This window comes from Vibrio sinensis, from assembly GCF_003605645.1.
GTDB classification, from domain to species: domain Bacteria; phylum Pseudomonadota; class Gammaproteobacteria; order Enterobacterales; family Vibrionaceae; genus Vibrio; species Vibrio sinensis.
The window spans coordinates 346,029-403,699 of record NZ_QVMU01000001.1 but is presented as its reverse complement, the minus strand read 5'-3'; the positions used below and the strand labels follow the sequence as shown (position 1 = coordinate 403,699).

The 57,671-nt window shown below is 42.5% G+C and carries 54 protein-coding genes (1 of these 54 only partly in view); 18 read left to right on the top strand and 36 right to left on the bottom strand.

The genetic code is table 11. The features are described 5' to 3' along the window. The 7 genes from DZ860_RS01605 to DZ860_RS01575 form a co-directional block, all read right to left on the bottom strand. Window positions 1-672, bottom strand: partial view of an ABC transporter ATP-binding protein gene (locus tag DZ860_RS01605; RefSeq protein ID WP_120029161.1) — the 5' portion only. It extends 915 nt beyond the left edge of the window; the window shows 672 of its 1,587 coding nt (coding positions 1-672); its start codon is at window positions 670-672; the stop codon falls past the left edge of the window. 2 nt (window positions 673-674) lie between these two features. Continuing rightward, on the bottom strand, window positions 675-1,715 hold the full coding sequence (locus DZ860_RS01600) for an ABC transporter permease (protein ID WP_120029160.1): 1,041 nt from the start codon (window positions 1,713-1,715) through the stop codon (window positions 675-677). Then, window positions 1,715-2,803: a microcin C ABC transporter permease YejB gene (locus DZ860_RS01595; protein ID WP_120029159.1), complete on the bottom strand. Its 1,089-nt coding sequence runs from the start codon at window positions 2,801-2,803 to the stop codon at window positions 1,715-1,717. Before DZ860_RS01595 ends, DZ860_RS01600 begins: the two co-directional genes overlap by 1 nt. Window positions 2,804-2,813: 10 nt before the next feature. Next, complete coding sequence (locus DZ860_RS01590) at window positions 2,814-4,631, bottom strand: extracellular solute-binding protein (protein ID WP_120029158.1); 1,818 nt, start codon at window positions 4,629-4,631, stop codon at window positions 2,814-2,816. Window positions 4,632-4,868: 237 nt separating this feature from the next. Then, the gene (locus DZ860_RS01585; RefSeq protein WP_120029157.1) at window positions 4,869-5,387 is read right to left on the bottom strand and encodes an NUDIX hydrolase; all 519 of its coding nucleotides are present in this window, start codon (window positions 5,385-5,387) and stop codon (window positions 4,869-4,871) included. Between the two features lie 45 nt (window positions 5,388-5,432). Further along, complete coding sequence (locus DZ860_RS01580; RefSeq protein ID WP_120029156.1) at window positions 5,433-5,951, bottom strand: GNAT family N-acetyltransferase; 519 nt, start codon at window positions 5,949-5,951, stop codon at window positions 5,433-5,435. Between the two features lie 103 nt (window positions 5,952-6,054). Next, complete coding sequence (locus tag DZ860_RS01575) at window positions 6,055-8,418, bottom strand: Lon protease family protein (RefSeq protein ID WP_120029155.1); 2,364 nt, start codon at window positions 8,416-8,418, stop codon at window positions 6,055-6,057. Window positions 8,419-8,681: 263 nt separating this feature from the next. Here DZ860_RS01575 and DZ860_RS01570 point away from each other — a divergent pair, with 263 nt between their 5' ends. Next, on the top strand, window positions 8,682-9,176 hold the full coding sequence (locus DZ860_RS01570; RefSeq protein WP_120029154.1) for a hypothetical protein: 495 nt from the start codon (window positions 8,682-8,684) through the stop codon (window positions 9,174-9,176). Between the two features lie 105 nt (window positions 9,177-9,281). Here DZ860_RS01570 and DZ860_RS01565 read toward each other — a convergent pair whose 3' ends face one another. Next, window positions 9,282-10,184, bottom strand: a complete 903-nt coding sequence (locus tag DZ860_RS01565) for a LysR family transcriptional regulator (protein WP_120029153.1) — start codon at window positions 10,182-10,184, stop codon at window positions 9,282-9,284. 137 nt (window positions 10,185-10,321) lie between these two features. On the opposite strand from DZ860_RS01565, the gene DZ860_RS01560 reads away from it, so the two are divergent. From DZ860_RS01560 to DZ860_RS01540, 5 genes are all read left to right on the top strand, one after another. Then, complete coding sequence (locus DZ860_RS01560) at window positions 10,322-11,080, top strand: (Fe-S)-binding protein (RefSeq protein ID WP_120029152.1); 759 nt, start codon at window positions 10,322-10,324, stop codon at window positions 11,078-11,080. Further along, complete coding sequence (locus tag DZ860_RS01555; protein WP_120029151.1) at window positions 11,077-12,507, top strand: LutB/LldF family L-lactate oxidation iron-sulfur protein; 1,431 nt, start codon at window positions 11,077-11,079, stop codon at window positions 12,505-12,507. The genes DZ860_RS01560 and DZ860_RS01555 overlap by 4 nt, the downstream gene beginning before the upstream one ends. Continuing rightward, a complete protein-coding gene (locus tag DZ860_RS01550) occupies window positions 12,504-13,163 on the top strand; it encodes a LutC/YkgG family protein (protein ID WP_120029150.1) in 660 nt (219 codons plus the stop codon). The genes DZ860_RS01555 and DZ860_RS01550 overlap by 4 nt, the downstream gene beginning before the upstream one ends. A 284-nt stretch (window positions 13,164-13,447) precedes the next feature. Continuing rightward, window positions 13,448-14,065, top strand: a complete 618-nt coding sequence (locus DZ860_RS01545) for a PGAP1-like alpha/beta domain-containing protein (protein ID WP_120029149.1) — start codon at window positions 13,448-13,450, stop codon at window positions 14,063-14,065. A gap of 110 nt (window positions 14,066-14,175) precedes the next feature. Then, window positions 14,176-14,514 (top strand): ArsR/SmtB family transcription factor, encoded by a 339-nt coding sequence (locus tag DZ860_RS01540; RefSeq protein ID WP_120029148.1) that lies wholly within the window; start codon window positions 14,176-14,178, stop codon window positions 14,512-14,514. 199 nt (window positions 14,515-14,713) lie between these two features. On the opposite strand, the gene DZ860_RS01535 is transcribed toward DZ860_RS01540, so the two are convergent. From DZ860_RS01535 to DZ860_RS01520, 4 genes are all read right to left on the bottom strand, one after another. Beyond that, on the bottom strand, window positions 14,714-16,819 hold the full coding sequence (locus tag DZ860_RS01535) for an EAL domain-containing protein (protein ID WP_120029147.1): 2,106 nt from the start codon (window positions 16,817-16,819) through the stop codon (window positions 14,714-14,716). 269 nt (window positions 16,820-17,088) lie between these two features. Continuing rightward, window positions 17,089-17,937 (bottom strand): mechanosensitive ion channel family protein, encoded by an 849-nt coding sequence (locus DZ860_RS01530; RefSeq protein ID WP_120029146.1) that lies wholly within the window; start codon window positions 17,935-17,937, stop codon window positions 17,089-17,091. Window positions 17,938-18,325: 388 nt separating this feature from the next. Then, window positions 18,326-19,570 carry a peptidase T gene (pepT, locus tag DZ860_RS01525; protein ID WP_120029145.1) on the bottom strand — a complete coding sequence of 415 codons (1,245 nt, stop codon included), beginning with the start codon at window positions 19,568-19,570 and terminating at the stop codon, window positions 18,326-18,328. A 349-nt stretch (window positions 19,571-19,919) separates the two neighbouring features. Further along, a complete protein-coding gene (locus DZ860_RS01520; protein WP_120029144.1) occupies window positions 19,920-21,128 on the bottom strand; it encodes a NupC/NupG family nucleoside CNT transporter in 1,209 nt (402 codons plus the stop codon). 841 nt (window positions 21,129-21,969) lie between these two features. Between DZ860_RS01520 and DZ860_RS01515 the strand changes: the two genes are divergently transcribed. The 3 genes from DZ860_RS01515 to DZ860_RS01505 all read left to right on the top strand — a co-directional run bounded on the left by DZ860_RS01515 (window position 21,970) and on the right by DZ860_RS01505 (window position 25,118). Beyond that, window positions 21,970-23,601: a methyl-accepting chemotaxis protein gene (locus tag DZ860_RS01515; protein WP_120029143.1), complete on the top strand. Its 1,632-nt coding sequence runs from the start codon at window positions 21,970-21,972 to the stop codon at window positions 23,599-23,601. 268 nt (window positions 23,602-23,869) lie between these two features. Continuing rightward, window positions 23,870-24,091: a hypothetical protein gene (locus tag DZ860_RS01510; RefSeq protein WP_120029142.1), complete on the top strand. Its 222-nt coding sequence runs from the start codon at window positions 23,870-23,872 to the stop codon at window positions 24,089-24,091. A 331-nt stretch (window positions 24,092-24,422) separates the two neighbouring features. Further along, window positions 24,423-25,118 (top strand): VC0807 family protein, encoded by a 696-nt coding sequence (locus DZ860_RS01505; protein ID WP_120029141.1) that lies wholly within the window; start codon window positions 24,423-24,425, stop codon window positions 25,116-25,118. Window positions 25,119-25,320: 202 nt separating this feature from the next. Here the strand turns inward: DZ860_RS01505 and DZ860_RS01500 are convergent, their stop codons facing one another. The 10 genes from DZ860_RS01500 to DZ860_RS01455 form a co-directional block, all read right to left on the bottom strand. After that, entirely contained in the window at window positions 25,321-25,698 is a 378-nt protein-coding gene (locus DZ860_RS01500; protein ID WP_120029140.1) for an MmcQ/YjbR family DNA-binding protein, read from the bottom strand. Window positions 25,699-25,770: 72 nt separating this feature from the next. After that, a complete protein-coding gene (locus DZ860_RS01495) occupies window positions 25,771-26,097 on the bottom strand; it encodes a hypothetical protein (protein ID WP_120029139.1) in 327 nt (108 codons plus the stop codon). Window positions 26,098-26,467: 370 nt separating this feature from the next. Next, the gene (locus DZ860_RS01490) at window positions 26,468-26,893 is read right to left on the bottom strand and encodes a nuclear transport factor 2 family protein (protein WP_120029138.1); all 426 of its coding nucleotides are present in this window, start codon (window positions 26,891-26,893) and stop codon (window positions 26,468-26,470) included. A gap of 1,385 nt (window positions 26,894-28,278) precedes the next feature. Beyond that, the gene (locus DZ860_RS01485; RefSeq protein WP_120029137.1) at window positions 28,279-29,382 is read right to left on the bottom strand and encodes a Fic family protein; all 1,104 of its coding nucleotides are present in this window, start codon (window positions 29,380-29,382) and stop codon (window positions 28,279-28,281) included. Window positions 29,383-29,646: 264 nt separating this feature from the next. Beyond that, window positions 29,647-30,528, bottom strand: a complete 882-nt coding sequence (locus tag DZ860_RS01480) for an NAD-dependent epimerase/dehydratase family protein (protein ID WP_120029136.1) — start codon at window positions 30,526-30,528, stop codon at window positions 29,647-29,649. A gap of 172 nt (window positions 30,529-30,700) precedes the next feature. After that, window positions 30,701-31,231, bottom strand: coding sequence for a GNAT family N-acetyltransferase (locus DZ860_RS01475; RefSeq protein WP_120029135.1), 531 nt, complete (start codon window positions 31,229-31,231; stop codon window positions 30,701-30,703). Next, window positions 31,228-31,497 (bottom strand): type II toxin-antitoxin system TacA family antitoxin, encoded by a 270-nt coding sequence (locus DZ860_RS01470; protein WP_120029134.1) that lies wholly within the window; start codon window positions 31,495-31,497, stop codon window positions 31,228-31,230. Before DZ860_RS01470 ends, DZ860_RS01475 begins: the two co-directional genes overlap by 4 nt. Before the next feature lie 825 nt (window positions 31,498-32,322). Then, a complete protein-coding gene (locus DZ860_RS01465) occupies window positions 32,323-32,988 on the bottom strand; it encodes a hypothetical protein (protein WP_120029528.1) in 666 nt (221 codons plus the stop codon). Window positions 32,989-33,388: 400 nt separating this feature from the next. Beyond that, window positions 33,389-34,420: an L-threonine 3-dehydrogenase gene (tdh, locus tag DZ860_RS01460; protein ID WP_120029133.1), complete on the bottom strand. Its 1,032-nt coding sequence runs from the start codon at window positions 34,418-34,420 to the stop codon at window positions 33,389-33,391. Window positions 34,421-34,651: 231 nt separating this feature from the next. Then, complete coding sequence (locus DZ860_RS01455; RefSeq protein ID WP_120029132.1) at window positions 34,652-35,845, bottom strand: glycine C-acetyltransferase; 1,194 nt, start codon at window positions 35,843-35,845, stop codon at window positions 34,652-34,654. Between the two features lie 435 nt (window positions 35,846-36,280). Here DZ860_RS01455 and DZ860_RS01450 point away from each other — a divergent pair, with 435 nt between their 5' ends. After that, complete coding sequence (locus tag DZ860_RS01450) at window positions 36,281-37,204, top strand: LysR family transcriptional regulator (protein WP_120029131.1); 924 nt, start codon at window positions 36,281-36,283, stop codon at window positions 37,202-37,204. A 65-nt stretch (window positions 37,205-37,269) separates the two neighbouring features. Here the strand turns inward: DZ860_RS01450 and DZ860_RS01445 are convergent, their stop codons facing one another. The 8 genes from DZ860_RS01445 to DZ860_RS01410 all read right to left on the bottom strand — a co-directional run bounded on the left by DZ860_RS01445 (window position 37,270) and on the right by DZ860_RS01410 (window position 45,576). Further along, on the bottom strand, window positions 37,270-37,593 hold the full coding sequence (locus DZ860_RS01445) for a DUF2834 domain-containing protein (protein WP_120029527.1): 324 nt from the start codon (window positions 37,591-37,593) through the stop codon (window positions 37,270-37,272). 218 nt (window positions 37,594-37,811) lie between these two features. Further along, window positions 37,812-38,912, bottom strand: coding sequence for a YjhT family mutarotase (locus tag DZ860_RS01440; RefSeq protein WP_120029130.1), 1,101 nt, complete (start codon window positions 38,910-38,912; stop codon window positions 37,812-37,814). An 82-nt stretch (window positions 38,913-38,994) separates the two neighbouring features. Next, the gene (locus DZ860_RS01435; RefSeq protein WP_120029129.1) at window positions 38,995-40,155 is read right to left on the bottom strand and encodes an N-acetylneuraminate epimerase; all 1,161 of its coding nucleotides are present in this window, start codon (window positions 40,153-40,155) and stop codon (window positions 38,995-38,997) included. Window positions 40,156-40,471: 316 nt separating this feature from the next. Continuing rightward, entirely contained in the window at window positions 40,472-41,305 is an 834-nt protein-coding gene (locus tag DZ860_RS01430) for a MurR/RpiR family transcriptional regulator (RefSeq protein ID WP_120029128.1), read from the bottom strand. 467 nt (window positions 41,306-41,772) lie between these two features. Beyond that, window positions 41,773-42,663: a dihydrodipicolinate synthase family protein gene (locus DZ860_RS01425; RefSeq protein WP_120029127.1), complete on the bottom strand. Its 891-nt coding sequence runs from the start codon at window positions 42,661-42,663 to the stop codon at window positions 41,773-41,775. 70 nt (window positions 42,664-42,733) lie between these two features. Further along, on the bottom strand, window positions 42,734-44,017 hold the full coding sequence (locus DZ860_RS01420) for a TRAP transporter large permease (protein ID WP_120029126.1): 1,284 nt from the start codon (window positions 44,015-44,017) through the stop codon (window positions 42,734-42,736). A gap of 6 nt (window positions 44,018-44,023) precedes the next feature. Next, window positions 44,024-44,533, bottom strand: a complete 510-nt coding sequence (locus DZ860_RS01415) for a TRAP transporter small permease (protein ID WP_120029125.1) — start codon at window positions 44,531-44,533, stop codon at window positions 44,024-44,026. 77 nt (window positions 44,534-44,610) lie between these two features. After that, the gene (locus tag DZ860_RS01410) at window positions 44,611-45,576 is read right to left on the bottom strand and encodes a sialic acid TRAP transporter substrate-binding protein SiaP (RefSeq protein WP_120029124.1); all 966 of its coding nucleotides are present in this window, start codon (window positions 45,574-45,576) and stop codon (window positions 44,611-44,613) included. A 246-nt stretch (window positions 45,577-45,822) separates the two neighbouring features. On the opposite strand from DZ860_RS01410, the gene DZ860_RS01405 reads away from it, so the two are divergent. Genes DZ860_RS01405 through nagA form a run of 3 tightly spaced genes read left to right on the top strand, consistent with a single transcriptional unit; the run spans window position 45,823 to window position 48,595 of the window. Then, on the top strand, window positions 45,823-46,521 hold the full coding sequence (locus tag DZ860_RS01405) for a putative N-acetylmannosamine-6-phosphate 2-epimerase (RefSeq protein WP_120029123.1): 699 nt from the start codon (window positions 45,823-45,825) through the stop codon (window positions 46,519-46,521). Then, window positions 46,521-47,414, top strand: a complete 894-nt coding sequence (locus DZ860_RS01400; RefSeq protein ID WP_120029122.1) for an N-acetylmannosamine kinase — start codon at window positions 46,521-46,523, stop codon at window positions 47,412-47,414. Before DZ860_RS01405 ends, DZ860_RS01400 begins: the two co-directional genes overlap by 1 nt. 26 nt (window positions 47,415-47,440) lie before the next feature. After that, on the top strand, window positions 47,441-48,595 hold the full coding sequence (gene nagA / locus DZ860_RS01395; RefSeq protein ID WP_120029121.1) for an N-acetylglucosamine-6-phosphate deacetylase: 1,155 nt from the start codon (window positions 47,441-47,443) through the stop codon (window positions 48,593-48,595). A 122-nt stretch (window positions 48,596-48,717) separates the two neighbouring features. Here the strand turns inward: nagA and DZ860_RS01390 are convergent, their stop codons facing one another. Continuing rightward, complete coding sequence (locus DZ860_RS01390; protein WP_120029526.1) at window positions 48,718-49,101, bottom strand: cytochrome b562; 384 nt, start codon at window positions 49,099-49,101, stop codon at window positions 48,718-48,720. A gap of 638 nt (window positions 49,102-49,739) precedes the next feature. Here DZ860_RS01390 and zwf point away from each other — a divergent pair. The 4 genes from zwf (at window position 49,740) to DZ860_RS24355 (ending at window position 54,116) form a co-directional block, all read left to right on the top strand. Then, a complete protein-coding gene (gene zwf, locus DZ860_RS01385) occupies window positions 49,740-51,242 on the top strand; it encodes a glucose-6-phosphate dehydrogenase (protein WP_165862840.1) in 1,503 nt (500 codons plus the stop codon). After that, window positions 51,239-51,955 carry a 6-phosphogluconolactonase gene (gene pgl, locus DZ860_RS01380; RefSeq protein WP_120029119.1) on the top strand — a complete coding sequence of 239 codons (717 nt, stop codon included), beginning with the start codon at window positions 51,239-51,241 and terminating at the stop codon, window positions 51,953-51,955. The genes zwf and pgl overlap by 4 nt, the downstream gene beginning before the upstream one ends. Before the next feature lie 50 nt (window positions 51,956-52,005). Next, window positions 52,006-53,454, top strand: a complete 1,449-nt coding sequence (gene gnd, locus DZ860_RS01375) for a decarboxylating NADP(+)-dependent phosphogluconate dehydrogenase (protein WP_120029118.1) — start codon at window positions 52,006-52,008, stop codon at window positions 53,452-53,454. Between the two features lie 521 nt (window positions 53,455-53,975). After that, a complete protein-coding gene (locus tag DZ860_RS24355; protein ID WP_165862826.1) occupies window positions 53,976-54,116 on the top strand; it encodes a hypothetical protein in 141 nt (46 codons plus the stop codon). A gap of 188 nt (window positions 54,117-54,304) precedes the next feature. Here the strand turns inward: DZ860_RS24355 and DZ860_RS01370 are convergent, their stop codons facing one another. The 4 genes from DZ860_RS01370 to DZ860_RS01355 all read right to left on the bottom strand — a co-directional run bounded on the left by DZ860_RS01370 (window position 54,305) and on the right by DZ860_RS01355 (window position 56,519). Beyond that, window positions 54,305-54,484 (bottom strand): hypothetical protein, encoded by a 180-nt coding sequence (locus tag DZ860_RS01370; RefSeq protein WP_120029117.1) that lies wholly within the window; start codon window positions 54,482-54,484, stop codon window positions 54,305-54,307. A 258-nt stretch (window positions 54,485-54,742) separates the two neighbouring features. Beyond that, window positions 54,743-55,510 carry a sulfite exporter TauE/SafE family protein gene (locus DZ860_RS01365; protein ID WP_120029116.1) on the bottom strand — a complete coding sequence of 256 codons (768 nt, stop codon included), beginning with the start codon at window positions 55,508-55,510 and terminating at the stop codon, window positions 54,743-54,745. 180 nt (window positions 55,511-55,690) lie between these two features. Then, entirely contained in the window at window positions 55,691-56,218 is a 528-nt protein-coding gene (locus DZ860_RS01360) for a DUF6279 family lipoprotein (protein WP_133305428.1), read from the bottom strand. Next, entirely contained in the window at window positions 56,199-56,519 is a 321-nt protein-coding gene (locus tag DZ860_RS01355; protein WP_120029114.1) for a hypothetical protein, read from the bottom strand. Before DZ860_RS01355 ends, DZ860_RS01360 begins: the two co-directional genes overlap by 20 nt. 317 nt (window positions 56,520-56,836) lie before the next feature. On the opposite strand from DZ860_RS01355, the gene DZ860_RS01350 reads away from it, so the two are divergent. After that, window positions 56,837-57,211, top strand: a complete 375-nt coding sequence (locus DZ860_RS01350; RefSeq protein ID WP_120029113.1) for a cystatin domain-containing protein — start codon at window positions 56,837-56,839, stop codon at window positions 57,209-57,211. Between the two features lie 117 nt (window positions 57,212-57,328). On the opposite strand, the gene DZ860_RS01345 is transcribed toward DZ860_RS01350, so the two are convergent. Then, window positions 57,329-57,529, bottom strand: a complete 201-nt coding sequence (locus tag DZ860_RS01345; RefSeq protein ID WP_120029112.1) for a restriction endonuclease subunit S — start codon at window positions 57,527-57,529, stop codon at window positions 57,329-57,331. Window positions 57,530-57,671: the final 142 nt, after the last annotated feature.

The window sequence follows — 57,671 nt, the reverse complement described above, 5'->3', positions numbered from 1 at the left end:
CGCAATACGCTTAACAATACTTAAATCATGAGTAATAAACAGCATTGCCATACCGAGTTCTTGTTGCAGTGCTTTGAGCAAATCTAAGATTTGAGCTTGAACCGACACATCTAATGCCGTCGTTGGTTCATCTGCAATCAATAATTCTGGCTCATTAATCAACGCCATCGCAATCATCACGCGTTGTCGTTCACCACCAGACAATTCGTGAGGATACGCCGAAATTTTCACTTCAGGGTGTCGAATACCCACTTTACCAAGCCACTCAATAGCAAGTTGCTCCGCTTTGTTTTGCCTTAATCCTCGGTGGATTGCGAGCGTTTCTACCAACTGTTTGCCAATTTTATGCAATGGGTTAAGCGACACCATAGGCTCTTGGAAGATCATACCAATTCGCCCACCGCGAATACCTCGCAACTGACGCTCTGAACAACTCAGCATATCGGTTCCTGCAAAGTTGATCTTCCCCTCTAGATAATGAGCAGAACCTCTTGGTAATAACTTCATTACTGCATTAGCTGTTACGGATTTACCAGAGCCACTCTCACCAACCAGAGCAAGGGTCTCCCCTTTTCGAACACTAAGAGAAACCTTATCCGTGACACGGTCAATCGATTTACCGCGACCAAAGCCAACCGATAGGCCATCAATGGTTAAAATCGTATCTGACATGATTATCGTCCTTGATGATGAGGGTCAAAGGCGTCACGAACAGCTTCACCAATGAAAACCAATAATGTCAGCATAACTGACAAAACCACGAACGCTGATATACCAAGCCAAGGTGCTTGTAGATTCGCTTTACCTTGGGCTAATAACTCACCTAAAGACGGTGACCCAGCCGGCAAACCAAAACCTAGAAAATCAAGCGAGGTCAATGTTGTAACCGATCCAGATAAGATGAACGGCATCATAGTTAACGACGCAACCATCGCATTAGGCAACATATGCCTTAACATAATACGGTTATCACTCACGCCCATCGCCTGCGCAGCGCGAACATAGTCAAAGTTACGGCAACGTAAAAACTCAGCCCGCACTACCCCGACCAAACTCATCCAACTAAAGAGCACCATAATACCGAGTAACCACCAAAAATTTGGCTCGACAAAGCTCGATAAAATGATCAATAAGAACAGCGTCGGCATCCCTGACCAAACTTCAATAAAACGTTGACCAAAGAGATCTAACCAACCGCCGTAATAGCCTTGACTCGCTCCGACCGCAACGCCAACAATTGAAGAAACAATAGTCAAAACAAAACCAAAAATGACTGAAATACGAAAACCGTAGATTATTCTAGCTAACACATCTCGGCCTTTATCGTCTGTACCTAACCAGTTAACACTATCCGGTGGGGATGGCACCGAGCCAGTAATATTGTAGTTAATCGTGTCATAACTAAAACGAATCAGTGGCCATAGAATAAAACCATTCTCTTCAATTAATTCGATCACATACGGGTCGGTATAATCGGCTTCAGTTTCAAATTCACCGCCAAATTCAGTCTCTGAATATTGATTAAAAATGGGGGCATACCACTGATGTTGATATTCAACCAGCAAGGGTTTGTCATTAGCGATCAATTCCGCAAACAGACTAAACACAAATAAAACCGAAAATAACCACAGAGACCAAAATCCCCGTTTGTTTGCTTTAAACCGCAACCAACGAGCTTCATTAAGCGGATTTTTTATTTTCTTTTTCGCTTGCATCAACGCGCCTCAAAATCAATTCGGGGATCGACCCACATGTAGGTCAAGTCTGAAACAATACTTAAAATCAAACCGAGTAGCGTCATGATATAAAGAGAGCTAAATACAACCGGATAATCACGCTGAATCGTAGATTCAAAACCTAACAAACCAATCCCCTCCAGTGAGAACATCACCTCAATCAACATCGAGCCAGTGAAAAAGATGCTGATGAAAGCGCTAGGAAAGCCCGCGATGATGATCAACATTGCATTGCGAAAGACGTGCTTGTAAAGAATCCCCCCCTCATCAAGCCCTTTAGCTCGTGCGGTCACCACATACTGCTTATTGATTTCATCCAAGAATGAGTTTTTGGTCAGCATGCTCAACGTTGCGAACCCACCAATCACCATCGCAAAGATTGGCAACGCCAAATGCCAAAAGTAATCAAGAATTTGTTGATACCAAGTCATCTGGTCAAAATTGGATGAAACGAGCCCTCTCAGTGGGAACCAACTGAAATAGTTACCGCTTGCAAACACGATGATCAAAATGATCGCAAATAGGAATCCCGGAACGGCATAACCCACAATCACCAATGCACTGGTCCAAATATCAAAGCGCGTACCATGGTGTATAGCTTTCATTATCCCAAGAGGTATTGAGATAATATAAATAATTAAGGTGCTCCATAAACCCAATGAAATGGACACTGGCAGTCGGTCGACAATCAAGTCAATGACGTTGCCCCCCTTAAACAAGCTCTCACCGAAATTAAAAGTGGCGTAGTTTTTCAGCATGTCGAAGTAGCGTTCATGCAATGGCTTATCAAAACCAAATTGCTTCCTGATCTCCTCCACGACTTCTGGGTCGAGGCCGCGAGAACCTTTATAACCCGTGGCGCTCGCATCTTTGCCATCCCCTAAATCGACTTCCGTTCCGCCACCAGCAAAACGTTCCATAATGCCATCATTGTGCCCCTCCAACTGTGCAATAGCCTGTTCAACAGGCCCGCCTGGAGCGACTTGGATGATGAAAAAGTTTATGGTGATGATCGCCCACAAAGTGGGGATCACCAACAATAATCGGCGAAATATATACGCAGCCATTTATCCCTCTTTAACGGCGTTTTTCAGGCAATTTTTGAGCTTTATCTTCTGAGATCCACCAAGTATCGACCGCAAGGTCATACTTAGGAATGATCGTCGGACGCTCAAATTTGTCCCACATTGCTACTCGATATTTACCCACATACCATTGTGGAATAATGTAAAAGTTCCATTGAAGTACCCGATCTAACGCTCGGCCTAGTGGCAACAACTTATCTGGGTGTTGTTGGTTCTTGGCAATTTCTTCCGTCAGTTTATCAACGACAGGGTCGCTGACACCCGCTGTGTTGTAGGTTGAATCAATATAGTTTGAGTTCCATACAATCAGTAGATTTGGGCTTGGATAAGCATTAGCCGAATACGAAGAAGAGACCATGTCGAAATCACGATCACGTAAGCGTTTAATATATTGAGTGGTATCTACGCTGCGGATTTTCATATCAATCCCCAAACGCTTCAGATTTTTCTGCAATGGAATCGCAATTCGCTCAGTGGTTGGGCTATAAATCAGTAACTCAAACGCCAACGGCTTGCCCGTTTTGGTATTTGTCATGACTTTATTTTTCAGTTCCCACCCAGCTTCTTTAAGGAGTGCAAAAGAGGTGCGCATCTGGCTACGAATACGGCCAGAACCATCGGTTACGGGTGGGTGATATTCAGCGGTCCAAACTCTTTCTGGAATTTGATTTTTTAGTGGGGTTAATATGTTTTTTTCATCATCAGTTGGTAAGCCTTTCGCTTCATATTCGGTATTTTGAAAAAAACTACGGGTACGATTGTACTGACCGTAAAACATATTATCGTTCATCCACTCAAAGTCCATCGCATAGGTAAGCGCTTCACGGACTTTAGGATCGGCGAAAACTTCCGTTTTAGTATTAAATACGAATGCTTGAGTTGGCTCAGGTCTTTCATTGGGGATTTCTTGTTTGACGATATAACCAGAATCAAAATTCGCCCCAGTGTAAGAGTTCGCCCAAAACTTGGCTGACGTCTCCATTCTAAAATCGAATTCACCGGCTTTAAATGCTTCTAACATTACCGTCTCATCACGGTAATAGTCATACTGAATTTGCTCAAAGTTGTGTCGACCCACATTGACAGGTAGGTTCTGAGCCCAGTAATTCTCGTCCCGTACATAGGTAACACTTTGCCCGGGTTTAAAATCACTCACTAAATAGGGACCACTGCCGATAGGAGGAGCTGAAAGTGGTTCAGAAAAGTTTTTGTCTTGCCAAAAATGCTTAGGTAATACTCGACTTGATTGGGCAAAGCTAAACAGTTTTTCTCGATTTGGCACCTCCATTTCGATGTGGACCACCAAATCACTCTTTGCCGTTACCGACTTAATTTCTTTGTAATAAACACGGTATTGAGGAACACCCTCTTTCATGAACTTATCAAAACTAAAGGCGACATCGTGTGCGGTAATAGGCGTGCCGTCATGGAATCGAGCGTCTGGATTAATATCCACTTCCATCCACGTATAATCATCAGAATAACGAACGCGTTGAGCAATTAAAGGGTAATAGGTGTCCACCTCATCACTTGGTGAGTACATTAAGGTGTCATACATTTCGAGACTGCCTGCGGCTGAAACACCACGGGAGGCAAAGCGATTAAAGTTGTCATAGGTACCAACACGCGCATAGGTCATTTTCCCATATTTTGGCGCATCGGGATTCACATAATCAAAGTGGCGAAAATCTGGAGCGTACTTTGCTTCACCAAATCCGGCCAGCGACGTAGATTCAATCACCTCAGACCAAGCTGTCGAACTCAATGCCGCCAGCATACTACCAATCAAAAAATGCGGTATCTTCTTCATGGACAACTCCCTTTAGTCCCATTTTATGTTTACTTCGTCAACAACGTATTTTCATCGCTACGCTATCAGCTGTTGCTACCTCAACAGAGTATCCTATTCAAAAGCGTTAATTAATATTAATAATTCAATTACTTGGATAAGTATAGATGAAATCTCATTTACACAAGGTCACAAAACCATATCTGGTGATTAAATAAACAAAAGCCCGCATCGGCGGGCCCTTTCGATTCACTGTATTTAGATCATCTCTTTTGCAATCAAATGAAGCAAGAACGTTTCACGCTCAATACTCATGCCTTTCTTGTCACTTTCTGCCATGGTCTTTTCATTATGAGCAATCGCTTGGTGAATATTAACCCACACTGGTTTCATTCCATTTTTGATTTCATAATCTTCAAACGCGGTTTGCCCTAATTCTCGGTCTACTTTGCACGTATAACAGTACGAAATCATATGCATTATATCGGCATCATCTTTATACCAAGGACGAAATTCTTCAAAAATACCAAATGGCTTAATTCCATGAATATTCTTAGCCCCGGTCTCTTCTTCAAGCTCACGAACCATTCCGGCAATGATATCCTCGCCCTCATCTAAGCCACCACCTGGAATGGTATAGTCTTGATAGCGTTCAGTGTACAGCATCAAAATATCTTCACCACTGACGACAATGGCGCGAGCAGCGTTACGTTTAAATACTGATTTACCGTCTAAATGTTCAATATCCGGGTGAACCGTTGTGGCTAGATGTCTCATAGATAACTTCTGTCGGAAAAAGAGACGGCGATTCTATCAGATGTTCTACCTAGTACAAATCAGGTTACGACGCATAACGTGCTGAGGCCCAGCACCACCGCCCATATAAAGCTCTCCAGTGTCTTCAAATAGTGTATTGATATAACAGCGGTAACCTTGACTGTTTTCGCAATTAACCGTGAGATAAATATCCGATGCTTTAGGGTAATGATCTTTCACATAATCTGGCAGTGCTAGCATGGTTCGCTGACCAATACCTTTCCCTTGATGTGATTTATCAATAAAAAATGCCCGCACACCGACTGATTTTGGTGCAGCAAATGAGTGATGTTGTGGGTAATGTGTATCTATCAAAAAGAAGCCAACGACTATTTTTTGCTCAATCACCAAATGGGGATGAACATGAGGGGTAACGTTAGCAAGAATATCATTCATGCTGCCGACAAAAACCAACTGGTCCTTATCCACAGAAAGTCGCGATACTTGCTCTGTGTAGATTGAATTTAATGGCTCTAACGTTATTGTTGAGGCTGAGTTAACTGTTGTTTTCTCTGTTGTATTCACCGAATTGGCCCTCTAACCCGTCGTTAATAACTGAATAACTTAACTTTGAATAACTTAACTTTGAATAAATAAAGAAAAGGCACTCCTAAGAGTGCCGTATGTATTATTTACGCAGTGCGTTGAGCTTCGCTTGAGCAATACCATAAATAGTATCGACCGGATAGCTGCCCTCATCACTTGGTTCACCCGCTTTTTTGCCGGTGAAAAGTTCGATAGCTTCCGTCACATGGTCAATCGCCCATATGTGAAACTCATTTTTCTCGACCGCTTTAACAATATCGGCTCGTAGCATCAAGTTATGCATATTCGCACGAGGAATAATAACCCCTTGCTCTGAAGTGCGACCTTTAATGACACAAACATCGAAGAATCCTTCAATTTTTTCGTTTACGCCACCAATCGGCTGCGACTCACCAAACTGGTTCATTGAGCCAGTTATCGCGATATCTTGACGATTCGCCTGTTTAGAAAAAGCAGAAACAACCGCACAAAACTCAGCCATACTCGCACTATCTCCGTCGACTCCTCCATAAGATTGCTCAAACGTAATCGTCGTGTTCAAAGGTACTCGAGCTGTTTTACCAAAGACCGATGAAAGGTATGCAGACAAGATCATCACCCCTTTTGAGTGAATACTGCCACCAAGATCAACACTGCGTTCAATATCGATTACCTCACCCTCACCGTAGCACGTTGTCGCGGTAATTCGATTCGGCGCACCAAACATATATTCGCTAGTACTTAAAACCGACAGTGCGTTAACTTGCCCGATAGCACTACCATGTGTATGAATCAGGGTTGTGCCATTGATGAATGTCTCCATGACACTGTCTTTAATTCGGCTTACTCGCATCTCTTGGTTCGCTAACGCTTCTTCCACATGGCTAGAACGAATCATGTTCGCGTTAGCTTGTCGAGCCACATAGTTAGACTCACGTAATAAATTAGCGATATGAGCAGAGTGTAGCGACAACTTGTTCTGATCTCCCGCTAAACGGGCACTGTGTTCAATTATTCGAGCGATAGCTTTACGGTCACAATGAAGCAATCCGTTGTCTTGTATTACACTCGAAATAAATCGCGCATACTGTAGTTCCGAATCCGACGTCCGTTTCATTTCGTCTTCAAAATCCGCAGTCACTCTAAATAGTTCACTAAACTCCGGATCATAATGTTGTAGCAATTGATAAGTCCGGTAATCACCAAACAAGATAATTTTGATGTCTAGTGGAATAGGCTCTGGGTCTAGAGACACCGCGCCGGTCAAGGTTACTTCTTTTTCCAGTGACGTAAAACTTAACTGTCGTGCACGCAGTGCGCGCTTGAGACCATCCCACACATAAGGTTGCTCAAGAACCTTTTGTGCATCAATCATCAATACACCGCCATTCGCTTTGTGTAAGCTACCGGCGCGAATTAACGAGAAATCGGTAAAAACAGTCCCTTTGAATGTCGCCGTTTCAACATAACCAAACAGTGAATGATAGTTCGGACTTTCTTCGACGATGATAGGAAACTCACACTCACTACCACGGCTTACCAACACATTAACCTTATAGCGGCGTGGCAGCTTTTTATCTAACGATGCTGTCGCAATTTCGGCTTGCTCATTGACCTGTTCTAAAAAGATATCTGCATTCTCAACAATATCTTTCTGTAAACTCGTTAGGTAGGTTTTGATTTCAGAATAACCTGAGTAATCTTCTTTCAACTGCTTAATGAAATGCGTGATCACATCTAACGTCACATCGTCATTCAGTTTTTTAATTTTTTCGCTGTAAGTCTCTTCCCATTCAGTCAGTTGGCGAACCATGTCACGTAGTTGCACCTCAAGCGCATCAATGATGCTACTGAACTCTTCCTGCTCTTTCGCGCTCAGTTCATCAAAGGACTCTTCGGTATGTAGCTCTTCCCCTTGCATCGCAATGAATTGATAATCACCTTGAGGCGTAATCGAAAGGCTAATCCCCTTTTCTTTCGCTTCTCGACTAATTTGTTCCAGTTCGCTGGCTTGTTTCTGGGCTAACTGGTTTTTGAGCTTATCAGCGCGGCTAAAGTACATTTCGTTATCGAACGCCAATGGCATGGCAACCACTAATTTGGATAGCAGTTTATCGATATCTTGCTTGAGCTTACTACCAACGCCACAGGGTAATTTTAATACTCGAGGAGTTCGCACATCTTCAAAATTCGCGACATAACACCAATCAAATAGCTCATTTTCATCGTGTTGATGTCGATTTAGATAACGCATTACCATCGTACGCTTACCTAGGCCATTTTGCCCAATCGCGTAGATGTTGTACCCTTTTTCCTTAATGGACATTGCAAACTCAACCGCTTTCTGGGCGCGTTCTTGGCCTACAATCTCGTCAATCGGCGGCAACTCTTTTGTCGATTTACTCGACAATTTGTCTAACGTTGCTGCGTGATAAAGCTGACTTTCGTTCAATCGTTGAATAGCCATTCGCAACTCCTTGTAAATTCGTACCAATGTTAAAAAGTGTAGATGAATTTTATTTACATTTTAGTGACTTACGCAACATTCGGGGTCAACCGCTCAATAATCAAACAAAAGAATCAAAAAAATAACATTTAAATGATAACTATTTGCATTAATGCGGCAATTGATTTTTAATAGCTCGCATCAAAGTTACCTGTGAACAAAGACCAGCAAACAGCCAACGACATTAATGAATGGCTGAATTAACTAGATTGGAGTCATTGAGAATGGAATTACAACAGTGCTGGGCACATTACGTCAAAGCTGAACAATTATTGAAACAAGGACATTGGCCAGAAGCTCATTACTTATTTGAACAGGTGCTGGACTCTATGCCAGAACATGTACAAAGAGCATTAGATAAGCCACAAACAAAACCTTATGAATTCTCCTGTTTGATTACAGGATTGCGCGATGCCGCGATTACACAGTCAAAACTACTCAACCAAATGGGACAGTTTAGTAAAGCGTTTGATGTTTTGAACCAAACTTATGCCCAAATTCAATTCATTTCACTGGAACAGTCTCAACTTGTTATAGCCCTTGATAGCGTATTACAACAACACACTGAAGAGTTACTGCAACAGCTTGCGATATTTTGCTCCTCACAACGCAGTGCGCAGTGGATGTTAGAATTTGAACATCTACAAAAAGCTCATCACTATTTTGCACAACTAAGATGCCATCGTCTGGCTATAAGTCATCACCCCTTACTCAATTAGACTTTCACTCTCAACTCCATCACCAATGGTTTGTTGGTTGTTAGTTGTTGGTTGTTGCCAATGATTAAATACAAATGACTAGCAACCCATAGCCATACAACGTCGTCATGCGAAATAGTGCGCCATTTCTTGATAGCGTTGTTTAATGTGCTCAATCAGCATTTTTACTTTTTTCGGCGGTTGACGAGTAAAAGGATAAACCGCATAAACACCCAGTTTTTTACCTACTCGATCGGGGAAAAGATCAAGCAACAGACCATCTTTCAAGTCATGGTAAACCAAACATCGAGGTACATAAGCAATGCCATAGCCAGCGAGCGCTGCTTTTCGCAATGCTGCGGCATTATCCGTTGAAAAAGACCCCGATACTCTCACAATGCTATTTTTCGTTGTTCCCTTAAATTCCCAATCGCTCGCTCCTGTTGTTTGATAGGCATACTGCAAACAATTGTGCGTAGTCAACGCCTTGGGATATTCAGGCATTCCCTCTCGCTGCACATACTGAGGAGAAGCACAAACTACCCATTGTGAGTCGAGCATATGACGAGCAATCAAACTCGAATCTTCAAGGTATCCTGTTCTGATAACTAAGTCATACCCCTCTTCCACCAAATCAACAAAACGATTTTCCAGCGACATGTCCACGGTTAAGCCTGGATGCAAGCAACAAAATTCGGCAATCGCTTCAGCCAGCAATAGATCACCTGAGATTGTCGGTACAGACATTTTTATGTGCCCACTCAATTTGTTACCAAATCCGGACACCGTATCTCGCGCCTCTTGAGTGGCTTGTCTCACATTTTTTGCACCTTGCAACAATGCTCTCCCTGCCTCCGTCAATGCTAACTTCCGTGTCGTACGGTACAAAAGCTGCACACCCGCGTCTTGCTCCAGACGCGCAATTCTTTTGCTAACTACCGAATTTGTAATGTTATTTTTTTCAGCTACCTTGCTGAAACTCCCCAACTCAAACACTTGAGAAAACAGGATAAGATCATCTGCTCGCATCGCATTACATCAATTTAGGAATCAATCATTTTCATTATGTCCGTATATTGAGATAGATAAAAGCGCAATACTCACAAATAATTAACAACACTTATACTTATAAGATATTCAGCACTGTCTGTTATGTGGAGCACTGTATGCGAATCTATCCAACCAAGCCTGATAAGGTCTATTTCTACGCCACTTGCCTGATTGATCTCTTTGAGCCTAATGCTGGGCTTGACGCTATCACATTGCTCGAACAACAAGGGATTGACGTTATCTATATTGAAAAGCAAACCTGTTGCGGACAGCCTGCTTACACGTCAGGTTACAATGCTGAAGCTAAAGATATCGCCTTGAATCAAATGGCACTGTTTACTGAAGACTATCCCGTTATCGTACTATCAGGATCATGCGGCGGCATGATGCACCACCACTATCAGCGTTTATTTCAAGACAGTGAAAGACTGCCGCAAGTGACCAAGTTTTGTGACCGTGTTTTTGAATTAACCGAGTTTTTAGTCAATGTTTGCCGCGCAGAACTTAAAGACAGAGGCGAACCAACATCCGTCGTGATGCATACTTCCTGCGCTGCTCGTCGAGAAATGAACGTGCACGTCACCGCCACTCAACTGCTTAATCAACTCGATAATGTCGAACTACGCCAACAAGATTATGAAAGTGAATGTTGTGGCTTTGGTGGCACATTTTCGGTTAAACACCCCAATATTTCTCAAGCCATGGTCGAAGACAAAACACGTTATATTGCAGCAACACAAGCGGATACCCTCGTGAGCGCAGATTGGGGTTGTATGTTGAATATTAATGGTGCATTTGAGTATCAAGAACGTCCAATAAAAGGTCGACACCTTGCGAGTTTTCTCCTTGAACGAACTAAAGGAGTACAATCATGAGCCAAGTACCGCAACGATTTCATCAACAAGCCAAACAAGCGCTCGCCGATAAACAACTTCGTGCTAATTTCCGCGGAGCAATGGATTATTTACGCGACAAACGCCAGGCCGCATTTAGCGATCACGAAGAAGAACATGAAATCAGAGACATAGCTCAAGCCATCCGCCAACGATGCTTGAGTAAATTACCTCAATTATTAGAGCAACTTGAAGAAAAATGCACCAACAATGGCATTCAAGTTCATTGGGCTGAAAATGCTGACCAAGCTAACATGATCATCGCCAAAATCGCGCAGCGCCATAAAGCAGATTTAATCGTAAAAGGGAAATCCATGGTCAGCGAAGAGATCGAAATGAACCATGAAATGGCTGAACTAGGAATCGAATGTTTAGAAAGTGATATGGGTGAATATATTGTCCAACTCGATGGTGATAAGCCCTCTCACATCATCATGCCTGCCATCCATAAAAACAAACAAGAAGTGAGTGATACCTTTGAGCAAAATTTATCAGATTTTACCCCAACGGTTGATGTTGATTCACTGATTCAAACCGGACGTTCACGCTTAAGAGAGAAGTTTCGTGATACCACCATTGGATTATCTGGCGTTAACTTCGCTGTCGCAGAGACTGGCACCTTATGTTTAGTCGAAAATGAGGGGAATGGTCGAATGTGTACCACCATTCCCAAAGTGCACATCGCAATTACCGGCATTGAGAAAGTGGTTGAGTACTTAGCTGACGTGCCCCCCCTCTATAGTGCCCTGACTCGCTCAGCAACAGGCCAATCCATTACAACCTACTTCAATATGATCAGTCACCCTCGCCAAGAGGGTGAAAAAGATGGCCCCCATGAAGTTCACTTAGTACTACTCGATAACGGGAGGACCCAAGCGTATCAAGATGAGGAAATGCGAAAAACTTTACAATGTATTCGCTGTGGCGCATGCATGAACCATTGCCCTGTTTACACCAAAATTGGCGGGCATGCTTATGGGACCGTCTATCCCGGACCCATTGGCAAAATTATCTCTCCACATATGATGGGCCTCGCCGCCACAAAACAACTCATCACTGCTTCAACCCTTTGTGGCGCATGCAGTGAGGTATGCCCGGTACGTATTCCTATTCCTGAGTTAATTCAACGACTACGCCATGAATCGAAAAAACCGGCACACCCGGGAGCACAAGCACTGGACGGACAAATGGCGGCCTATAGCAAAGTCGAAGCAACCGCGATGAAAAGCTTCGTCTATGCGGCAACTCACCCATCGGTTTATCACTCCGCCACTTTAGTCGCAACAAGTATGCGTAATTGGCTGCCAAATCAAATTGGCGCATGGACACAATGTCGAACCACACCAAAGCCAGCACCAAAAACTCTGCACGATTTGATGAAAGCGGGAAAAAACAGGAACAAGCTATGAACAGGACTAAACAAAACATATTAGCGAGATTGAGATCCGCGCCAGTATCCCCCCCTATAGAGACAGCTTTAGATTATCGTCCATGGGGAAGCCAAGCGCCTGTTTCAGAGCAAGATAAACTCGAACGTTTCATTCAATGTTTATCGAATAATCACGCCATAGTGCTTTGCTCACCGATCAAAAACCTGACACGAGTGCTGACTCAGCAATTGCAAGAAATGAACATAGCAACCGTTGCGCTCGGCACCAAGGGCGAGTTTTTGAACACGTTTATCGAAGCCAGTACTCCATACTCTATCCGATACTTTGACCAAGAGATTGAAGCTTGGAAGCAGGAATTGTTCAATAATATCGACGTTAGTATCACTCATTGTATCGCTGGTGTCGCTGATACTGGTGCGTTAGTGCTCGCACCAGATCAAAATGAACCACGCTCACTTTCGTTGGTTCCACCCCGTCACATCGCCGTGATTAAACAATCAACGCTACACTGTCACTTCCCACAAGTAATCCAGCATCAAGGTTGGGCGGAAGGCTTACCGACGAATGCGTTATTGATCTCCGGCCCATCAAAAACCGCAGATATCCAACAAACACTTGCTTATGGTGCACATGGTCCAAGGGAGTTAACCGTCATTGTCATTACAGACACCTAGTACTTATTTGCAGATAGCATTATTGGTAAATAGCAGTTACTAGTTAAAAACGTTTATTAGTCGTTAGCAGCTAATAGACAAAAGACCGCGCATTAATCAACTCTAGTGGCCTACCACTATGCCTTGAACGAGAACTATGACAGGAACTGGACTACGCTTTAGTTGGAGTCCAGTTCCAGTTTTAAATTTTTCTACGCCTTAACAAATTTTAGAATTAACAATAGGAAAACAAAGAGTTCATCGTCATTATGAGAGGCTTGGGCATAAACGTTAAGGAAGTTAGTATGAACGTTATTATTCTTCACGGCCTTTATATGCACGGCGTCGTGATGCAGCCTCTCAGTTATAAGCTTAAGCAATGTGGCTTTAGCACCAAGGTGTTGACCTACAACAGTGTTTCAATTGACGAACGAAAAGTATTTTCGAATATAGATCGAGCATTAAAGCCCTCGACCGTTAATGTATTAGTTGGACACAGTTTAGGTGGGTTAATCATTAAACAATATCTCGCTTCTCGACAGCCAAGCACCAAATCTGTCAGTCACGTCATTGCATTAGGATCACCAATTAAAGGAGCTTCAATTGTAAAACGCATCCAAGACATTGGAATGGGCGCAATTTTAGGCAACTCCCCAGCTTACGGTTTGAATTTACATGATGATAGTTGGGAGTTTCCACAAAAATTGGGAAGCATAGCCGGGACACTGCCTCTTGGGGCGCGTTCTCTATTAATTCGCAATGATCGTTCACTCTCAGATGGCACCGTCACAGTTGAAGAGACGAAAATTGATGGAATGACTGACCACATCGAGTTACACAGCACCCATACAAGCCTGATATACAGCTCTCTGGTACCTCGACAGATTGAACATTTCATTCGATACGATAAATTCCAGAGCTAGTGTGCTCAGTGACATTGAGGGTATATCACTTTCGATTCACATAACCTTGCGTGGTCTCATTCACTTGCCTATAATCATCGTAATTTTACGATTAGACTATTGGTAGCTGTATGAGTTCATGCTCCACACCCGAATCCCAAAATTTACAAGCCACTCAAGAAGAAATAGCGCAAGAAGCACTCTTTGCTCAAAAAGCCAAAGCACTTTCTCACCCTGCCCGCGTCCGTATCTTAACGATGCTATGTCAGTTAGATCGCCAAGGAGGTTGTTTAAATTGTGACTTAGTCAGTGAACTCGGTCTTGCACAATCAACCGTATCTGAACATTTACGGATTTTAAAGCTGGCCGGATTTATTAGTGCCGAATCTAACCCGCCTAAAGTTTGTTACCGCGTAATCCGCTCTGAAATTGATCAATTTCAAGCACTTCTAGGTAAGATTTTTAACTAGCTTTTCGTTCGGTGTTAATTATTCATTTCTAATGAGTTATTTCTAATAATCTAATAAATTGACTCTAAGCACTTTTGTTAAGTACTGAATAACGGCAAGTGACTGAAACACCAATTTCGCGCAATTAAAAAGGCCCACTTCAATTTAGTGGGCCTTTGCAATATTATTTCATTTCAATAGTGAACTTATCACCATGGCATCAAGGATGACCTTGAATAATGCGGTCATCAATATTGCTTTTTCCAACGCTGTTGCTGGAAACCATATCCAAATCAACATCGAATAAACGTTTTTGTACCAATTCTTCAAATGGCATCGGTTTATGGAAGAAAAAACCCTGAATCAATTGAATGTTTTGCTCATCCATAAACTCAACTTCATCTAATGACTCAACCCCTTCCACCACAATTTCAGCCCCAGTTGTTTTCACTAACTGGCTGGTTAGTCGGAACATTTCACGACCATTTTTATTATGAATGTTCAACACAAGAGAACGATCAATTTTAACTTTATCAAACTCAAATCGGCTTAAATAACCAATAGAGGAATAACCTGAACCAAAGTCATCCAGCGCAATCTGAATTCCCAACTTACGTAACTGTTGGAAAACTTGCCAAGTACTCTTCTCATCATGAATCAAGAGGTCTTCAGTAATTTCGAGCTCTACTTGCTCATAGCGAAGCTGGCTCTCCTCAATATACCGTTGAACGGTTGAAGCAAACTCAGGAACCAAAAACGTTACCGGTGAGATATTTATCGACACTTTAAAATGAGGATCGCTCGCCAATGGCCCCGTCTCCTCAAGTGCTCGCCGAATGACCCATAGATCAAGCTCTGATGTCATACCAAGCTTAGAAAAATGCTCAAGAAATATCGGTGGCGTTATTTTTCCATCGTCGCTGCGGTATCGAATTAATGCTTCTACACCCTGAGCACTGTTCGACTTAATATTGATTTGAGGCTGATAGTATAAAATGAACTCACCATTTTTTTGTAAATCCGCTATCTGTCTCTGAGCCGTTAAATTGCCGCTCATTTGTGGAAACAGCCCAATCACTGAGCGTGTCGAGCCCATATCTTGATAATTGAAAAAGTTATCCGATAACCCTTTCGAAAAAATCTTATTACTGCCGGTTACTTTGTTCATCTGTCTAAAGAAGGGGAGATAGATCATCATTCCCACAATGACAATAACCAGCTGTACAACGGACGCTGCGATATCTTTACCCGTTGCCAAATAACCACTGATAAAAGGAGGCGTCATCCAACTGATGATTTCGCTAGCTGGCGAAACAAAACCGATGCTCGTAGCAAAATAGCCTATCAACAACCCGGCCAATGGCGCGAGTACAAACGGAATGATTAATACCGGATTAAAAATGATCGGCAAGCCAAAGACAATCGGCTCATTGATGTTAAAACAACTTAATACCAGCGTTGCAGCAGCCAGTTTTCGATAACCCTTGTTTTTGGTAAACAGCAGCATACAAAGCACAAGACTTAGCGTATTGCCTGCCCCTCCAATGCCTCCGTACATATCGTAAAAATTACTGGTCAAAATCGGTAGGGCCGTACCAAATTCATGATACGCAGCAAAGCTATCTAGCGTGTATTGGTGTAACCCGCCTTTAAAAGAAGCCAGTATGATATGTCCGTTAATCCCCATCGACCAAAGTAGGTTTCGTACTGTTTCATAAATCAGTGCATCAACTAAGGAATCTGGTTGGAAGCTCGGCAAAACGTCCCATACTCCCGAGATAGAATCTAAGCCACTTTTTAGCGCAATACCTGCTGTGACGTAAAGCACTACGATAAAAATGGTCGCTCCGACCAAGTTTAGTGATTGATCGGCAACATTAGGTAAGGTGGAATCAATCAGCAACTTCCTGCGCTCTAAACAAGAAATGGTGAGACAAACTATAAACGGGATGACTATCGCTAATGGGTAGTTTGATGGAACCACACTACCTGTATGCATCAAGTCCCATTCGGTACATAAAACCACATAAATCAACAAAGATGGTGTGATCACGTTCGCTCGAGATACACGATGGTAACTGGCGAGAAAGAGTGAAAAATAAACAACCAACAAGATCGGGAATAACTTCCAAACCAAATTACTTACTTGGAAAATTTTATTGGCTAATGCATGGTGACCGAACTCACCAATACTACTACCTGCTAACATACTAAAAGCAGACAAAAGCGTGATCGGTAATAACATGACGAAAACATTACATAGCCCGTTGATATAGGGATTTTCTGAGATTTTCGTCAAAGTAGAATAGAGGGAGATGTTTTTCATTCAGCAGTTTTAAATTAAACGAACACTACGGATTAAATAAAAAATTGCGCACTGAAATCCTTGATCGCACTGCTCATTAGGCAGGATTGTTCGTTCAATTGCACCACATACCTTGCTTATGTCGAAAACCACAACAACGTGACCATAATCACAAAAATAGAACTATAAGCAATGGCGCGCACGTTAACGTAGATAATGATAAAGTTCCATTCAAATAACCTATCGACACGAACAATTTAGATGTTTGACACCCTAGCTAAATTTAGCACCTAGTCCGCTGAATTTGCAGGAAAATGCTCGCCATATAACTGCATAAAATCTTGGCGAATATGTTGCTCCAAATGGGTCGCTTTGTCAGTTGGACAAAAAATCATAAAGTGGACCACTTGTTCGCCCGTTGACGTACTCGTAATGTGAATATGTGGTTCTGCGCCCGGTAAATCGACACCAGCATGTTTCTCTATCATCGCATTATAACGACGCGCAACTTCACTAAAATAATGACAATGATCTTCAATTTTAGTGATCATCTCTGGCACTAAAGGGAATAGGTTAACAAAATCTCGCACTACAATAGAAAAGTCATGGTACACATAGCGCTTCATGAAGTTTAAATTCTTCACTGGGTAGGTAAAAAACATACTATTAGGCAATGTCGCCGTCTTGCCGGTGTAATGGTATTGACCATGATGGAGATCGATTTCCTGGATTGTCGTTGCCATCATATTATGCTCGATAACTTCACCGCATAACTTGCCAACTTCTATCCAATCGCCGATACGAAAAGAACGAGAACTCGCTCTTTGAATTGAACCTGTAAAACACAGAATGATCTCTTTTGAAGCCACCACAATTGCAACCGCAATTGCCGTAACTGACAGAGCAAATTCATTGATTTCTGACTGCCACAAAACGAAAAGAAGTACGATCGTTAACGCAAAAGTGCCATTTTTGGTGCGCGACATCCATTTACGTTGATCTTCCGATACAAAATTGACGTCGCCTCGAATTTTAGACAAGGTCAGGCGTCTGATGATCGCGATGATAAACACAATCAAACAGGTAAACACCATTTTGTGAGTTAGAAGAAAATCGATGACAATTTGTGCTTTCTCCACCTCGTACTCCTGTACACGTAAACTGATGTGGTGGCGGGATATGTGACCCACCATTCGGTGGCATTCAATTTCCCATACCTAGTACCTAACGTCTAGTCTTGTCACACGCGAATCGCCAACAAAGTCACATTCAGATCGGCCCCTGCTGCCCAACTGCCTCTTATTTAACCAAATGAGGCGTTTGTTGCATCTTGCCTCCATTATGCAACTAAGATGTTTTTTGATTGTGATAATACTGGGTGGTAATAAGTAAAAAAAGGAAAGTGACTAGGCGATTGATATTGAATCAAAACACCCTATCACTTCCCTACTTTTTAGCTCATGATTGAATCTATTTTCGGCTCAAATATATATGGGTTTAAGCCTGTTGAGGATTCGAGAATTAAGCTTATTTATGTGTTACAGGAACATGTGCCAAAGCAATTTTTTGTGATAGTGCAACAAGAACTTTAACCGTCTGCTCCATTCCCTCTACGGTGATAAACTCATGGATGCCGTGGAAGTTGTAGCCACCTGTGAAAATATTTGGACAAGGCAATCCCATAAACGAAAGACGCGCACCATCGGTGCCACCGCGAATTGGTTTAATCAGTGGTTCCACATCACAATCAATCATCGCTTGTTTCGCAAACTCAATAATATGAGGATGCGGTTCGACCATCTCTTTCATGTTTTGGTAGCTATCAGTAATCGATAGTTCTACTCGGCCCTGTTGCAAGCTTGCATTAAGTTGGGCAACTTGAGATTGCATGAAGTCTTTTCGAGCAACAAGCCCCTCAGATTCGAAATCACGTAAAATATAGACCAACTCACTCTTAGCAACTGACATTGAAGCGGCGCTTAAATGATAAAAGCCCTCATACCCCTCAGTGCACTCAGGAGTTTCATCCTCTGGCATAAGTTGCTGAAAGCGCGCCGCAATGTTCATTGCATTAACCAATTTACCTTTTGCCGTTCCAGGGTGAACACTAACGCCGTGACAGACAACTTTTGCTGTCGCTGCATGAAAGTTTTCGTATTCTAATTCGCCTACTGGACCACCATCGACAGTGTATGCCCATTGTGCCCCAAATTTTTCCACATCAAATAAATTCGCTCCGCGGCCAATTTCTTCGTCTGGAGTAAAGCCAATACAGATCTCACCGTGAGGAATAGACGGATTTTGAATAAGGTGTGCAATCGCTGTGATGATTTCAGCAATCCCCGCCTTATTATCAGCGCCAAGTAATGTCGTACCATCTGTGGTAATAATGCGCTGACCATGCAGATGATGAAGATCTGGATATTGAATTGGAGACAACACTTCATCCCCTAACCCTAACGCGATATCTCCACCTTGGTAATTCTCAACAATTTGAGGAACGACATTGTGACCTGATGCATCTGGTGCGGTATCCATATGAGCGATAAACCCAATGGTAGGTACGGCATAATCAACATTAGAGGGTAAACGCGCCATCACATAGCCGTTGCTATCTAACGATACATCACTCAAACCTAAAGTGAGCAGTTCTTGTTCTAATGCTTGTGCAAATGTCATTTGACCTGCCGAGCTTGGGCAATGGTCATTCGCTGAATCCGATTGGGTATCAAAAGTCACGTATTGTAAAAAACGTTGAACCAAATCATTCATAGTTAACCCTCGTGCTATAACGCCTTGATGTAATTATGCCAGTCATACTACGCCCAAATTTTTACGCGCTTTTGCTATAAATCAGTTTTTCTCAAGAATTCTCCAGCATTATTGATGGTCAACGTAATAATGAATAGATCCAACCAGTGATATTGACCTGTTGATTGATTTGATATTTGGTTTGATGATGGATTTGATGATTTACTTAATGATCGACCAGATAAGCAATATAATGCTTAAGGTGCATCGCGATAAGCGACAAACTATTAGAATCTCCCATTTAGGATTTTTCATCGATATAAAAAAGCCCAAGCATGATAGCTCGGGCTCAAATTCCTATCGGTCGCGATTACAGCAAGGTAAAGATACCCGCTAAACACGCACTCATTAAGTTTGCCAGAGTACCAGCAGCAACGGCTTTCAAACCTAAGTTAGCAACTTCTGAACGGCGGTCAGGTGCAATAACACCGATAGAACCCAACTGAATCGCAATAGAACCAATGTTAGCAAAACCACACAACGCGAATGTAATGATAATCTGGCTATGCTCAGTCAGTAGCGCTTTATGTTCAACAAAGTCGATAAACGCAACAAACTCATTCATTACAATTTTTTGGCCAATGTAAGAACCTGCCATAAAGACTTCATGGCTCGGTACGCCGATCACCCAGGCTAAAGGTGCAAACAGGTAACCAAAAATACCTTGTAGAGTAATACCAGATAGGCCTACCAACTCACCCATATTTTCAAGACCAGTATTGACCATTGCGATAACAGAAACGAAAGCAATCAGCATAGTACCAACGGCTACGGCAACTTTCATACCGTTCATCGCACCACTCGCCAATGCATCAATCACATTGCTGTCTTGGGCTTTGTCCATTTCAATATCAGTTTGGTCAACGGGTGTGCCACGTTCAGGAACAATAATTTTTGCCATCATCAAAGCACCTGGCGCAGCCATGAAGCTTGCAGCAATCAAGTATTTTAAATCGACGCCTAAACCAGCATAACCACCTAATACACTACCTGCTACCGACGCCATACCGGCAACCATCACAACAAATAGTTCAGAGCGGGTCATTCGAGACAAAAAAGGGCGGACAAGAAGAGGAGATTCACCTTGAGAAAGGAAGATGTTACCAGTTGCAACGAGGGATTCGGCTTTACTTGTACCCAAAAACTTTTGAATACCACCACCAATAACAGCGATGACTTTTTGCATCACGCCAAGATAGTAAAGCGCCGAAATAAGTGCACTAAAGAAGATAATAATAGGAAGAACACGAACAGCGAAGATGAAACCCGTATTGGCAAGATCACCAAAGAGGAAACTGATCCCTTGATCAGCAAAACTGAGTAGACCGGCAACACCACTACTTAAACTTGTTAGTGCGGCTTGTCCCATAGGAAAATAAAGCACTAATGCAGCAAAACCGACTTGCAATAGCAAAGCACGGGAAACTGTCTTCCAGTTGATCGATTTGCGGCTCTCAGACAACAAAACAGCACACGCTATCAGTACTACGATTCCGAATAAACCAAACAGTACATTCATTAAAGATGACCTCTACAAGCATTGATTAGGTAGCTGGTCCGGTCCGTGGGGTCATTCACCTGTCCATGTGACGGCTTGTATTGGTTGAGCGATTGCTCTTAACCGGGCGGGGAGTATAACGTCATTTCTGAGATATTCATCACATATTTTGACGCAAACGTTCAACCGAACACCATTTAGTCAAATCCCCTATTTCTAGGCGTTTAACTAAGAAACTCGGAGTATCTGTGGATGAAAAGCGAATCAATTTCTAGGAAGCGTAGATTCTCTAGATGATTGGGGTAAATAAACCCAATTGTGCGCACACAACCATGCAAATACACTCTTTTTAACTGCTCAGCATTCGGTTTAATTTCACTAAACTATTCCCGCAATTAACGAAATTAATAGTCCAAAAGTTGTAGTTAAAAATAAAACACTGAAACATTTTTGTTACAAATTTAGAGTTTACTCCCATCTTTAAACTTATCTCATTTATTCACCCTTTCGCTAAGGCAAACTTATAAATAATAAACAAATAGCTGTATATAACCCGTAAGAAGTTAGCACTGTAGGCTGGCAAAATATGAGCGAGTTCCATCAAACTAAAAGCTCTAATTAATCGAGAAACTTTAATTGGCCTAAGAAGATCTAATTTTCTTAGAAGCGATAGAAGACCTGTAAAGTCGATAATTAGCGAAGTCAATGCTTAGCGAAATCAAAGTTTTGTGAAATCAATGTTTGTGAAATCAGAGATTAGCAAGTTTAAACATTGAAATACCCGCTTATGGGTAAATCAGCCTAGCCAACACTGCTGAAACCTCAAGTAGAACGGGAATAAGAGATAATAAAAGGATTTAATATGAAAAACCTCCCTATCGCGATGAAAGTCGCCATCCCTCTCATCGGAATGATCGTCACTTTTACCTGCTCGACGGTTTTTTCTGTTTTACAATCGAAGCAGCAAACTGAACTAAACGCTCAGCTTAATGACCAAGTCCAACCTACGATTGAAAAACTCGATGATGCCTACCGAGATTTATACCAAGTCATGCTCGCTGCCAACAGCCTTCCTCAAGTTACCAGTGAAGATGAGATTGCTTATCACACTGAAGAGTTTCATGACAACGCGAAAAAAGCGGTACCTCGCATGAAATCAGCTCAAGCTCTTTATGATACAGGGTTACTAAGTCAAGAAACCTACCAGAATTACGTTGAATTAATTCGTGAAACCGAAGCTTGGCTTGTTGTTTATCAACCCCTTTTTGCCGCGCCAAAGGACACGTATCGCTTTTTTACCCTTAACTCATTAACACTAAGTAATGGCTTTGAAAGTATTCGAGAAAAACTCGGTAATGTCCGTGATGAACTTGAAAAACAACAGTTGAGTTTACGTTCTCAAATGGATGCTTCCATTGCTCTTTCAGGCTTCGTTGTTGAGGTTGGTGTGGTTATCGCGTTGCTCGTTGGTATTGCTGCTTATTGGGCCAATCGCCGTTACGTGGTGACACCCATCAAAAATATCGAAGCGGCGATGGATGATATCGCCCAAGGTGAGGGGGATCTCTCACAGCGCATCACAGTAGAGAGTAAAGATGAAATTGGTCACCTTGCCGATTCATTTAATCTGTTTATTTCTAAAATTCATCAAACTGTCGAAGACGTTATTATTTCGTCCAACGCCGTCCGAGCGGATATGGAAAACATCAAATCCCTAACACAAAGCCTTGCTGAATTTAGTGGCAACCAACAGCAAGAAAGTGAACTGGTTGCAACAGCAGTGCACGAAATGCTGGCAACCAGCGAAACCGTTAGAGATAACGCCAATGTCGCAGCCAATGCTAGCCACAGCGCCAATCGTGAAGCTGACCAAACCAATACAATCCTTGCATCAACGGTCGAATCTATCGAATCCCTTTCTGCGGATATTCGCAACGCCAGTGATGTTATTGATACTCTCGATCTAGACGTCGCTAACATTGTCTCGATTCTCGATGTGATTCGCGGCATCGCCGATCAAACTAATCTTTTGGCATTGAACGCCGCTATCGAAGCCGCTCGTGCGGGTGAACAAGGACGAGGCTTTGCGGTTGTTGCCGAAGAAGTTCGTTCGTTAGCCAGTCGCACACAAGAGAGCACAGGTGAAATACAAACCATGATAGAGCGTTTACAAAATGGCGCGCAGCAAGCGGTCAGTGTGATGGAATCAAGTCAGCAAAGCAGTGGTCAAATGATTGCGACCGCTGGAGATGCATCTGACTCACTGGACAAAATTAGAGGCTCAATCGAAAGCATTAATGACATGAATACCCAAATCGCAACCGCCGCTAACGAACAATCAAACGTAAGCAACGAAGTAAACGTGAACATTCAACGTATCGCAGACAACAGCCACCAGATGGTAGAAATGGTTAGTAGCGCAGATAACGCTTGCTTAAGCCTTTCTGAGCAATGCCAGCGCCTCGATAAACTCGTTGCCGCTTTCAAGGTATAACCAGTACAACTTTGAATTAGTGCGTTCTCAGCACATTTTCACAGAACGCGCTTTATAACAAACCAGATAATCATTTCCACTGCAATTAGCCTGATCTTTTATTCAAGAGCCAGGCTTTTTTCACCAACATCCTCAACTCCTGATAATCGTCAACATATAATTATCGCAAGAAGAGCAATAGTTGCGCGACTTCAAAGACAGATTCACCTTATGCTGATAATTTAACCATTACACTCTCTTTTGTATTTCAGTTTACAAGGTGAATTGTATGCACATTACTTCCACGATTTATCAGCCCCACGTTCAGCAGGATCTTAAAGAGGCGACCAAATTCATTAATGACACGATTAAACAATCCGGAATGAATTTGCAGGCATCACTAACCAGCAATAACCAAATACAACTAAAGAACCAAGATGGTATTGTGGTTAAAACCTTATCTGGGGAGAAAATTGCCAATAAAATGAATAAAGTGGACCTTTATATCTAAGCACGAATGTTCAGTTATGATAGCTATCATAACTGCGACAGATAGCGCCTTAGTTAAAGAAGAACGAGCTAAAGAACAATGCTTTAAAGATAGAAATATTTTAAGGATTGAGCAGCTTTAGAGACGAGATTGTTTATTGGCCTCTAACAGCAAATCTTCAATATTAGCATCGCTGATGCTACTAATTTTTGCGATTCACCCCTCCAAAATCTACCGATTTCATAAGTCGTTACATAACTCGGTGCTTTAACGCTTTACATCTGACGCTAACCAATGAACACTTCCCCTCATAATTAAGTAACAGCCGACAACATTAAGTCAGTAGGAAATTATGAGTAACACCACCGCAAAAAAGCCGAATCCCCTATTCGAAATTCTCTTTAACGTTTTTATCCCCTCATTCATATTGATGAAGTTTAGTGGCGAAGAACACCTAGGGACGGCTATGGCGCTTATCGTCGCTTTGTTATTCCCCATTATTTATGGTGGTATGGATCTTGTCCGCAACAAGAAGTTTAACTTTATCTCTGCTCTGGGCTTTGTGAGTATTTTACTAACGGGTGGGATTGGCTTACTCGAACTCGATACACGCTGGCTAGCGCTAAAAGAAGCTCTGATTCCAGGCCTTATTGGTATTGCTGTATTGGGGTCAACATTCACTCGTTACCCATTTATGCAGAAGATGGTCTTAAACGATACTGTATTGAACCTCTCTCTAATCACAGAGCGATTACAAGCAAATGGCCGTTCAGACGCATTCGAACGCTGCCTGATGTCATCGAATTATCTATTCGCGAGTACCTTTGCCTTTTCATCAGCGATGAACTATTTCCTAGCCACTTGGATTGTAACGAGCCCAGCGGGAACCGCAGCCTTTAACGAAGAGTTAGGCAAGCTAACATTGTATAGTTACCCAATCATTGCGATACCAAGCATGTTAATGATGCTGGGTATTTTTTATTACGTTTGGCGTCAAATTCGTGCAATGACCTCTCTGAAAACAGAGCAGATTTTTCACGTAAAATAAACTTTTTCACGTTAAGTAGATACTTTTCTGAGAAACTAAAATGCCACCAATAATAGCAGGTCCATTATTGGTGGCATTAATAATCAAACATACATTCAAGTAAAACGATTCAAGTTCAAACATTCAATTTTAAACCATTCAACTTTAAATATAGCCGCGAGTTAAATGACGGATAACTCACTAACTTCGTCATTACGCGATATTACAAAGTTTCATTGGCGAAACTAATACCCAGCTCTTTTTGTTTACGTTTACTCAGGCCACAGGCAACAAGACGATAAGACTCGGATAAATAGTATTTTAAGTCCTCATCAAGCGCTCCAGAGGTTTCTATTTGTTGAATCCACTTCATACCACGACTAGCAAAATAAGGCGCTGGCTGATAACCATCACAATCACTGAGAAATTCAAAGTTTAACTCTGACGTTTTAAACGTGAATGCCGCTTTAGAATCATGACTCCAACCACCAATAGCGAAGACTTTTCCACCGACTTTCCATACATCAGAATTGCCCCATTGAACAACGTGGCTGGTTCCAACAAATGAACCACAAAATTGATTAAATTCTTCGTAATTCATATGGTTTCGTTTCCTTCTAAACTCACTTATCTACAAATCTAATCATATCTTATTCGATAACGCTAAACGTTATCATGCTCGTCTACTCAAGTGAATTGTTATATCTTTTTGCAGTTCGTCCGAAAGACGCAAAATTGACTCCGCATCAACTAAGTCTTCTTCACACATTAACAGTAATTGTATAAATGCATAGCTTCTTGAATGCCCATCAAAGATGGCTCTCATCTGCTTCTCTGCTCGTTTTGAATATTGGCACATAAAGTGGAACCTTTCCCCTGCAACTACCGATTCATCTGTAATATTATTGATGACTTCGTTTAACTGCTCGGTACAGTACTTATGAATCGCTGAATTTTTAATTTCACAAAACACTTTCCAATCAGCTTCTGTAATACCCATATCAATCTCCAAACAGTTCCATTAGTCATTATAGAGAATAGTGCCTAATTAAAGACTGAACCTTGTTGCCACACAACTCAAATTGAATGCGATAGACGTTGAACTAGATTCAAACCAAGATGCCAGCATGATGAATCAGTCTTACTAAATGAATGTATGTTGTGTTAACCAATAGGTTTGCAAGTACCTAAAAATGTACTTTCATACTCATAAGAGGTGATAACACCCAGAGCATCTGTGAAAAAAGTATGCGCACAACTATCACTGAAAATTTTGTATTGGACTTCAGTTTCACCATTTTCATTTACTTTATTCTGCTCTGGTTTACTCCAATGAGAAATGGGTTCATCTAGATGATTTGTTAGGCGCGTTATTCTGAGATACTTGGGTAAGCCTGTCCTTTTGCTTGAGAGCCTGATGCAATAGACGCATGTCTATGTACCCAAACCCAACGTTCTCTTTTTTTTAGAACTACACTCCATCGAATAGGCACGCTAATAGCTCCATTTTTAGTGTTCAAGTGAATGGTTAAGCACTGTGAAACAACGGCGCAACCATCAGAAACTATAATATCCGACCACCCCCATTCAAACTTAGTTGCTGTTGCTTCGGCGAAGTTTCTAAGAAATAGTGCCTCAACAGACTTAGCACCCGAACACAATTCATCTTCACCCGTGCCAATAACAGAAATATCACCCATAGAATCAAACACTAACATCAATGCATCTATATCTTTGGCACAGTACGCTTTCGCATAATCTTCCAATGTGGCAACAATTTCGTCTAACTCTTGCATGGTGCACTCCTTTGTTAAAGTGAAGTTTAGACCAACGCAACATAACAAATGACATGGATTCCCTCTCCCGATGGTCAAAATGCCCAATCACATTAGCTTTGTGTTCACCAAGCGCTCCCATCGTACTTACACACCAAATCGTACAACCCCCTCCTAACCTCCCCCTTGTTGAGTTTTCCGGTCCATTTCTATGGCGTAGGGGGAGGAACAAAATACCGAACACTGAAGATATGCACCACACGAGGGAAAAATTCATGGACGAATTTTTAGGTTTTCGGCGTCGGGAACGCCTAAAAGCGACCGGACTACACCATCGTTCCCAAAGCACCTTTCTGATGACTCTTTGGCAAGACAAAGAGTTATTGGTCCGCATTCACAAGACTAAAGAAAAGCACTGACTTTTAAGCGGAACATACCGACCAGACAAACTAAAAAGGGAATGTCGATATTGCATAATTAAGAAACAGTTGTGTGTTCACCAAGCGCTCCCATCGTACTTACACACCAAGTCGTACAACCCCCTTCTAACCTCCCCCTTGTTGAGTTTTCAGGCCCATGTTCTATAGCGTAGGGGGAGGAACGAAATACCAAACACCGAAAGTACGCACAACACGAGGGAAAAATTCATGGACGATTTTTTAGCTTTTCGGCGTCGGGAACGCCAAAAAGCGACCGGACCACACCCTCAATTCCAAAGCGCCTTTCTGATGACTCTTTGGCAAGACAAAGAGTTATTGGTCCGCATTCACAAGACTAAAGAAAGGCACTGATTTTTAAGCGGAACATACAGACTAGATAAACTAGAAAGGGGATTTCGACATTACACTATTAAGAAACAGTTGTGTGTTCACCAAGCAATACTGTTGCACTTTCACACCAAGTCGTACAACCCCCTCCTAACCTCCCCCTTGTTGAGTTTTCCGGCCCATTTTCTATAGCGTAGGGGGAGGAACGAAATACCGAACACTGAAGATATGCACTATACGAGGAAAAATTCAGGACGAATTTTTAGCTTTTCTGCGTCGGGAACGCCTAAAAGCGACCGGACTACACCATAGTTCCCAAAGCGCCTTTCTGATGACTCTTTGGCAAGACAAAGAGTTATTGGTCCGCATTCACAAGACTAAAGGAAAGCACTGACTTTTAAGCGGAACATACCGACCAGACAAACTAAAAAGGGAATGTCGATATTGCACAATTAAGAAACAGTTGTGTGATCGCCAAGTGATTCCATCGTACTTACACACCTTGTTGAGTTTTCCGGCCCATTTTCTATGGCGTAGGGAGGAACAAAATAGCGAACACTGAAGATACGCACCACACGAGGGAAAAATTCAGGACGAATTTTTAGGATAAGCAATGGCAATATTTAGTGGTCTTCAGCACTAATCTTTTGGCAAATAATAGCGTGTACTCCGGCCGCCTGAGTCCGATTTAACGAGGCATTTCAACTCCACCAACGCCGCCAAATGGCGCGTTGCCGTCGGCTTACTTACCTTCGCTACTTTATGGTACCGATCAGTATTAATGCCATCTTCAAAGTCACCATCCAACATGCGATTGAGCACTTTTACTTGCTCTGCCGACAGCTTAGTTTGATCGACGTGACGCCAAAAGTTGGTTTTATAGACAGTTTGATCTATTTCCTTAAGCGCATCGGAAAAAGTTTCTTCCAGCGTATTAAAAAACCATTCAAGCCAAGGCGTAATATCCATCCCGCCTTTTTGGGTTTGCTCTAAGGTTTCGTAATAGCTTTTACGATTAGCCAAAATCCCTACTGACATGGCATAAAAACGCACCGATTGTTGTTCAGCTTGCGCGAGGGCTAAGTCCGTCAGCAAGCGGGTGATCCGTCCATTACCATCATCTAACGGGTGCAACGTCACAAACCATAAATGGGTGATCGCAGCACGCAGTAACGGGTCGAAGGAAGCCTCTTGTTTGGAAGCATTAAACCACTCGATAAATTGCGCTAGCTCGTCATCAAGTATTGCCCGTTGTGGGGCTTCAAAATGCACCACTGGGCGATCAATTCGACCAGATACTACTTGCATTGGTGCGTCGCCGCGTAACTGGCCACCAATCACTGGTTTAAACAGGGTGTAACCGGCAGGAAATAACCGCTCATGCCAATGAAGAATACGCTCGAGTGTCAGTGGAGTCCCAAGGTTTTCGACCGCATCAAGCATGATTTCAGCTAAGCCATCGGTCTGCTCAGTAGTAGGAAACGGGTGCTCTTCACTAATGCCAAGCTTGTTAGCCAAAGAGGAACGCACTGAAAACGCATTGAGTTTTTCGCCCTCGATAGCACTCGAATGAACGATATTTGCCAATAAGGTGTCTAGCATAGTTTCAGTGACATCTTGCGATTGACTGGTCATTTTTCCCAGCAAGATCCCCTGCTTGAGCCGAATGTCACGCAAGCGAGGTTCGATAACCGTTTTATCCCAAGTAAACGTTGGCCAGTGCTGTTGTTGCCAGATCCACATCAGCGTATCCCATGATTCGATAAAATTAACTATTCGAATCATATTATGATTTGAATCTTAAGGATAATCAAATCACTCGCCAACATCAGAGTTAATGTCGATCTCACCTAGAACAATAAAAAACTAAGACTGCGCTTGCCTTGAATAACGCTAAGGTAGACACCTTGTTAGTGTAGATCGTACTATTTACTGATATAAATAGAGGCTCGGACTTGTTCAACACTCGGTATTCAACACCGACTACGCAGCGCCTAATCTTATTTGTTAACTGTGTTTCAAAATTGGTAATACTTCTGCTGTTTCAGTATCTAGCATATCCAAAACACTTTCAAAACCATGTATAGGTGACCAACCTAATTTCTCACGTGCGGACGATGAATCATATACGCGATCTAAGCCTTTAGGTAACTGCCAATCTCTTTGTTTAAATGCTAGGGCGATTTCCGGGCACTTACGCTTAATGACTGCTTCAGCTTCATTATATAGAGCTTCACAATCTGAAAGATGAAAAGGTGTTACACCTGAGATTATAAAACGATTAAAACCGCTTAAACGTTTTTCCACAGCACACAAATGAGCACTTGCTACGTCGCGAGCATCAATACCACGAGTCAGGCGAAAAACTGCCATTAAGTCCGCAGGCTCAGGAAAGCATCTCGACATTTGCAGCACAGTCACTGGAAGCTGAAACAGGTTTGAAATTTCTTCTAACTTAGTTTCAGCCGCAATTTTACTTCTATGATAAATCGACTTGGGTTGCGGGGTAATTTCCTCATTAATCCAACCTGCAATACCTTTAGGTGTCGAAGAATAACCGTACAACGCCGTTGTACTGGTAAAAATAAAGTGTTTAACACCGGCTTTTACGCCAGCCAAAGCCAATTTCTCAGTCGCATCTACGTTGATAGATTGAAACTCTGAATCAGGTACTAAACCAACATGAGGAGCATGAAGAGCCGCTGTATGAACGATGACATCAATATTTTCAAGAGCCTTATCAACCAGAGCACTATCACGGATATCACCAATGTAATCGGCTGTTGAACAAGGTGTTTTATCAATACCGACTACGTCATGTGTTCGCATTAATTTAATATAGATTGCACGCCCGACTCTACCCGCAGAGCCTGTTACCAATATTCTCATTTAAGGCACCTTAATAATTATTGACCTCAAAACAACTAATGCCTGCATAAGACGTTTGCTACGATACAGACCTAGCTGAGTTTTACTATCTTAATCACTGAAACTAAAGGCAAACTGACAACGCCGAGTGTAGAAAATCGTGTTCATGCATTGGTTATATTCACTCTTACGTCTAAGTGAACAACTGTCCAACGGTTTTCATCGGAATAAACATTCTTACACGACCATTGATTTCACAAAGAACCTCGAAACCATATTTTGCGTAAAATGATTCAGCTTGTTCAGTTAAACAATCAACAACAATGGCATAAGCTCTCATGTGAAAGTTAATTTCCCAAAGATATTCGAGAGCTTTGATTAAGCTAACTTTACCTAACCCACTGCCATGAAATTCTTTATGAACCGCAAGTTGAGCTAAAAGGAAGACAGGAACGGGATAACGAGGTAATTTTTTAGCCATCGCTTGTGGCAACGTATCACGGCTAATCGAACTTGGCGCAATACTATAAAATGAACAAATTGGATATTTCTGATTTGGTAATGGCACTAAAGCAGGCAAAACCATTGTGCGGCTAATACCTGCTTGCATATGTTTAGCGGCTTGGGTTTGGATAAAATCATTTAACTCTTTTTCCCCACAGTCAAATGATGCTCTATCGTGCTGTGATTTATCCAACTCTTTGAAAGTTTTGGAATAACTCACTTAAACTCACCACTTTTAGTAAATGCAGCAGCTTCAAGTAATGCTTTATTCGGAGCCTTAGCCTCGTCACAAGCAATCATGAATTGATCAAATACATTTGCTTCAACAGTGATGCTTTCATGCTCAGAAATTACCTGTGTTGAGTCTTCGTCTATTAGACGAACAACGTATTCAGTTAAGCTTTTTAAACCAAGTAAAGCTGAAGCTTTCTCAGCCTTAGCTTTGATTTCTTCATCCAAACGGATATCAAGTCTAGCACTAGCCATAAAACCTCCAATTGTACGGATTAATTCCGTAATTAATCTGATTATAAGATTTCAACAACCAAAGCACAACTTGTACGGAACTAATACGGATTTGATTTTTAAGCTTTGTGAATATGACACCTGTAATAAGGTGCTTCACGGCTAACCTACCAAGCGCATTGAACTTCACACCAAGCCGTACAACCCCCTCCTAACCTCCCCCTTGTTAAGTTTTCCGGCCCATTTTCTATGGCGTAGGGGGAGGAACGAAATACCGAACACTGAAGATATGCACTACACGAGGAAAAATTCAGGACGAATTTTTAGCTTTTCGGCGTCGGGAACGTCTAAAAGCGACCGGACCACCCCATCGATCCCAAAGCGCCTTTCTGATGACTCTTTGGCAAGACAAAGAGTTATTGGCCCTATTCACCAGATGCAAGAAAGCAGCCTGATTTTAAGCGGGACATACTGATTTAATAAACAAGAACTCACAAAAAGACAGAACGAGTTAGCTATTCACGTATCAGCTTTGTGTTCACCAAGCGATCCCATCGTACTTACCCACCGGGCCGTACAACCCCCTCCTAACCTCCCCCTTGTTGAGTATTTCGGCCCATTTCCTATGGCGTAGGGGGAGGAAAGAAACACCGAATACAGAAGCTAACCCGTTGATAAGATTGCATTCGTAACCCTATCACGCTCAGGCTCGCTTTGAGAAAAGGCTCAAGGCGTAAGATCCACCAAACACCATCGCACTATTTACTAATAAAGAGGTTTCGGGCTTGTTCAACACTCGGGATTTAACGCTGGCTGCGCAGCGCTTAATCCTTATTTGTTATGGCACTATTTCCTTATCAAGTACTCTGCTTTAGCTAACAATTTTGAGTATCGGTCTAATATATGACTAATCCCGAATCTAATTAGCCACTCTCCTTTTTCAGGAAACCCGCCCATTTGGCTGACATTTATACTTGCTTGAGGGTCCGGCAATATCAACCCTCTATGATAGAACTCTTGTGTATACGCATATATCTCATCCATATCAAAAATAAGATCTACACCATAATTATTATGGCTACTTAAGCTGTACATAGGATAAATCATTTCTGGATCGCTAGGGTTTAGTGAACAAAGTTTTATAAAAAACTCTGTTTTCCTAGTATTTAGCCCTTTTGTGGATGATACAAATCGTTCAATTTGTGTTTCGGTAAAATCGAAATCTGGATCAGAAGAAAATAATAGTGCATAAGCAGCCAAAACAACATCGCAGGGGGTATCTGTAACAGCAGAAGCAAAATCTGCTGCGCCCCTTTTCCCTGTGTCACTTAAACACCGATTTCTAAACTCTAAGCGCTCATCTTCTGTCATTCGGTCTGTACAAAGCTGTATGCTTTGTAAGAACTGTTCCATACGATACTGCTGATAACCAAACTTAGCTGCTCGCAAAACCGAAAACACTTCTGTCGCAATGCCGACTTCAGTTGAACATGCCGATATTAAATTTTTCAATATTCCTCCTAAGCCTGAATCTGGCGGGTGCCATAACATCTTATTACTGGGCATTATGCCCGATTTTACCAGTTTTTTGTTCCCGCTGAGTCCCAACCTCCTCACATCAACATCGCTCTTATTAATTAATAATATCAATTACATGTCGAAGTGGTATTGACTATGTTTTTCGTATTTTCGGATTTAGCGCCTTTTATTTACATAAAAGAATTTATGTTTACTCGTCATTATACGAAACGCACTATCGATACTTACCTTTATTAGATGAAATCTGACATTATCTTCAACGGTAAACGGCGTTAAATACCATCTATTTTCTCTACAAGCATATAATCAAAAAAACCAAATTTCAGGCACAAAAAAAGCGACGGGGTTAGCCGTCGCCTTTTCTATTTATTGGTTATTCCCAATCAAGGATAACTTTGCCAGACATCCCGCTACGCATGATGTCGAAGCCTTCTTGGAAGTCTTCAATCTTGTAGTGGTGTGTGATGATTGGCGTTAGATCTAGGCCAGATTGGATTAGCGATGCCATTTTGTACCAAGTTTCAAACATTTCACGACCGTAGATACCTTTGATCACCAAGCCTTTGAAAATCACGTGGTTCCAGTCAATCGACATATCTGATGGTGGAATACCTAGTAGTGCAACTCGGCCACCGTGGTTCATGGTTTTAAGCATAGAGTTAAATGCTGCTGGGTTACCAGACATCTCTAGGCCAACGTCAAAACCCTCTGTCATGCCTAGTTCTGACATCACATCTTCTAGTTTTTGTTCAGCAACGTTCACCGCGCGAGTTACGCCCATTTTACGAGCAAGATCTAGGCGGTATTCGTTAACGTCAGTGATAACAACGTGACGCGCGCCAACGTGCTTAGCAACCGCTGCTGCCATAATACCGATTGGACCAGCGCCAGTGATCAGAACATCTTCACCAACTAGATCGAAAGAAAGTGCTGTGTGAACCGCATTACCAAACGGGTCAAAAATAGACGCCAAGTCATCAGAAATTTCAGCTGGGATTTTGAATGCGTTAAACGCAGGAATCACTAGGTATTCTGAAAACGCACCAGTACGGTTTACACCAACACCGGTCGTGTTGCGGCAAAGGTGTGTACGGCCACCACGGCAGTTACGGCAGTAACCACAAGTGATATGACCTTCACCTGAAACGCGATCGCCAATTTCAAATCCACGCACTTCTTGGCCAATACCAACCACTTCACCCACATATTCGTGGCCCACAACCATTGGAACAGGGATGGTATTTTGTGACCATTCATCCCAGTTGTAGATGTGAACGTCAGTACCACAAATTGCGGTTTTCTTAATTTTAATCAAGATATCATTGTGGCCAAGCTCAGGCATGTCCACTTCTGTCATCCAGATACCTACTTCAGGTTTTAGTTTTGATAATGCTTTAATTTTCATGATTCTTTACCGAATTACTTTCCCCTACACATTGAGGAAAACTCAAATTATCGAAATACGATTATTTTGAATTGCTTATATTGTTTAACTGCGATTGTTGCCATCGCTCTTCGTTTTATCATCGGGTGATTAAGCAAACACTCGCTAGTAATAAAAAGACTTCACCGAATACCTAAGTATTACGGAAAAGTCTTTAACTACAAATCTTGTTCAATACGCGATGAAAGGGATTTAGATAATACCCATGTCTTTACCAACTTGAATGAACGCATCAATTGCGCGATCAAGTTGCTCGCGGCTATGCGCTGCTGACATTTGCGTACGAATACGCGCTTGGCCTTTTGGTACTACTGGGAATGAGAAACCAACTACATAGATGCCTTTTTCCAATGCGCGTTCAGCAAATTCAGCGGCAACTTTTGCATCACCAAGCATGATTGGAATAATCGCGTGATCTGCACCACCCATTGTGAAACCAGCCGCTTCCATACGAGCACGAAAGTGTGCAGCATTTTCCCAAAGGTGGTCACGTAGGTCACCACTTTCAGCCAATAGGTCAATAACACGGATAGAAGCATTAACGATTGCAGGTGCTACTGAGTTAGAGAATAGGTATGGACGAGAACGCTGACGTAGCCAGTCGATCACTTCTTTCTTACCAGAAGTGTAACCGCCTGATGCGCCGCCCATTGCTTTACCTAGGGTACCAGTGATGATGTCGATGCGATCAATCACATCGTGATATTCGTGTGTACCTGCGCCATTTTTGCCCATGAAACCCACAGCGTGAGAGTCATCAACCATAACGAGTGCGCCGTACTTATCTGCAAGATCACAGATAGCTGGTAGGTTTGCTACCACACCATCCATAGAGAATACGCCATCAGTCACAATAAGCGTGTGACGAGCACCCGCTTCTTTAGCCGCGATCAATTGCTGCTCTAGTTCTGCCATGTTGTTGTTTGCGTAGCGGAAACGCATCGCTTTACATAGGCGAACACCGTCAATAATTGAAGCATGGTTAAGTGCATCAGAAATGATAGCGTCTTCTGCGCCAAGAATGGTTTCAAATAAACCTGTGTTGGCATCAAAACATGATGTGTAAAGAATAGTGTCTTCTTTACCTAGGAACGCAGATAGTTTTTGCTCAAGCTCTTTATGAATGTCTTGAGTACCACAAATAAAGCGAACTGACGCCATGCCGAAGCCATGTGCGTCCATACCCGCTTGGCCTGCTTCAATTAGCGCAGGGTGGTTTGCTAGACCTAGGTAGTTGTTAGCGCAGAAGTTTAGAACTTCTTCGCCAGTAGAGATTTTAACAGCAGCTTGCTGCTGTGAAGTGATAATGCGTTCAGATTTGTACAAACCTTCTGTTTTCACTTCTTCGATTTGTTGCTGGATTTGTTCGTAAAATGCAGAGGACATTTCAAATTCCTTCCTAGTTATTATTTTTGCGTTCACTTAACTGTGAGTCGCCGTGCCTTAAGGCTTAATTTGTTTGTGTGCTGGATGTTCTATCAACACACGACAACAATAGTCTTAAGTGTAATCTAGGAGAGGAATTTGCATTATCCCATCAGGTGGAAAAACATTATTGAATTGAATTCACAAATCGGTTTTACTTGGGTCCATCAACGACAAGCGCGACAGAGGCAAGTAAACATACAGCGACAGTGGCAAACATAATAATTTCAAACGTTGACCACATTTCGAGCATTAAATTGGCATACAACATATTCGCCTCCTCGGTGTGTTGTCTAAGTTGTTGCTGAGTACAAACATACTGCTGAATTCACTGTAATAAAGAGACGTAAATCGCAAAAAATCCTTATTTACAATAATTTAAAAATGTGAAAACTTATGATAAATCCGAAACTTATAAGCTTATTACCGGAGCTGGCCTCCTTCATTCTCGTGGTAAATGAGGGCAGTTTTACTGCCGCTGCAAAAAAATTAGATGTAACACCATCGGCGTTAAGTAAGCTGCTTACAAGGCTTGAAAAATCCCTCAATGCGAAGCTATTTGAACGTACGACACGAAAATTGGTCATTACTGAGACTGGTCAAAAAGTCTATGACCAAGCAATGCTGATGGTGAACGCTGCGCAACATGCTGTTGAGCTATCGAATGCCGATCACACTCAGCTATCCGGCTCTATTACTGTGGCTGCGCCGGAAGCATTTCTTAATTCGGTATTACAACCTTTGGTGATCCCATTTCTCAGCCAATACCCCGACATTCAGTTAAAACTGCGTGTTGCAGATGGGGAAATGGATCTGCTTCGAGATCGCATAGACATTGCATTTAAACTGACCGACAAACCCGATGAAAACTTGGTGCTTAAAGAAATCGGGACCACGAATCTCGTCTTGTGCGCTAGCCCTGCTTACCTTGAAAACCGAGGTACGCCTGAGCGCCCTAGTGACTTAACTGAACATGATTGTCTCTATCTCGCTGAAACAGAACGTGACCATGTTTGGGATTTTTTCAAAGGCGATGATTTCCACTCGATCTCGGTGACTGGGCGCTATGCGGTCAATCATTCTCAGATGCGTCTAACTGGGGTTAAAAATGGTCTTGGAATCGGTATATTCCATGATTTTGTGATTACGGATGCCGTCGCTTCTGGGCTGGTGATTCCAGTACTCAGTGATTGGACAATCAAGAGTAACTACCATGGCGCAATTGCGATGCAATATCCTCAAACTCAATATATGCCAGCTCGCTTAAGAGCGTTCATTGATTTCGCCGTACGTGAGTTAAGCAACAAGCTCACCAGTTAAAACCGCAATAAATTTCGGGTAGCTGCGTCTGAACTAATTGTGCTTATTTATTACTGTTCCTCTTGCTACGAAAGCCATCGTCTAGAGGATTGTTTTTCTTTTAAGTACAAATAGAGCGGTAACCCGAAAGATACCCCTACAACCAACGTACCGATAAGCGCTAACCATGTATGTTTAATGTGATAACGACTACCATCTGAAATGATAAAAATAAATACTACGAAAACCGAAACGAAGACATCCAACCAAGCAAAAGCACTGATTGGGTTCACTAATGCTTCGCTAATCAATAACGAAAGGTCAGCGCCATTAGTCTGTAACCAAGGAATAAGTGCCGCGTAAGGTAATAAAATGCCTAATAGTGCAAAAAACAGATAGAGTTTAGCCATCATCATTCCCCCTAAATTTTGTAAATAAGACTGAGCTAGCGTTTGGTTTACTGTCGATTAGTCGACACTATTAATTGTGCTGATAATGCTCAACTTTTTATTTCAATGCCAACAAATTGTCGATCTCTGAGAGCCACTTAAAATCAAATGAATGTTGGTTATAAAAAAATCCGCACAAGGGGGGAACTAGTGCGGATATCATTCACTTTAATAAATAGTTAACACACTAATAGTTGGCACTCCGTGAGTGCCTCTCCTGTTTCTCTTTCACCTCCTACAATAATCACACCTGAAGTTGTCGAAACACAGACACCATAAGCTCGACCTATTGTCATATCACCTATATGTGCCCACTTACTGCCATCAAATTGCCAAACTTTTTTATCGTATTGTTTGGTCAATCCCTGATGGCTATACCACTGCCCTTTCTTATAATTTGCCTGACTACCTCTAAAATAAGCACCACCAGCAACGAACCATTCGCCATGATATGCCGAGCAAAAAGCGCCAGCTAAACCTTCGTGGTCGTGATCTGTTTGGTGAATAGAAGTGAGTTCTAGAGTGTTTTTCAGCTCACTATTATCAAAACTAAACTGCTTCACCTGGCGGCTTCTTAATCCGGGTTTAACTTCGCCCTCTATGAGCGTGATTTTATCGCCCTCAACAATAGCGCCAGCACCACAATTGGCTAGAAATGGGTTCTGCGCGATTCGGTGCCACTGTTTCGTTTCTGGTGTGAAACTCCAGATATCTTGATTCCATTGATACTCTTCAATAGCAGACGACATAAAATCAACTAAACATTGTGATTTCATTTCGCTATTGCTAAGCAATGGCTCTGTATTTAACGCATGCATAAGGTGGTCAAATTTGTGCTTATTGTACCCACCAAAGAACACCAACTGACCGTTAGTAAGCTGAAACCCTGAGCCACCTAATAACCCAACTGGAATATCGTCACACACCTTGTGCCAACAATCTTGCTTCGAGTTATAGAAGTAACCATCGGTTAATACGATCGGGTACTGGGGGATCTGTTCTGGTTCACACCCAGCCCCCGAAAAGACATAGCAACCATCAGATGTCGAAATCACGACAGCATCGTTACGTGGGCAACCCGGAAACGGTGCTTTTTCCTGCCAACCAATCCCGTTTATTGGGCTTAACTCTTTCGTAGCCAGGGCATCATTAACATCTAGCGCAATCCAGCGCTGACCTAAACTTCCAAGTCCACAGTAGATCGTGTCACCAAATGTAACCCCCACTCCGTTTTTAAAACCCACCGGTAAATCAGGCAACGAGCGCCATTGTATCGACATGCTGCTATCTCCTCGTCGTTGTAGCGTGTCTATTGATCACTTTTTTATTGATCCCTAGTCATGAATTGCTAGTCATTAATGTCTAATCATTGATATCTACGCTGTTGCCATTCCACGCGAGCATATACACTTTCGAACTCGCATTGCGCTCTGGTGTTTCACCACCCACAATCAAAACGCCTTCAGGTGTAGTAAAAGAAGCGCCATAAGCGAGCCCTTGAGGTAAGTCATTGGTTTGAGACCACAAACCATCTTTCTGCACGTAAATTTCTGGGTTATAGGCTTTCGCCAAACCGTTATGCGCAAACATCGAGCCTTTTTCAAAAGCGGCAATTGCACCATGGAAGTTCGCGCCGCCAGCAACTAAGGTCACACCATTACTTGTGCCAGCGAATGCACCTGCAACACCCTCTTGCATTGGGGCATTGTTAGGGGCAGGTAATGCATGCTCACTTTGCCATGGTTGCTCTGCACCAAAGCGGAATTGCTTCACTTCAGAGGTACGTAATCCAGGTTTAATTTCGCCGCTAACCAACAGCGCATTTTTACCCTCAGTGACAATTGCAGCACCACAATTAGGCACGTACGGTGATGTCCCTAGGTTTGTCCATTGATTAGTTTGAGGTGAATAGCTAAGTACTGAACGATTCCAACGATAATCAATCGGTTTCATTCCCATGTAATCATCAACAATTTTTTGCCACGCTTCTGGATTGGCTTCTTTATCAGTTGTCAAAACATCCGACAGGTACTGGTCAAAATAGGCTTTATCGTAACCACCGAAGAAGACAATTTGTTGATTATCAGGAGAGTATGATGCTGCACCTAACAAACCGACAGGCGAAGCGGTATTAACTTGACTCCAGCTATTTTTGTTGCCGTCATAACGATAAACCGTATCGAACAAAATTGGCGATTTATCATCACTTTGCACTTTGCCCGATCCACCAAAAACATACACATCGTCGCCAATAACAGAAGCAGTTGCTCCTCCACGATTCGGGCCACTAAACGAGGCTTGTTTCTGCCAACCTTTGTCTTTCGCGTTCAGATCCAGCATATAGAAATCGTTGCCCATAGCACCAAGGCCAACATAAAGCTTATTACCGACTTGGGCACTGATCCCATCTTTAATGCCTTTTGGCAGATCAGGCCATTGTTCGGCAGCAACAGCTGAACATGAGATAGCAATGGTTGTAGCAAGCAAAGATAACGTTCGTGGAAGATTGTTGATTATTTTCATTCTGGTGATTTCCCTATATTCCCTATAAGTCAGGTAATGTTCAGACAGGCTGCTTTAACATCCTACAGTCCGACCACTCACTGAAAGCCACTACCAAGATTGATTTGATAAAACGAGGATGACCAAGCCAATTGATTCAGTTTGTAAACTTGACTCATTCTTCAAGACATCTGTCTTGTCATCACCTTATTATTATCGATCAATGAAAAATAATTTCTTTGATCGCTGTAACAATAAAAATAATCTTCATCATTAATGATAAAAAAGCCCATCAGTTTTGACAGGCTCTTGAAGTTAATTAACGATTATTTTTTGATTATTTCATTAGTGGCACAACCACTTCGGCGGTTTCAAGTACCGAATCAGAATACTCTGGGTATTGATCTAATAGCGTGTTAACTAATACATCGACTAATAACAACGCCCCTACCTTTGAAGCGAATGCCCCACCGGTAAGTGGTCCCTCGGGTCTTGCTGCCACCAACATATCGGTAGAAATGGCCGATAACGGGCTATGAGATATATTCGTGAGTGCGACCACTGGGACATTGCGCTTATAAGCTTGTGTCGCCGCGTGGATCACTTCTTTGGTTGAACCCGAGCTAGATACCGCAAACCACAAATCCCCCTCACCACAACGCACAGCGTTCATTGCTGCAAGGTGAGTATCTTCATACATGTTGACTTTTTTGCCGATGCGTAACAATCGAAATGCTAAATAGCGCCCGACAATACTCGAAGCCCCCACCCCAACACAGCTTATAAATGTGGAGGAATGTACTAATTCACAAATTCGATGAAGCGCTTTTCGGTCAACTAACTTCGCCGTATCTTCTAAACTGGCTACAGCACTGCTTGCCGAAATATCACAAATATCACCCTCACACTCTGGAGCATTTGCACGGGCAGATTGGCTAAGATCAACGGCCAAAGCCATGCGAAAATCTGAATAACCCTTATAGCCAATATCACGACATAAACGAACAACCGTCGCTTCACTAGTTTCTGTATTTCGGGCTAAATCAGTAATAGTTTGAAACTGAACATCATGTGCGTTTTCAAGAATATAGTCCGCAACAATTCTCAGTTTTTTACTTAAAGGTTCAATATTCGAACGTAGTCTTACAAGTAGATTCTTAGGCGAGTTCATACACAGCCTCTATTTTCATTTTTATGCCGCCACAAAGTAGCAGAGTCGACGAGATATTGACACTCAAAACCATCGTTTCATTTGCTAATAAGTGTTACATGAAGCAAATCGCATCAATCACACGACGAATTTGCAATTTGCCGTCCAAACTGAGAGGTGAAATCGATTCGTCATACTAAAAGTTGCGGTGGTGTTAGCTATGTAAGTGCGCCCTGTCACATGGCTAGGTTACAGTCTCATAACTAAGCCAAGCTCCACAACTAAGCCAAGCCCCAAAATCAAGCTACCAGCCACATGGCTAAGATGGCTAAGCGATGCTCAAATGCTTTTCTTATTTTTCCACCTAACTGCATCTTTACGTTTGTTGGGGAGCCTTGGTTCAAAAAAGGGGCTTATGCCCCTTATCAATTTGAACCCCATTATCGACATCAGCTAAAACAACACTTTTGTCGTGTTAGATGCCAAACTTATAAGAAATCTGCATCGCGCATTTTCGCCAGTACATCAGCTTTTTGCTTCTCAGTCAGTGTGCGAATTGGCGTTCTAGGGTTGCCTGCATCAATGCCATGTAGTTGCATCGCCACTTTACCTGCGGCAACACCGCCGTATTCAACCAAAATACGAATAATAGCGATCACTTTATCCATCAACGCAGAAACTTTCGCTTGGTCGCCTCGGTTAAAGGCTTCGATAATTTCTAAATATAATGGTGCCGCGTAGTTATAAGTACTGCCGACTGCACCCACAGCCCCTACAGCAAGACCTGCTGGTAGAAACTCATCAACACCAAATGGGATATCATACTTACCATTTGCAACGCGGACACAGCGCTGGTATTCGTACAAATCTACGTGGTTAAATTTCGCGCCTGAAAGATTTTCAATACGCTCGCCACCTTTGATTAAAAACTGTTCTAGATCAAGGTTCACACCTGACATACCTGAGTGGTAGTAGTAGAACCCTTTTGACGGGGCTGCCGCAGCAATTTGCGCGCAGTAGTCAACTAAGTCATCCACAGAGCCAGGCTTGAAGAAGCACGGACCAATAGCTGATGTAGCAAGAATATCTAATGTTTCCGCATGTTCCGTTAATTCAACCGCATCAACAATACTTAATGCACCCGTGTGTAAAATAAGATCTAATTTACCATCAGCGGCTTTTACCCAGCGCTCTGCAATTGCTTTACGCTCTTCAACACTACAGTGGATTCCCTCTCCAGTGGTTCCACAGACATACGCACCTTTTACGCCTTGCGCGATAAGCACTTCTGCAATTTGGTCAATTGCACCAAAATTAACGTTATTATTATGATCAAATGGTGTGTGAGGAGCAGCAATGAGACCTGTCAATTTGTTCATTTTTCTATCCTAATTTATTAGAGCCGACCCACTCCGGCTCTATCTATATTTTATAATTCGTTATTTACAGCTATTGACCATAGCCAAGGAACATTTCAGGTAACAGCAAAGTAAATTGCGGGAAAATAGCAACCAGCGCGAGTACGATAAATAGAGGCACTAGCAGTGGAAGAACACCGCGAGTCAATACGTGGAATGGAATATCACCGACTCGAGAAACCACGTATAGAGCCATCCCCATAGGTGGCGTCAAAATACCAATCATCAGGTTCAAAATTGCCATTACACCAAAGTGAACTGGGTCAATCCCTACTGACACAGCGACCGGAACTAAGAATGGAACCAACAACAACAACAGTGCCAATGATTCAATGAACGTACCCAAGAACAGCAACAATAGGTTGATTAGAAGCAACAGAACCAACGGATTATCACTAATCGTCAGGAAGAACTCAGCCAACATTTGCGGCAATTGCTCACGAGCAACAATCCAACCAAACACCGTTACGCCCATAACCATTAAGGCAACAACCGCCGTGTTATTTACTGTCTCTTTTAGAATGTCGATAAAGCCTTCAACAGTTAATTGCTTATAAACCACCGTCCCTAAAAACAATGCATAAAGCGAGGAAACCGCAGCCGCTTCTGTAGGGGTAAATTTACCTGAGAAAATACCACCAATGATGATAATTGGCGTTAATAGCGATAAGAACGCTTCTTTAAACGCAATCAAACGTTCACGACCACTTGCGCGTGGTAGCACCATATAGCCACGTTTTTTACAGATGTAATAACTCATCACCATCAAAGCGATACAACACATTAAGCCCGGAATGGCGCCCGCTAAGAACAACGCACCAATTGATGTGCCTGATACCACACCGTAAATAACAAGGGGAATTGATGGCGGAACAAGAGGCCCAATAATACAGGATGCTGCGGTTAGGCCACCGGCAAAGTCATCATCGTATTTCGCATCACGCATTGATTTTATTTCGAGTTGGCCTAGGCCACCCGCATCAGCAAGCGCCGAGCCTGACATGCCTGAAAACAAAAGACTCGCCATAATGTTCACGTGGCCAAGGCTGCCAGTAATATGACCCATCATAGATTTAGCGAAGTTGAAGATACGTTCAGTAATACCCGCACTATTCATTAAGTGGCCGGTTAGTACAAAAAATGGAACAGAAAGTAAGGTAAAATTATCGACGCCAGTGATCATTTGTTGAGCAGCAAAATTAATACCGGGACTGCCCGTCACTAATAAGAAAACTAACGCGACGAAGATAAGGGAAAACCCAACTGGCATACCTGCAAATAGCAGAGCTAACCAGCCAAAAATTGAAGTTGCCATGACGTATTACCTCTGAGCGATCTGTGAATCTGATGCAACCGTTTCTTTATCACTATTTGAAAACTGCTTAGCGATGCCGACCATTTTTTGCACTTGTCTAAACACCATAAACACGCCGCCAATAGGCAAAGCGTATGTCTGCCATGCACTTGAAACACCTAAAGTAATCAATTCGAAAAATGCAGTACGCTGAACGTGTTGATAACCAAGATAAATAATGGCAAAAATAGAAAGCAATACAGCGAATTCGAGTGACAAAACCAAAGCTAGTCGCGCTTTCTCAGGCAGTTTATCGGAGAAGAAAGTAATGTTTACGTGAGAGCCTCGCTTGAGAGCCATCGCACAACCAATCATGCACATATACATAAATAGAACTCTGGCGAGTTCTTCACTCCAAAGTGAGGGATCATTCAGTAGCCATCGACTACCAATCTGCCAAGTTAATACCACCAATAAAGCGGCCATTAACGGAACAGTAATGATCTCTTCTATATTATCGATTATTTTTCGTAGCATTTAGGACTCCATGGCTGGCCAACATTGACCAGCCTAGACATTGACACTTAAGTAAAAACTTTCGTTAGAAAGGCCACTTACATTGCAGCAAGGTTTTTCACCACTGGCTGGCCAATTTTGTCATCAAACTCAACATAGAGAGGTTGCATCGCTTCACGGAATGGTGCCAAGTCAGGGTAAGTGACCTTAACGCCCTCTTCTTCAAAGAACGCCACTAATTCCGCTTCTTGTTTTTCTACAAAAGAGGTATGTGCTTCGCCTGCTTTAGCAACGGCTTTGTTGACGATTTCACGCTGCTCTTCGTTCAAACCCTGCCATGTTGATTCTGAAATGATCACCATTTGATCATTAACGATATGATTGGTCATCGCTAAGTTGGCTTGCACTTCGTAGAACTTCATTGTTTTGATCGCTGGCAATGGGTTTTCTTGACCATCAACGGCGTTAGTTTGCAGAGCTAAGTAAACCTCAGAAAATGCCATTGGTGTCGGTGAAGCCCCAGACAGTTTGGCAAAATTCAAGTTCGCTTTTGCGTTAGGTACACGCAGTTTAAGACCTTTGAAGTCTTCGATACTGTTAAGAGGGCGGTTAGAAGAGGTTTCGCGAGTACCGTTATACCAAGTGTCTAGAGCACGCCAGTTATACTTAGTTAGCATTTCTCCGCGAATTTCTTGCCCGAAATCTGAATTAAAAATACGCTGCAGGTGAGCAAAATCGCGTACAACATAAGGCAACATCACAGCTTCAGCGCGTGGGATCCAAAGACCCATACGGCCAAACTCCGCGTAAGTGATGTCCAAATCACCCATTGATAGTTGCTGTAACATTGCTCGGTCATCACCTAGCTGAGCACTCGGGTAAATTGCCACTTTCATTTCACCGTTGCTTAGCTCTTCAATGGTATCTGCTAGTAATTTTGCAGAGTTATATTCCACCGAGCCGACTGACGGTTGCATACCCATTTTTAACGTTGTTTCAGCCTGTACTGATAGTGCCGTTCCCAGAGCAAGCATAGCGATAGTAATTTTATTCATGGCTTTCATATTATTCCCTTTTTGATTTCTCTACCTAGTTTCACCTGTTTCAAAAAACTTTTTTATTTTGTTTGAAAAAAATCTTCGTTATGGATTATCATGTCGGTGAAGATATTTTTCAAATCAACTTTTATTGAAATGTGATCATGGGCGAAAATTCATCAGTGTGGGAAAGCGACACCTAGCTCAAGTGAACTGTGAAGGCAAGCCGATTGCTTCACCCCGTAGTAGATACGTCTTACTGAGAGGCCAAACGTGAGTACAATTAAAAATAATATCAATGAGTTAAAGAAGTACCTCCAAGGACAAACCATTGTCTCCATACAACCTGTCGTGAGCAGCCCATTGGATAACACAGAGATGATTGTTGCGATGGCTAAAGCGGCACAACAAGCTGGGGCGCATGCTCTTAGAATAGAAGGTGTCGAAAACGTTTCAGCAGTTGCTCAAGCCGTTACCGTACCAATTATTGGAATTATTAAACGTGACTTGCAGGACAGTCCTGTACGTATCACACCATTTCTTTGTGATGTTGATGCTCTTGCGAATGCGGGTGCGACAATTATTGCATTTGATGCCACAGATCGAGTTCGCCCTGAATCTCGCGCTGCGATTGCTGCAGCAATAAAAAACACCCATTGTTTCGCAATGGCTGACTGCTCAAACTATGAAGATGGTCTCTGGGCACATGAACAGGGCGTTGAAATCATTGGTTCTACCCTATCGGGTTACTGTGGTGATGAAGAACCTACGGAGCCTGATTTTGAACTGGTACGACAGTTTTCTTCTGCCGGTTTCTTTACCATGGCAGAGGGTCGCTACAATTCACCCGAGTTAGCGGCAAAAGCAATAGAAAACGGCGCAGTGGCAGTAACTGTCGGATCCGCCATCACTCGTTTAGAAGTGGTAACTCAATGGTTTAACGAGGCCACTCGCGCTGTAGGAGCAAAATAATGCAAACACTTGCGATTGACATCGGCGGTACAAAAATCGCGTTGGGGTTAGTAAGTAATGGACAATTGGTGGAGCGCCGCCAACTGCCAACCCCGACTGCGAAATCGGCGATACAGTTTGCCGAAACCATTTTGGAACAATGCCAAGATTGGCTTGCCTTGGTTGAAAACATCGGCATATCCACCACAGGCCTCGTAACCGAACAAGGTATCAGTGCGATTAACCCTGATACCCTCGCTTTCCCAACCCCATTCCCTTTGCATCAAGCCATTGAGCAATGCACTGGAAAGACCGTCGCCATGCTTAATGATGCGCAAGCGGCCGCGTGGTATGAATACGCTCAATTACACGCCATTAAATCGGCTTTTGAAGAGCCAAAAACCAAAAACATGGCGTACATTACGGTCTCTACTGGTGTGGGTGGCGGTTTAGTCATTGATGGAAAGCTTCACAAAGGCGTCAACAATTTTGCTGGCCATATTGGCCATACCATCATTGATATTAACGGGCCTATCTGCGGCTGCGGTCAGCAAGGGTGCGTCGAAGCAATAGCATCTGGAACGGCAATCGAAAAGCAGAGTCGAATCGATATTTCTCCAGCCATCGACAACAAAACCTTATTTGCAACAGCTGACACTAACCCAATTGCTGAAGCGATCATTCAGCGTAGTTGCCAAGCAATTGCGGCATTATGTTGTAACCTTAAAGCGAGTTTAGATCTCGATGTAATCGTGTTAGGCGGTGGCATTGGATTCGCGACTGGTTATATCGACCGATTAGAGCAATTGATGGCTCTGCGGCCTGCTCCATTTCAGGTCAAAATAGTGCCTGCTCAAGGGGATTATGACGCCTGCTTACTTGGCGCTGCGTATCAGTTTATTCACATTGACTAGCGTTGATAAAAACCAAGGAAAGAACCATGACAATGAAAGCCATCTCAGCGTCTCGAATCTTTGACGGTGAGCAATATCATCACAACTGCGCACTGGTTTGGGACGAGCAACACCTGATTAGTATCCTCCCTTTAGAGCAGCTAGATAGTGACATCGATTGCACCCACTACCCAGATGCTCTAATTACCCCGGGATTCATTGACCTGCAAGTCAACGGTGGTGGTGGCGTCATGTTCAATAGCGACACCAGTGTTGAGAGCATTGATAGAATTTGCGCAGCTCATCGACAACATGGAACCGCTTATCTGTTGCCCACGCTGATTACCGCTACTCCTAAAAAAATGGCAGATGCGCTTAATGCTGCTCAAGCAGCTATTGAACACAAAGTTCGTGGCGTATTAGGTGTTCACTTAGAGGGACCTTGGCTCAACGCAGGAAAAAAAGGAGCACATGATGCGAACTTGTTTTCCACACCGAATATTGAACAGTTACAGCAACTTCCTTGGTTAAAAGATGGCGAAGTTTTGGTGACACTCGCGGCTGAAAATGTCTCGATGGAGGCATTAGAATGGCTCAATCAACACGGTATCCACCTTTCTTGTGGGCATAGTAACGCTCAGAGTAATGATCTGACAGAACAAAAACTAAGTACCATTAATGGTTTTACCCATTTATTCAATGCAATGTCCCCGATGGAGGGACGAGAGCCCGGTACGCTAGGCACCGCCCTAATGGCGGATCATGCATGGTGTTCAATCATTACTGACGGCATCCATGTCCATCCACAAAATGTTTTGCTATCACAACGGCTAAAACCTACTGGAAAATTATTAATCATCACCGATGCGATGGCGACGGTGGGGAGCGATACGGACTATTTTGAGCTCGATGGCGAACGCATTTCGATTATTGACAATAAATTGGTCAATGCGGCGGGCAGTTTAGCAGGCGCGCATATTGGCATGGATCAGTCGGTTGCAAATGCAGTGCTATGGGGTATTGAAGAAGCCGAAGCACTGCGCATGGCCTCCACCTACCCTGCACAGGCATTGAAATGTACCGATCTCGGAGTGCTAAAGCGAAATGCTCGCGCTGCTGCGACAATTTTAGATGACCAACTAAAAACTCAAGCCGTTTTAGTTGATGGTGAACTGTTTGAGCTAAATCACACCACTATTTGATCAGGAAATCTCTTGAATTTGGTTTGGTTTGGTTTGGTTTAACAGCATCAAGCATCACTACAGTGACGAAAACACAAAGAGGCCACTAGCGGCCTCTTTTTACATCTTAAATAAAGAGGAATCTAACCGAAAATCTTGCTCCAGATGCTCGGGTTACGCTTATCATGGTATTCCTCTCGCAAATCATCTAATTGCTTCAGTGACGTCCGTGCAGCTTCTAGTCCTTTACTATCAAGATCTTGTTGAACTTGATCGACGGTAACCAACAATCGGTCAAAGCCCTCCATATATAAATCTTGCTTCTCTGGTGGATATTCCCCTTGTTTTGACGATTGAATGAGCGACTTAAACTCACTGAGTGCCTGCTGCATCTCTACCGTCGTGGTGGACTCTACCGCTTGTTTAAACTCGACTTTCATCTGTTTCATATTGCTTTTTAAGTCAACGTCCGCTGCGATTGAATGAGCCGAAAAAACCAGTGCACTGAACAAAATCCATTTTTTCATAGTTGAACCCTTGTGATAAATAGCCACGTTCGATACATCAAAACCTAACGCTATGATTTGTTGATGGTTAATAACTGATGGCGCGATCAAGGAAGTCAGTTTACTCAATTCTATCAGCGGATCGGGAAAAAATTTGTTTCAAACTACAAACATAAACCTCGAATTAGAGCTAAAACACGCAGCCTACCTACTACTTTGACACACAAGGGAAGCTCCAACTTTTCAAATATCCATTACACTGTAACAAGCCGAAGATAAAAAATACGCGACATAAGCTGGTGATAATCTAAACAGTTCACTTTTAAGCGGGCAAATTAGCTCGGCTCAAATTGATGTTTCTCCAAAATTGGCTGATCACGAACAATAATATTTGAATAAAACAATCAACAACTTAAGCTCAAAATTACTCATTATTTAATCGGTTGCGCGTTAGGTTATTGATGTCTCTCTCATTGTCATAGACAATACGCTGCCACGTTGAGATTTATCTCTATAAGCGAACTTATTCATTATTCGGTTCTACCTATCAGAGTAATAGGCGTGAACTATTTTCTATAGCTGTGTGTTATTGGTAGTTTAATCGGCTTAAAGAGCCGTTGTTGGCACACACTATGTACATCGTTTTGAAGGGAAAGATGATGGTAATTCCAGAAAACAGCAGTATCGTTATTTTTGGTGCTTCAGGGGACTTAACCTATCGCAAGTTAATTCCTGCCCTATACCACCTTTATTCAAACAATCAGCTCCCTGCTAATTTTGCTATCCTCGGTGTTAGTCGCACTGAGTACAGTGATGAGTCTTACCGCGCAAAACTGAAGAACTCTCTTCAAGAAATGGAAAAGACCGAACCGGCAACATTAGATGCTTTCATTGAGCACTTGCATTATCAAGCCATCAACACTTCCGATGCAGACGATTACAGCAAACTTGTTACTCGCCTTGATCAGTTGGCTGATAAGTACCAATTTGACCAGCGCAACACGCTTTTCTACCTAGCGACTCCGCCAAGTCTTTACAGCGTTATTCCAGCAAGCCTTGCGGCTCATGGTTTGAACGATGAAGCTGACGGCTGGAAACGCCTCATTATTGAAAAACCATTTGGTTACGATCTTGCGTCCGCGAAAAAGCTCGATAAAGAGATTCATGAGCACTTCCAAGAACATCAAATCTACCGTATCGACCACTATCTAGGTAAAGAAACCGTACAAAACCTATTGGTCCTTCGCTTCTCGAATGCGATGTTTGAACCGCTATGGAACCGTAATTTCATCGATTATGTTGAAATCACCGGTGCTGAATTCCTTGGGGTTGAAGAACGTGGTGGATACTATGATGGTTCAGGTGCCGTACGCGATATGTTCCAAAACCACTTATTGCAAGTTCTTGCAATGGTTGGCATGGAACCACCTGCTCAAATCAATGCGGATTCAATTCGTGACGAAGTGGTCAAGGTTTTACAATGTTTAAAACCTCTTGAAGAGCACGACTTGCGTAATAACCTAGTATTAGGCCAATACACCGAATCGGATGTACGTGGTCAACATTTACCAGGTTACCGTGAAGAGCATGGCGTTGCTGAAGATTCACGCACAGAAACGTATGTTGGCCTTAAAGCTTACATTAACAACTGGCGTTGGAATGGCGTACCATTTTATGTACGTACCGGTAAGCGTCTACCGACTCGTGTAACGGAAGTCGTTATTCACTACAAGAACACTCCTCACCCTGTTTTCGGTCAGAATGCACCTGAGAACAAATTAATTATTCGTATTCAGCCAGATGAAGGCATTCAAATGAGCTTTGGTCTGAAAGAACCAGGTGCTGGATTTAAAGCGAAAGAAGTTAAAATGAACTTCCACTATGCTGATCTTCCAGAAACTCAAATGCTGACAGCTTATGAGCGTTTACTGCTTGATTCATTAAATGGTGATGCGACGCTATTTGCTCGTACTGACGCAGTAGAAGCTTGCTGGCAATACGTGCAACCTATTTTGGATTTCAAACAAGATCCACAATCTCTGTTTGGTTATGCCTGTGGTACTTGGGGTCCAAAAGAAGCTTATGATTTGCTACAACGCGATGGTCGCGAATGGCGCTTCCCTTGTAAAAACCTCACAGATACGGATTACTGCGAACTATGATCAACCATAAGATCTTCCCAACGTCACAAGACGTGGTAGAAAGCCTAGCGAATGACTTAAAAGCGTTCAGTGAACAAGGTCAACCTGTTCATATTTCACTGTCTGGTGGCAGCACGCCTAAAATGCTGTTTAAACTGCTGGCTAGCGATGCTTATGCAAATAGTATTCAATGGCAAAACTTACATTTCTGGTGGGGCGACGAACGTTGCGTTGCTCCTGATGATGCTGAAAGTAACTATGGCGAAGCGAATGCTCTGTTATTTAGCCAAGTCAACATTCCAGCAGAAAACATCCACCGTATCCGTGGTGAAGAAGAACCGCAAGTTGAAGCAAAACGTTTTGCAAAAGAGATGGCGGATGTTATCCCTTGTGAAAATGGCACACCAGTGTTCGATTGGATTTTGCTTGGTGTTGGCGCTGATGGCCACACAGCATCGCTATTCCCTGGTGTGACTAACTACCAAGATGAAAACTTGTCTGTATTGGCATCGCACCCAGAATCGGGTCAGATCCGCGTATCAAAAACAGCAAAAGTATTACAAGCAGCAAAACGTATCAGCTATCTAGTGCTTGGCGCAGGTAAAGTTGACATCGTAAACGAAATTTCTACCATTCCGGCTTCTGAGTTACCTTACCCAGCAGCAAAAATTCAGTCAACGACTGGCGAAACAGAATGGTACTTAGATTCAGACGCGGCAGCGAAAATCGCCTAACATCATCGTTAGTGCACTAGCCCGTCCTTTAGAATAAACGGAGAGAAACAATGAAAGGTGATATCGGTGTAATTGGCTTAGCAGTAATGGGCCAAAACCTAATCCTGAATATGAACGACCACGGCTTCAAAGTAGTGGCTCACAACCGTTCTACTGAAAAAGTAGACGAGTTCCTAGCAGGTCCTGCAAAAGACACCAACATCGTTGGCGCTTACTCACTAGAAGAGCTAGTAGAAAAGCTAGAATCACCACGTAAAATCATGCTTATGGTTCGTGCTGGTGATGTGGTTGATATCTTCATCGACAAGCTTGTTCCTCTACTAGATAAAGGCGATATCATCATTGATGGTGGTAACACTAACTTCCCTGACACGAACCGCCGCGTTGCTGCACTTCGTGAAAACGGTATTTACTTCATCGGTACTGGTGTATCTGGTGGTGAAGAAGGCGCTCGTTTTGGCCCATCAATCATGCCAGGTGGCGCACCTGAAGCTTGGGAAGCAGTTAAACCTATCTTCCAAGGTATCTCTGCAAAAACGGATGCTGGCGAGCCTTGTTGTGATTGGGTTGGTAACGATGGTGCTGGTCACTTCGTTAAGATGGTCCACAACGGTATCGAATACGGCGACATGCAGCTAATCACTGAAGCATACCAGTTCATGAAAGATGGCCTAGGTCTATCTGCTGACGATATGCAAAAAGTTTTTGCTGAATGGAATACAACTGAGCTAGACAGCTACCTAGTTGAAATCACTGCTGATATCCTTGGCTACAAAGATGAAGATGGTGAAGCACTAGTAGAGAAAATTCTCGATACTGCTGGCCAAAAAGGTACGGGTAAATGGACTGGTATCAACGCGCTTGATATGGGTATCCCACTAACACTGATCACTGAATCTGTGTTTGCACGCTGCCTATCTTCACTAAAAGATCAACGTGTTGAAGCTGAGCAATTGTTCGGTAAAACTATCGCGCCAGTAGAGGGTGATAAGCAAGAGTGGGTTGACGCACTACGTCAAGCACTACTGGCTTCAAAAATCATCTCTTACGCACAAGGCTTTATGCTAATGCGCGAAGCATCAAACGAAAACGGTTGGGATCTTAACTACGGTAACGTAGCACTAATGTGGCGTGGTGGTTGTATCATCCGTTCTGCGTTCTTAGGTAACATCCGTGATGCATTTGATGCAAATCCAGAAATCGCTTTCCTAGGCTCAGATGCTTACTTCAAAGGTATTCTAGACAACTGTATGTCGGCTTGGCGTAAAGTTGCAGCTAAATCAATGGAAGTCGGTATTCCTATGCCATGTATGACGTCTGCGCTAACTTTCCTAGATGGTTACACGACTGCTCGTCTACCAGCTAACCTGCTACAAGCACAACGCGATTACTTCGGCGCGCACACTTATGAGCGTATCGACCGTCCACGTGGTGAGTTCTTCCACACTAACTGGACTGGTACAGGCGGTAACACAGCGTCTACAACTTACGACGTATAAATATTTAGTTGATTTTCAATTAAATACAATTATTTAGAGGCTCATTGAGCCTCTTTTTTTTACTCTAGAATTGAATAAATTAGTTCAACGACCTTATATAACCATCCCATAAAATAGGAGTATGAGTGCCTGAGCGCTTTTATCAACAACAACTACTACTCTTCACTCTAAATAATCATGCCTATATACCTGCATCAGGTTATTAAAAATCAATTCTGCATGCTCACCATTTCTGCATACTCAGCAATTGGTCATTCTTAGAATGCATTAACGGCTTGGTCAAATTGTTGAATTTATGAACTATGATTGATAAAGTCCGCTTCGTTTTGAATCATTGGCTTTCGAAGCAACCATATTTCGATCCAATCGGATTTCGAAGCAACAATACTTTGAAGCAATAATACTTTGAAGCAATAATAAACACGCAATACCCTGTGTAAGGTTGTCTACCCGCCAAATACAGATACAAAGTTTCTATACACTTTGATGTTAAATCGTTGTCGTAAATGTGAGGCTATAACATGACTACTAACAAATACTTTGTTTTCGCACCAGCTCAATCGTTCAAGGAAGAAAACGAGAATAATAAAGTCATCATCACGGAACTTGAGACGAAACGTAGAGAATTAGTAAAACAAGCTCAGAAATTGGGTGGGTTATAATTCTATTTTATCTAAGTAATTTAGGGATTATCTAAGTCACTGAGATATAGAGCGCCATCGGTTTTGGCGCTCTTTCAAAGCCACATATTTGTTTACTATGCTTATTGTTAAATAAGCTTACGTTAAACATGCTGACGTTAATCATGTTTGTGTTAGCCGCACTTATTAGCGATGTTTACTTACTATGACTAAGCGGGTTGTTTATGCCATTTACTGTGAACATACAACACAGCACCTACGCACAATGTAAACACGGAAACAAAAAGAAGCACTCGCATTTGTAAAAACCAGCCAAACACTGCGGCGAGAAACGCCAAGAATGTCACCATTCGACTGTTTGTCATTACTTGACCTAGTTTTCTTTCCATACAGCCCCCAACAATAACTTAGACCTCAAAAAGGCCGAAGTGGCGATATATATCAAGAGCAAAAAGAAACCATCGTATTGATATATAGCCAACTGCGGAATCTATTACACCTAAACAAAATAGGCGCTTTTATTGTCGCTAATCTAGGGAAAATATCTGCTAACAGGGTCAAAAAACTGAGGGTTTTTTGTACTATTGAACCGTTTTTGGAGCAGTATTAACAATCATCTGATGCAATCAATACATCGCACGAATCTATTAAGTGAAATAGACGTCATAGAAGAAATAGATCGTCATCACTACACTCGATACAGCGACAAACCCACGGACATAACTTGGGTCAACTTGGCGAGAGACTCTTGCTGCTATATACCCGCCCAATAATGTCCCTAGCATGACGACGCTCCCCCTCGACCAATCTATATAGTCATCGATAACAAAAATGACGATCGCCACAATCGAAACCGAACTCGACACTAAAAGCTTTAATCCGTTCATGAGATTGATGTCTTGGTAACCAGCCAAAATCAAATAGCTGAGAACAATGACGCCTAAGCCCGCATTAAAGAAACCGCCATAGGCGGATACCGCGACTAAAACGAACGCGAGGAAAAATCGATGGTACAGACTAAAACGGCTAGAGGCGTGAGACATCTTTGAGGTGAATTCGCTGATCTTTGCGCCAAAAATAAACAAAAGCGTAGCGAACAATAAAAGCCAAGGTATGACGTGTAAGAACTGTTCTTCTGAGGTAGACAGTAGTAAATAAGAACCAGCGCCACCACCTAACAAGCTCAGCAATACTAACTTGAATAATGAACCTTGGTGTTTTGCAATGTCTTTACGAAAGCCATAAGTTCCACTTAAATAACCAGCACATGCAGCAAAGGTATTGGTCGCGTTGGCGATAATTGGCGGAACCCCAACAAACATTAATGCAGGAAAGGTAATAAAGCTCCCTCCTCCGGCAATACTATTTAAAACGCCGCCTAAAATACCGGCGACAAACAACAACATCCAATCCATTGGTTCAACCCTTTAATCCCTTGTCCCATCATCCTTTGGGGCATGTATTCTAACGAACCACTAAAAAGTGCTATTCGTCCAAAGACGAGCTATGAATTTATAAGCTCTTCATATACGAATCATTCACATACAAGCTATAGGGTAGCGAGAATCAAGCTAAGTGTAAATTCGGCTTTTGATTCAACCAATATCATCAATCAAGTCACGCCAATAACGTAACTCTTCATGGAAATAATCAATTTGACGGGGCGTTAATGAATGGGCAAGCTTAATGACGTATTCGATTTGGGTTTGATTATTTCGTTGCAATTGACCGGCTAACTCGGGCGGATAGTACGTTTCTGATTCAAATAATAGCCGTTGAAGCTCTACATCAAACTGGTTGCGATCTTTTATCGTAGCGAACATCTGTTTGAGTTCAATTCGAATTTGAGTCTGAAACTCAATCCACAGCTCGTAAGGGAAAGAGGAGTCTTGACTCCACTGCACAATTAATCGTTCTTGCTCCAACGTTAATTCACCAAACCATAGTTCAAGCTGCTGCTCGACTTTTTGTTGAAAACGTTCCCTTTTCTGTTCAGCATCCAAACTCTGAATTATTTTCTTATAATCGATATGACGCTGACGAACCGTATTCAGTAAGTCTGTCAATTGCTCATTTGTTAGTGTCGGAATAAAGACCAGCAAGTCAGGATAAAGTCGCATCATCAAACGATGCACATGGCGCTCTGCCTTGATACTCTTCAATTGTTAACTGATTTAAATTAAGGCTAGATAGCCTCTCTAATTGCACAGCATACTGAGGAAGCTCTTCTTGTTTATGCCAATCCAGCAAAGAACCCAACGCGGGTTCCACCAGCAACTCCTGAGAACGAGACAAAGAGATAAGATCATCAAGTTGGCCTAATAAAAACCAATCAAGATTGTCATAAACAAATTTTTTCCCGCATCCTAATAAAGAAAAACAGAGTAAAATGACACTTAAATAACCGCAGGGTTTAGTTATCATGTTCCTCCGAATCGATGAGAGATATTTCTTCAAAGTTTAGGTGAAATAACGCCTTTTTTTGTTGTTTGTACAATATTTTTATTATGTAGTTCTATCCAAAGCCAAGAGCAAGAAACGAAAGTAATCATTTAATTTCAATAAATTAAAGTGTAGCGTTAACTTAGAGCTATAATTTCGGCGGACTCATTAGGCAAAATCACTTTGACTTTTGTGTCATCTCGATTCAAATTAAATTAACGAACACACAGCGTTCTTTACTACCATTCTCTTTCAAGCAATGTCTTGATTCTCCTTTACGTGTTACTTAGGAATCCTGTATGAAACGACTTATCACCGTATCAATTATCGCTGCTGTTAGCCTTATAGGGTGTGCGAAAAACTCTACCGCTAGCACAGAGACTCCCTCTAAGCGTTCTGCCTATTGCCAAGATCGCAATTTAGCGGGCGGATGGCAAGCATCCAAAATGACCCCTGAAGTTCAAAAAGCCGTTGATACCATGTTGCAACAAATGAACAATAGCTCACCATTAAAATCAATCGATGAAATTCGCACTCAAGTCGTGAGTGGGATGAATTATGCCTTTGAGTTTACGTTGGAAAATGGTGAAGTATGGCATGGCGTGGTATATCGCAATATTCGCGGTGATTACATGGTCGAGCAAGTTGCAGAACAAGGAAAACTGTGCGAGTAACCAGTATTTAGCTTAGACATTCACAGCTTAAACGCTTTAAATGATGAATTGATTGAATAAAAAACCGCCTTTCGGCGGTTTTTTATCGACGCATAATGCATTAGTAAACGCAGTCAATTAATGAACTGGCGTATCTGTTTCTGCGTAGAACTTACCAAAAAACTGCTCTAGCACTTCTGGTGTTAGTTTACCTTCAGCTTCCAGTTTTTTTAATTCTGCTGCAATAGCTTTCTGTTCTTCAATCGATGGAAGCTTAACTTCTGGCTCGTCGCCCATTTGCTGTGTCATTGCTTCGAGTTCTTTTGCGAAGTCACTCATTATACTTACCTTTAAAAGCGAATTATCTTCGCTCAGTTTACCCACATCCTTATGCTGTTTCCAGCATAGTCCATTGCCAAGGCACATCAGTTGCTGCCATTTTGCACAAATCTAAATAAAAGAGCACGTTATCATCGCAACA

What these genes read in the sequence shown, in the direction of transcription:
- DZ860_RS01350 (WP_120029113.1), top strand. Translation starts at nt 56,837, where the DNA reads ATGAAACGACTTATCACCGTATCAATTATCGCTGCTGTTAGCCTTATA.
- DZ860_RS01515 (WP_120029143.1), top strand. Translation starts at nt 21,970, where the DNA reads ATGAAAAACCTCCCTATCGCGATGAAAGTCGCCATCCCTCTCATCGGA.
- DZ860_RS01585 (WP_120029157.1), bottom strand. Translation starts at nt 5,387, where the DNA reads ATGAGACATCTAGCCACAACGGTTCACCCGGATATTGAACATTTAGAC.
- DZ860_RS01345 (WP_120029112.1), bottom strand. Translation starts at nt 57,529, where the DNA reads ATGAGTGACTTCGCAAAAGAACTCGAAGCAATGACACAGCAAATGGGC.
- DZ860_RS01550 (WP_120029150.1), top strand. Translation starts at nt 12,504, where the DNA reads ATGAACAGGACTAAACAAAACATATTAGCGAGATTGAGATCCGCGCCA.
- DZ860_RS01355 (WP_120029114.1), bottom strand. Translation starts at nt 56,519, where the DNA reads ATGATAACTAAACCCTGCGGTTATTTAAGTGTCATTTTACTCTGTTTT.
- DZ860_RS01420 (WP_120029126.1), bottom strand. Translation starts at nt 44,017, where the DNA reads ATGGCAACTTCAATTTTTGGCTGGTTAGCTCTGCTATTTGCAGGTATG.
- DZ860_RS01440 (WP_120029130.1), bottom strand. Translation starts at nt 38,912, where the DNA reads ATGTCGATACAATGGCGCTCGTTGCCTGATTTACCGGTGGGTTTTAAA.
- DZ860_RS01450 (WP_120029131.1), top strand. Translation starts at nt 36,281, where the DNA reads ATGATAAATCCGAAACTTATAAGCTTATTACCGGAGCTGGCCTCCTTC.
- DZ860_RS01600 (WP_120029160.1), bottom strand. Translation starts at nt 1,715, where the DNA reads ATGCAAGCGAAAAAGAAAATAAAAAATCCGCTTAATGAAGCTCGTTGG.
- DZ860_RS01570 (WP_120029154.1), top strand. Translation starts at nt 8,682, where the DNA reads ATGGAATTACAACAGTGCTGGGCACATTACGTCAAAGCTGAACAATTA.
- zwf (WP_165862840.1), top strand. Translation starts at nt 49,740, where the DNA reads ATGGTAATTCCAGAAAACAGCAGTATCGTTATTTTTGGTGCTTCAGGG.
- DZ860_RS01590 (WP_120029158.1), bottom strand. Translation starts at nt 4,631, where the DNA reads ATGAAGAAGATACCGCATTTTTTGATTGGTAGTATGCTGGCGGCATTG.
- DZ860_RS01555 (WP_120029151.1), top strand. Translation starts at nt 11,077, where the DNA reads ATGAGCCAAGTACCGCAACGATTTCATCAACAAGCCAAACAAGCGCTC.
- pepT (WP_120029145.1), bottom strand. Translation starts at nt 19,570, where the DNA reads ATGAATGATTTGGTTCAACGTTTTTTACAATACGTGACTTTTGATACC.
- pgl (WP_120029119.1), top strand. Translation starts at nt 51,239, where the DNA reads ATGATCAACCATAAGATCTTCCCAACGTCACAAGACGTGGTAGAAAGC.
- DZ860_RS01445 (WP_120029527.1), bottom strand. Translation starts at nt 37,593, where the DNA reads ATGGCTAAACTCTATCTGTTTTTTGCACTATTAGGCATTTTATTACCT.
- gnd (WP_120029118.1), top strand. Translation starts at nt 52,006, where the DNA reads ATGAAAGGTGATATCGGTGTAATTGGCTTAGCAGTAATGGGCCAAAAC.
- DZ860_RS01520 (WP_120029144.1), bottom strand. Translation starts at nt 21,128, where the DNA reads ATGAATGTACTGTTTGGTTTATTCGGAATCGTAGTACTGATAGCGTGT.
- DZ860_RS01370 (WP_120029117.1), bottom strand. Translation starts at nt 54,484, where the DNA reads ATGGAAAGAAAACTAGGTCAAGTAATGACAAACAGTCGAATGGTGACA.
- DZ860_RS01400 (WP_120029122.1), top strand. Translation starts at nt 46,521, where the DNA reads ATGCAAACACTTGCGATTGACATCGGCGGTACAAAAATCGCGTTGGGG.
- DZ860_RS01435 (WP_120029129.1), bottom strand. Translation starts at nt 40,155, where the DNA reads ATGAAAATAATCAACAATCTTCCACGAACGTTATCTTTGCTTGCTACA.
- DZ860_RS01505 (WP_120029141.1), top strand. Translation starts at nt 24,423, where the DNA reads ATGAGTAACACCACCGCAAAAAAGCCGAATCCCCTATTCGAAATTCTC.
- DZ860_RS01365 (WP_120029116.1), bottom strand. Translation starts at nt 55,510, where the DNA reads ATGGATTGGATGTTGTTGTTTGTCGCCGGTATTTTAGGCGGCGTTTTA.
- DZ860_RS01455 (WP_120029132.1), bottom strand. Translation starts at nt 35,845, where the DNA reads ATGTCCTCTGCATTTTACGAACAAATCCAGCAACAAATCGAAGAAGTG.
- DZ860_RS01575 (WP_120029155.1), bottom strand. Translation starts at nt 8,418, where the DNA reads ATGGCTATTCAACGATTGAACGAAAGTCAGCTTTATCACGCAGCAACG.
- nagA (WP_120029121.1), top strand. Translation starts at nt 47,441, where the DNA reads ATGACAATGAAAGCCATCTCAGCGTCTCGAATCTTTGACGGTGAGCAA.
- DZ860_RS01470 (WP_120029134.1), bottom strand. Translation starts at nt 31,497, where the DNA reads ATGGCTAGTGCTAGACTTGATATCCGTTTGGATGAAGAAATCAAAGCT.
- DZ860_RS01500 (WP_120029140.1), bottom strand. Translation starts at nt 25,698, where the DNA reads ATGAATTACGAAGAATTTAATCAATTTTGTGGTTCATTTGTTGGAACC.
- DZ860_RS01390 (WP_120029526.1), bottom strand. Translation starts at nt 49,101, where the DNA reads ATGAAAAAATGGATTTTGTTCAGTGCACTGGTTTTTTCGGCTCATTCA.
- DZ860_RS01485 (WP_120029137.1), bottom strand. Translation starts at nt 29,382, where the DNA reads ATGTGGATCTGGCAACAACAGCACTGGCCAACGTTTACTTGGGATAAA.
- DZ860_RS01535 (WP_120029147.1), bottom strand. Translation starts at nt 16,819, where the DNA reads ATGAAAAACATCTCCCTCTATTCTACTTTGACGAAAATCTCAGAAAAT.
- DZ860_RS24355 (WP_165862826.1), top strand. Translation starts at nt 53,976, where the DNA reads ATGACTACTAACAAATACTTTGTTTTCGCACCAGCTCAATCGTTCAAG.
- DZ860_RS01545 (WP_120029149.1), top strand. Translation starts at nt 13,448, where the DNA reads ATGAACGTTATTATTCTTCACGGCCTTTATATGCACGGCGTCGTGATG.
- DZ860_RS01560 (WP_120029152.1), top strand. Translation starts at nt 10,322, where the DNA reads ATGCGAATCTATCCAACCAAGCCTGATAAGGTCTATTTCTACGCCACT.
- DZ860_RS01425 (WP_120029127.1), bottom strand. Translation starts at nt 42,663, where the DNA reads ATGAACAAATTGACAGGTCTCATTGCTGCTCCTCACACACCATTTGAT.
- DZ860_RS01480 (WP_120029136.1), bottom strand. Translation starts at nt 30,528, where the DNA reads ATGAGAATATTGGTAACAGGCTCTGCGGGTAGAGTCGGGCGTGCAATC.
- DZ860_RS01510 (WP_120029142.1), top strand. Translation starts at nt 23,870, where the DNA reads ATGCACATTACTTCCACGATTTATCAGCCCCACGTTCAGCAGGATCTT.
- DZ860_RS01540 (WP_120029148.1), top strand. Translation starts at nt 14,176, where the DNA reads ATGAGTTCATGCTCCACACCCGAATCCCAAAATTTACAAGCCACTCAA.
- DZ860_RS01565 (WP_120029153.1), bottom strand. Translation starts at nt 10,184, where the DNA reads ATGCGAGCAGATGATCTTATCCTGTTTTCTCAAGTGTTTGAGTTGGGG.
- tdh (WP_120029133.1), bottom strand. Translation starts at nt 34,420, where the DNA reads ATGAAAATTAAAGCATTATCAAAACTAAAACCTGAAGTAGGTATCTGG.
- DZ860_RS01410 (WP_120029124.1), bottom strand. Translation starts at nt 45,576, where the DNA reads ATGAAAGCCATGAATAAAATTACTATCGCTATGCTTGCTCTGGGAACG.
- DZ860_RS01430 (WP_120029128.1), bottom strand. Translation starts at nt 41,305, where the DNA reads ATGAACTCGCCTAAGAATCTACTTGTAAGACTACGTTCGAATATTGAA.
- DZ860_RS01595 (WP_120029159.1), bottom strand. Translation starts at nt 2,803, where the DNA reads ATGGCTGCGTATATATTTCGCCGATTATTGTTGGTGATCCCCACTTTG.
- DZ860_RS01490 (WP_120029138.1), bottom strand. Translation starts at nt 26,893, where the DNA reads ATGCAAGAGTTAGACGAAATTGTTGCCACATTGGAAGATTATGCGAAA.
- DZ860_RS01495 (WP_120029139.1), bottom strand. Translation starts at nt 26,097, where the DNA reads ATGGGTATTACAGAAGCTGATTGGAAAGTGTTTTGTGAAATTAAAAAT.
- DZ860_RS01360 (WP_133305428.1), bottom strand. Translation starts at nt 56,218, where the DNA reads ATGATGCGACTTTATCCTGACTTGCTGGTCTTTATTCCGACACTAACA.
- DZ860_RS01415 (WP_120029125.1), bottom strand. Translation starts at nt 44,533, where the DNA reads ATGCTACGAAAAATAATCGATAATATAGAAGAGATCATTACTGTTCCG.